Origin of the sequence: Pseudomonas juntendi, assembly GCF_009932375.1 — a bacterium.
In the GTDB taxonomy this organism is placed as follows: Bacteria; Pseudomonadota; Gammaproteobacteria; order Pseudomonadales; family Pseudomonadaceae; genus Aquipseudomonas; species Aquipseudomonas juntendi.
The window spans coordinates 1-55,199 of record NZ_BLJG01000005.1 but is presented as its reverse complement, the minus strand read 5'-3'; the positions used below and the strand labels follow the sequence as shown (position 1 = coordinate 55,199).

Genomic DNA, 55,199 nt, shown 5'->3' with positions numbered 1-55,199 from the left:
AGTTCAGCGTGGGGTTACCACCGCCCTGCTCGATCTGGATCAGCGTACGCACGGAAATCTTGCACATGCGTGCAAACTGAGTCTGCTGCATCTTCGCCACCTCCACACGCAGCCGCCGCACGGCAGCACCCAGCTCAAGACTGCCGTTGGCGATACCTTCGCGTACTCCGTCGATCAGCAGCCCACGGGCATCGATGGATACCGTCATGCCAACCCCCATTCAACCATCCGGCGCTCAAGCCTGCCCAGCGCAATTGCCGGGTGATTCATCACTGCATCAGGCAGCCCCAGGGCGGACAAGATATCCGGCAATGCCAACAGGTGCCGGGCATCCCGCCGCAGACGCTCAAAAGCTTCGCCCGGGTCGACGAATTCGGCCAGTGCAGTACAGGCAGCCTGCCAGTCGATATCGCCAGCCCGCTCTATCGAGGCTGGCCACTTCGTCGTTCGCGTTATCCCTTCCTGATCCATCACCATCGGTGCAAGGTCGTAGATCGGTGCGAGGCGCACGGTGTCACGGGTACGGATGATCGCAGTGTTACGCCCGTGGTTATCGGCATTACCCAGGATCTTGTTGATCAGGTCGCGCCGCAGATAATCGGCAACCAGGTCAGGCAGCTGCCTCCCCTGCCCGGCCAGTTTCCACAACACGGCAAGCGCCTCAATCGCCTCCAGGTGCCCCATTCGGCTGCCAGGCTCGGTCACGCCACACAGGGAGTACATCGACTCCACGGCAAAGCGTTGCACACCCTGCGCGCAAACCTGCCGGTCGAAGCGTTCCAGCCACAGGCTGGGCTTGGAGCCTTCTTCCAGCGCCATGTATTCAGTGGCCACCTTTTCGATGCCAAGCTGCTGCAACGCCTTGTAGTAGTGATACTCGGCCCGCAGTATCTGCTGATCATCAGCCAGTGCCTGGTTCCTGGCGAACTTGATGAACCAGTGACGCCGGGCACGTTCATCCGCCAGCACCGCGTCGGGATACAACAGGCCATTTTCTGCCTCGGTCATCAACAGCTTTGGCGCCTCCCCACCGGCGCCTATCGCGCCACCGATGGCCGCACCTCGCTCATAGGCGTATTCGAGAAACCGTTGATCGCGGGTGATCACATCCTGACGGGCAAACCCGATGGGGTCGGCATAATCCAGTAGCTCAGCCGACTCCTTGATGCGCAGGTTGCCGATTGGCGCCGGAGTGGACCGCCCCAGGAGAAACAGGTCATCCCCCATGCCTTCTGGTTTCTCACGGCCGATATGCCGGAGCAGGAAGCGCTTGGCGGCACCGGCGGGCGCGATGTCGTAAAGGAACGCGGGAGCATGCTGCAGACGATGAGAATTAAAATCCACCGGCAGCCTCGCGCTTGCCGCCTGGCAGAACAGGCTGTCGTATGCCTCCAGATGGGTTTTGACGTACTCGGAGGTATAGCCGAACTCGCAGGGGCTGGAGAGGCCCTTTTCAGGCTCGACAAAGGCGATGGCAACAGCATCATGCCACTGCGCCTGATCATGGAGTTGAAGCGTGAGTCTGTACATGGTTCACCTGCAATTTACCGCATGCGGACAACCGACTCGGTCGATGAATCTGCATCATAGTGCAGATTCCCTGATGTTTCAGTGTAAATTCTGCAATTTAATGCAGATATGGACCAAGATTCACGCTATTCCTGCATTAAAATGCATATTCAACCTCAAAAAAAAAGGGGAGCATCCGCTCCCCAGAGGTAAACCGCTTGTAGATGAGGGCCTGTATCAGCCCTCGATCTCGATCAGGATCTCGCCCGGTGTAACGCGATCGCCCTTGGCCACGTGGATGGCCACGACCTTGCCGGCGATGGCCGCCTGCACTTCGGTCTCCATCTTCATGGCCTCGGTGATCAGCACCGCCTGGCCGGCCTTGACCATGTCACCTTCCTTGACCAGCACATCGACGATGTTGCCGGGCATGGTGGTGCTGACGTGGCCTGGGGCACTGGCCTGCTTGCGCTTGCTGCTGCCGCCGCCGACGAACTCGTTGAGCGGCTCGAACACCACCTCTTCCGGCATGCCATCGATCGACAGGTAGAAGTGGCGTTTGCCTTCGGCCTTCACACCCACACCGGTGATGTCGACGCGGTAGGTTTCACCGTGCACATCGATGACGAACTCGGTCGGTACGCCTTCACCGCTTGGGGCGGCAGCCACACCGGCTTCCGGAATCGGCAGCAGGGCTTCCGGGGTCAGGGTGCCGGCTTCGCGCTCTTCGAGGAATTTGCGCCCGATATCCGGGAACATGGCGAAGGTCAGCACGTCTTCTTCGCACCGGGCCAAGGCACCGATATCGCCACGCAGCTTGGTCATCTCCGGTTTGAGCAGATCGGCCGGGCGCACGTCGATCACCTCTTCGCTGCCGATGGCCTGGCGGCGCAACTGCTCGTTGACCACGCCCGGGGCCTTGCCGTAGCCGCCCTGCAGGTAGAGCTTCACCTCGTTGGTGATGGTCTTGTAACGCTCGCCGGCCAGCACGTTGAAGAACGCCTGGGTACCGACAATCTGCGAGGTCGGGGTGACCAGCGGCGGGAAGCCAAGGTCTTCGCGGACCCGGGGAATCTCGGCCAGCACTTCGTTCATGCGGTTGAGGGCGCCCTGCTCCTTGAGCTGGTTGGCCAGGTTGGAAATCATCCCGCCGGGAACCTGGTTGACCTGCACGCGAGTGTCCACCGCGGTGAATTCGCTTTCGAACTGGTGGTATTTCTTGCGCACCGCGTAGAAGTACAGGCCGATTTCCTGCAACAGTTCCAAGTCCAGGCCGGTGTCGAACTCACTGCCCTTGAGCGCAGCGACCATCGATTCGGTACCTGGGTGGCTGGTGCCCCAGGCGAAGCTGGAAATGGCGGTGTCGATGTGATCGGCGCCGTTTTCCACTGCCTTGAGCTGGCACATGGCAGCCAGGCCAGCCGTGTCGTGGGAGTGGATGAACACCGGCAGCGACTGCTCGGCCTTCAGGGCCTTGACCAGTTCACCGGTGGCGAACGGCGTCAGCAAGCCGGCCATGTCCTTGATCGCGATCGAGTCGCAACCCATGGCCTCCATCTGCTTGGCCTGGTTCACGAAGGCTTCGATGGTGTGCACCGGGCTGACGGTGTAGGCAATGGTGCCCTGGGCGTGCTTGCCAGCGGCCTTGACCGCTTCGATGGCCACGCGCAGGTTACGCACATCGTTCATGGCGTCGAAAATGCGGAATACATCGATGCCGTTGACTGCCGCCTTGGCCACGAAGGCCCTGACCACGTCGTCGCTGTAGTGGCGGTAGCCCAGCAGGTTCTGGCCGCGCAGGAGCATTTGCAGGCGGGTGTTGGGCAGCGCGGCGCGCAGCTTGCGCAGGCGCTCCCACGGGTCTTCCTTGAGGAAGCGTACGCAGGCGTCGAAGGTGGCACCGCCCCACACTTCCAGCGACCAGTAGCCGACCTTGTCGAGCTTTTCGCAGATCGGCAGCATGTCTTCGGTACGCATGCGGGTGGCCAGCAAGGACTGGTGGGCGTCGCGCAGGATCGTGTCGGTTACGTGAATTTTCTTGGACATTGTTATCTCCTCGTAGCGGCAAGCTTGAAGCTACAAGCTGCAAGAAAAAGCTGATCTGCTTCTACTTGCAGCTTGCCGCTTACAGCTTGCTGCTGCATTCATAGGCCTGCGTGGGCGGCGATGGCAGCGGCGATGGCCAGGGCCAGCTCTTCGGGTTTGCGCTTGATCGAGTAGTTGGTCAGTTCAGGGTGGCTTTCGACGAAGCTGGTGTTGAACTGGCCGCTACGGAATTCCGGGTTACGCAAAATTTCCTGGTAGTACGCAGCGGTGGTCTTCACCCCTTGTACACGCATGTCATCCAGGGCCCGCAGGCCGCGGTCCATGGCTTCTTCCCAGGTCAGCGCCCAGACCACCAGTTTCAAGCACATGGAGTCGTAGAACGGTGGAATGGTGTAGCCGGTATAAATCGCCGTGTCGGTGCGCACGCCCGGGCCGCCAGGGGCGTAGTACCGGGTGATCTTGCCGAAGCTGGGCAGGAAGTTGTTCTTCGGGTCTTCGGCGTTGATACGGAACTGCAACGCGTAGCCGCGGTGGTGGATGTCTTCCTGCTTCACCGACAACGGCAAGCCTGAAGCAATGCGGATCTGTTCACGGACGATGTCGATGCCGGTGATTTCCTCGGTGATGGTGTGCTCCACCTGCACCCGGGTGTTCATTTCCATGAAGTACACCTCGCCATCGGCGAGCAGGAACTCCACGGTGCCGGCGTTTTCGTAGTCCACTGCCTTGGCTGCACGCACCGCCAGGTCGCCGATATAGGCGCGCTGCTCAGGGGTGAGCTGTGGGCTTGGGGCGATTTCGATGAGCTTCTGGTTGCGGCGCTGGATCGAGCAGTCGCGCTCGAACAGGTGCACCACATTGCCGAAGCTGTCACCGAGAATCTGCGCCTCGATGTGCTTGGGGTTGACGATGCATTTTTCCAGGAAGACTTCGGCCGAGCCAAATGCCTTGGTTGCCTCGGAAATGACCCGCGGGAAGTTCTGCTCCAGTTCTTCACGGCTGTTGCAACGGCGGATACCACGGCCACCGCCACCCGAAGTGGCCTTGAGCATGACCGGGTAACCGATGCGGTCACCTTCGCTCAGGGCTTCGTGGATATCGGCAACGTTACCTTCGGTGCCCGGGGTTACCGGCACACCGGCGGCGATCATGGTACGGCGTGCTTCGGTCTTGTCGCCCATGCGGCGAATCACGTCGGCGGCCGGGCCAATGAACTTGATCCCGCGTTCGGCGCAAATCTCTGCCAGCTCGGCATTTTCCGACAGGAAGCCATAGCCCGGGTGCAGGGCATCGCAACCGGTTTCCACCGCCAGGTTCACCAGTTTGCGCGGGTTCAGGTACCCGGCCAGCGGCTCGGCACCAATGCTGTGCGCCTCGTCGGCACGCTTGACGTGCAGGGCGTGGCGGTCGGCGTCGGAATAGATCGCTACCGAGCGAATGCCCATCTCGGCGCAAGCACGCACGATCCGAACTGCGATTTCACCTCGGTTGGCGATCAGGATTTTTTTTATCACTGGAGTCTTCCCAAAGCCGTAGGAACAGTCGAGCCGGTTCTACCGGTCGGCGCGTGACCAGACGTTGCTGGCCAGTCGCGTATTCACCCTAGCGCCATGGGTTGATAAACAAAAATCAATATTTGTTAGGGGCTGTATTAGCAAAAGCTTATAGTTGGGTAACAAGGTATTGCCGATGAGCCGACAACTATGCGTAAGTCCTTGATGCGTATGACTTTACGACAATTACAGATCTTCAACGAAGTGTGTGATTTGCGTTCGTACAGCCGCGCTGCGGAAGAAATGGCGCTCACACAACCCGCCGTTAGTCTACAGATCCGGCAGCTCGAAGAGCTGATAGGCCAGCCACTGTTCGAGTACGTTGGCAAGAAGCTCTACCTGACCGAAGCAGCCGAGGCCCTGCAGCGTGCCAGCCGGGATATCTTCGGCCGGCTGGAGAGCCTGGACATGCAGCTGTCGGACATGCAGGGCTCATTGCAAGGTCAGTTGAAGCTGGCGGTCGAGTCCAGTGCCAAGTACTTCGTTCCGCACTTGTTCGCGGCCTTCAAGCAACGTCACCCGGAGGTCAACCTGACCTTGACGGTGGTCAACCGTGCCCAGGCCATTCGGCGGCTTTCCGACAACCGCGATGACCTGATCATCATGTCCATGGTGCCCCAGGACATGGGCCTGGAGTTTCTGCCCTTCCTCAACAACCCGATCGTGGCCGTGGCGCCGCCACAGCATCCGCTGTGCAAGCTGGAGCAGCTGCGCTTGCAGGATCTGGAACCTCATACCCTGCTGGTCCGCGAGCAAGGCTCAGGGACGCGCAAGGCGTGCGAGGAGTACTTTAAGGACAAGCGTGTGCATTTCACCCAGACCCTGGAAGTGGCGTCGGCCGATGCTCAACGCGAATGCGTTATCGCAGGTCTCGGGGTGGCGTTGCTGACCCGCCACGCGGTGAACCTGGAACTGGCCACCGGCGTGCTGACCGAACTGCCGGTGGAAGAGCTGCCCCTGTACCGCAGCTGGTGCGTGGTGCAGGCCAAGGCCAAGCGCCAGTCGCCGGTGGCCTTGGCGTTTCTGGCGTTCATCCGCGGCGAACGTGCGCTGATCAGCGGGCTTGTTGAGCGCTTTTCGGGGAGGCTGCCGCAGACACCTGCCACACCGTGAGCGCTTGCAGGTCTGGGTAGTCCGCCAGCTCGCGGAGTAATTGACGCTGGTCGCAATAGCTCTCGATCGCCCGCCGGTATTCCATGCGGCGCTGATCCTTTTCCTGCTGCTTGCGAGCCTTGGCGCTGGGTTGGTACGTACCGTCGAAGTCACGAGCCATTGCCTGTCTCCCAGATAGGATGCGGGAGTTTCAGACTGGCCTGGCAGGTTTACGGTTTAGCGGTGAAATGGTGACAAAACAGTGAAATCTGCTTTGCCGGTGCCGGCCGCTCCCACAGGCATTGCGCCAATTGCAAAAGGTGCACAGTACCTGTGGGAGCGGGCGCGCCCGCGAAGAAGCCGGTACAGATTGAATTCAGTCGTCTGTAGCCTTGATCGACTTGGGCGACAGACGCAGGCTACGCAAACTGCGTTTCACGCTTTTCAGGTGGTTGACCAGGCTCGGCCCACGCGCCATGGCCACACCCATGGCCAGTACGTCGATCACCACCAGGTGGGCAATGCGCGAGGTCAACGGGGTATAGATTTCGGTGTCTTCATGCACGTCGATCGCCAGGTTGACCGTCGACAACTCGGCCAGCGGTGTCTGGCTGGGGCACAGGGTAATCAGGTTGGCCCCGCTCTCACGTACCAGGTTGGCGGTGATCAACAGGTCCTTGGAGCGGCCGGACTGGGAGATACACACGGCCACATCGCCCGGCTTCAAGGTCACCGCCGACATGGCCTGCATGTGCGGGTCGGAATACGCCGCCGCGCTCAGCAGCAGGCGAAAGAACTTGTGCTGGGCATCTGCCGCTACAGCCCCCGAGGCACCAAAGCCGTAGAACTCCACACGCTGGGCCTGCGCCATGGCGCTCACCGCCTGCTGCAGCGCCAGCGGGTCGAGGTGCTCGCGCACCTCCATCAGGGTGTGCAGGGTGGTGTCGAAGATTTTCAGGCTGTAGTCGGCGACCGAGTCGTCTTCGTGGATGGCGAACTGGCCGAAACTGGCCCCGGCGGCCAAGCTCTGCGCCAGCTTCAGCTTGAGGTCCTGAAAGCCCGTGCAACCGATGGCCCTGCAGAAACGCACGATGGTGGGTTCGCTGATACCTACGCTGTGCGCCAGGTCGGCCATGGAGCTGTGCATGACGGCAGCCGGGTCGAGCAGCACGTGGTCGGCCACTTTGAGTTCCGATTTGCGCAGCAGGTGGCGCGATTGGGCGATATGTTGCAACAGATTCACGGGCTGGACTCGGTTATGATCGGCTGGCCGGGTTGTAGCTTTCTTGTAGTTATACTACATGGACGCCAACCCGCCCAGTTAAACGAACGTGGAGAGTGGTGGTTTGACTATTCCTTGCGACATTCTGGTATTCGGCGGCACCGGCGATCTGGCCCTGCACAAACTGCTTCCGGCGCTCTACCACCTGTTCCGCGAGGCCCGCCTCAACCCTGCAGTACGCGTCATCGCACTGGCCCGCCGCAACCTGCCACGCAATGACTACCTGAAGCTCGCCGAGCGCCACTGCCGGGCACAGGTTGCCCGTACCGATTTTGACGAAGAAGTGTGGCAGCGTTTTTCCGCACGCCTCGACTACTTCCCCATGGACGCGTCACAGAGCGCCGATTTCGGCCGCCTGGCGCGCTACCTGGGTGAACCCGGCGGGCTCACGCGCATCTTCTACCTGGCCACCGCACCCAAGCTGTTCGTCCCCATTGCCAACCACCTGCACACCGCAGGCCTGGCCGACGGCGAAGCACGCATCGTGCTGGAGAAGCCGCTCGGCCACTCGCTGGAGTCGGCCACCGCCATCAACGAAGCGATTGGCGCGGTGTTCGAAGAATTCCAGGTATTTCGTATCGACCACTACCTGGGCAAGGAAACCGTGCAGAACCTGATGGCGCTGCGCTTTGCCAACGCCCTGCTGGAGCCGGTGTGGCGCAACAACCAGGTCGATCACGTGCAGATCAGCGTGTGCGAAACCCTGGGTGTAGAGAACCGGGGAGGCTATTACGACAAGGCTGGCGCGATCCGCGACATGCTGCAAAATCACTTGCTGCAGTTGCTGTGCCTGGTGGCGATGGAGCCACCCGCGCAGTTCGAGGCCGAAGCGGTACGCGATGAAAAAGTGAAGATACTGCGCGCGCTCAAGCCGATCACTGGCCAGGACGTGCAGGACAAGACGGTCCGTGGCCAATACGGCCCGGGGCGCATCGGCGGCCAGGAGGTGCCGGCCTATTACTTCGAAAAAGACGTCGACAATGACAGCGACACCGAAACGTTCATCGCCATCGAGGCACACATCGACAACTGGCGCTGGGCTGGGGTGCCGTTTTACCTGCGCACGGGCAAGCGCATGGCACGGCGCTCGTCGCAAATCGTCATTCAGTTCAAGCCGGTGCCCCATGAGCTGTTCAACGGTGGCCAGGTGAACCAGCTGCTGATCCAGTTGCAACCAGAGGAACGCATCAGCCTGCGCATGATGACCAAAAGCCCTGGCAAGGGCATGCGCCTTGAGCCGGTCGACCTCGACCTGAACCTGGCCCAGGTTTTCAGCCAGACGCGCCGCTGGGAGGCTTACGAACGCCTGTTACTGGATGTGCTGGAGGGCGACTCCACGCTGTTCATGCGCCGTGATGAAGTAGAAGCCGCCTGGGCCTGGATCGACCCGGTGATCAAGGGCTGTGAAGAACACTTCCAGGCCCCACGCCCGTATGCGGCTGGCAGCAACGGGCCAGAGCAGGCTACCAGCCTGCTGGCACGCCATGGCAGGGTCTGGCATAGCTGAAAAGTTTCATGCTGTGGCTGGGCTGGGGCTTGTTGCACGCTCTGGTCGGAAGGCGCATTTCGCCCTTCGCACTAATGGAGCTGCAGACATGATCAACAGCAAGAACTGGAAAGCCCAACATGACAGGATGCCCCCAGGGGCGCGGGTGCGGGTTGCAGGTACCGTGACCGTCGCCAACCCTGGCGTCGACCCCGTGCTGGTCAAGCGCGACGGGCAACCGGGTACCTTGGCCCTGGACCTGGAATTGAAATCGGAAGGCGGCAGCTTCATCCAGGTGTTGTGTGACAAGGAGGTGCATTTCGAGATGCCAACCGGCACTGAAGCCATCGCCAGCGTGGAAATTTTCCACGAAGGCACGCTGCTTGCCGAGATCGACGAAATCCTGATCACTGCTTGATTTCGCTGACAACCGCCACGTCGGCTTGCACGCCCGGCGCGGCGGCCTTGCGCATGCACCGTTCGGCGCTTGGGCAGGTGAGTATTTATACAGTACCATTTACCCCTTCCCTGCCGCGCCCTAGAATGGCCGGATGCACACAGACGACCTCTCCCTCCTGCTGAACTCCCTCAACGATGCCCAACGCCAGGCCGTAGCGGCCGCGCTCGGGCGTCAACTGGTGCTTGCCGGCGCCGGTTCCGGTAAAACCCGCGTGCTGGTGCACCGTATCGCCTGGCTGATCCAGGTAGAGCAGGCCTCGCCGCACTCGATCCTGTCGGTGACGTTCACCAACAAGGCCGCCGCGGAAATGCGCCAGCGGATCGAGCAATTGCTGGGCATCAACCCAGCTGGCATGTGGGTCGGCACCTTCCACGGCCTGGCCCATCGCCTGCTGCGGGCACACTGGCAGGAAGCGCGGCTGGTGCAGAACTTCCAGATCCTCGACAGCGACGACCAACAGCGCCTCATCAAGCGGGTAATGCGCGAGCTGGGCCTGGATGAACAGAAGTGGCCGGCCCGCCAGGCCCAGTGGTTCATCAACGGTCAGAAGGACGAGGGGCTGCGCCCGCAACATATCCAGGCCGGTGGCGATCTGTTCCTGGCCACCATGCGCGAGGTGTATACCGCCTACGAGCAGGCCTGCGAACGCGCCGGGGTCATCGATTTTTCCGAGCTGCTGTTGCGCGCACTGGACCTGTGGCGTGACCACCCCGGCCTGCTGGAGCATTACCAGCGGCGCTTCCAGCACGTGCTGGTCGACGAGTTCCAGGACACCAACGCCGTGCAGTACGCCTGGCTGCGCCTGTTGGCGCGCGGTGGCGCCAGCCTGATGGCGGTGGGCGATGACGACCAGTCGATCTACGGCTGGCGCGGCGCCAAGATCGAGAACATCCACCAGTACACCGCCGACTTCCCCGACGCCGAAATGATCCGCCTGGAGCAGAACTACCGCTCCACCGGCGGCATCCTCAAGGCTGCCAACGCGCTGATTGCCAACAACAGCGGGCGCTTGGGCAAAGAGCTGTGGACCGACCTGGGTGAAGGCGAACCTCTGACCCTGTACGCGGCCTACAACGAGCACGACGAAGCGCGCTACGTGGTGGAAACCATCGAAGGCCTGATCAAGCAGGGTAACGCGCGCAACGACATTGCCATCCTGTACCGTTCCAACGCCCAGTCGCGGGTGCTGGAAGAAGCCTTGTTGCGCGAACGCGTGCCGTACCGCATCTATGGCGGCCAACGCTTCTTCGAGCGCGCCGAAATCAAGAACGCCATGGCCTACCTGCGCTTGATCGAAGGGCGTGGCAACGATGCCGCACTGGAGCGGGTAATCAACGTACCCCCACGCGGCATCGGCGAAAAAACCGTCGAGGCCATCCGCGAGCACGCCCGGCACAGCCAGCTTTCCATGTGGGGGGCCATGTGCCAGCTGATCGCCGCCAAGGCGTTGAAAGGCCGCGCCGCCAGTGCATTGGGGGCCTTCATCGAACTGATCGAAGGGCTGGCTGCCAAGGTTGCGGACATGCCGCTGCATACCATGACCCAGACCACCATCGAGCAGTCCGGGCTGATTACCTATCACCAGGAAGAAAAGGGTGAAAAGGGCCAGGCACGGGTAGAAAACCTTGAGGAACTGGTCAGCGCAGCGCGCAACTTCGAATCCACCGAAGAAGATGCCGACCTCTCTCCGCTCTCGGCTTTCCTCGGCCATGCTTCGCTGGAAGCCGGCGACAGCCAGGCGGACGAACATGAGGACAGCATCCAGCTGATGACCTTGCACAGCGCCAAGGGCCTGGAGTTCCCCTACGTATTCCTGGTCGGCATGGAAGAAGGGCTGTTCCCGCACAAGATGAGCCTCGAGGAACCTGGCCGCCTGGAAGAGGAACGCCGCCTGGCCTATGTCGGCATCACCCGTGCGATGCGCCAACTGGTCATGACATATGCCGAGACACGCCGCCTGTATGGCAGCGAAACCTACAACAAGGTGTCGCGCTTCGTTCGCGAAATTCCACCGGGGCTGGTTCAGGAAGTACGCCTTTCCAACAGCGTCAGCCGCCAGTTCGGCGCCCCCAAGACAGCCACCAACAGCCACCTGTTCGACAATGCCAACATCCCGCAAACCGCCTTCAACCTCGGCCAGCGGGTGCAGCACGCGGTGTTTGGCGAAGGCGTGATCCTCAACTTCGAGGGCTCCGGCGCCCAGGCACGGGTGCAGGTGAATTTTGCCGAAGGCAGCAAATGGCTGATGCTGGGGTATGCCAAACTCGAGGCGATCTGACGCATATGCCAGTACCGTTCCTTGCAGCGGCTGCCTTTTTGGGGGCGCGCTCAAGGGCGGTGGTGCCGGCGTTGTAACATTCAGGCAAAAGCTGGAAACATTATGTCGCTGGTCATGTGCCCGGGAACCTGTGCACCATGACGCGCGTGCAATCCACAACAGGGGATATCCCAATTATGCAACGTTTTCTTAGCATCGCACTGGCGCTTTGCGTCGGCCTGACGCTGAGCCTGGACGCCAACGCCAAGCGTTTCGGCGGCGGCAAGAGCTCGGGCTCCGCGCCTATTCACCAGACCCGCCAGGCCACACCAACCGCGCCAGCCGCCGCGCCGACCGCACCTGGTCGTGCCGCCCCGGCCGCCAGCGGTGCTTCGCGCTGGTTGGGCCCACTCGCTGGCCTGGCCGCCGGCGGCCTGCTGGCGTCCATGTTCATGGGCGACGGTTTCGAGGGCTTCCAGATCATGGACTTCCTGATCGTGGCGCTCATCGCCTTCCTGGTGTTCCGCTTCATTGCCGCGCGTCGTCGCCAGCAACAACCGCAAATGGCCATGCCAGGCCACGCGCCGATGCAGCGTGAAGCCCACGGCCAGCCTGCCCAGCCGTCGGTGTTCGGTGGTTCGGCCGCGCCTGCCGCCGCCCCGGTGATCAACGCCCCTGCCTGGTTCAACGAACAGAGCTTCCTGGCTGCCGCTCGCAACCACTTCCAGTCGCTGCAGCAGCACTGGGATGCCAACGAGATGGACAAGATCGCCGAGTTCGTCACGCCGCAGATGCTTGAGTTCCTCAAGCGTGAGCGCGCCGAGTTGGGTGATGGCTTCCAGTCCACCTACATCGATAACCTCGAAGTGCAACTGGACGGCGTCGATGACCGCCCAGACCGCACCGACGCCACCCTGACCTTCCGCGGCGTGTCGAAAAACTCGCGCTTCGACCAGGGCGAACTGTTCAGCGAAAGCTGGCACATGGTGCGTGCACCAGGTGAGAACCAGCCTTGGCTGGTAGCCGGTATCCGTCAAAACAGCTAACCGCTGCGCGCCGTACCAAGAACCCCGGGCTTGCCCCGGGGTTTTTGCTTTTGTCAGAGTGGCCTACTAGGGTATAACGCGCAAAGTTGTCATCTAGGTCAGAGGAAGTGAACCGTGGAAGAAGTGATCGAACAACTCCGTGAAGCCAACGAGCCGGTGCCGGTACCTTTGGAGCTTCCCGATGAGGACCAGCTGGTAGAGATAGAAGAGCAGCTGTTCATCAACATTCCATACGTGTTCAAAGAGTTTTTGCTGACTGTGAGCGATGTGGTGTACGGCTCACTGGAGCCTGTAACTTGCACCGATCCACAGTCGCACACCTACCTGCCCGAGGTGGCGGCCAATGCCTGGGATGCGGGCGTACCGCGTGAGCTGATCCCGTTGTGCCAGGACGGCGCCAACTACTACTGCGTAGAGGAAGATGGCACCGTGGTGCTGTGGGATGCCGAGGAAGAGCTGGTCGGTGAGGACAGCTGGGAATCGGTGTGGCACTGGGCACGGGATGTGTGGCTGGAAAGCTGATCTTCCCCACCGATTCCGGTGCAGCGGCGCCTACAGATACCCACAACGGCCAAGCGTGTGGTGAACCGGTAGGCACCGCTGTCGCTGCGGCCGGGTGGCACTCAGTGCGAGTTCTCGCGGCTGTTCTCCAGCGTTTCCAGCAAGGCGATCTGCATGCGCGTGTGCACGCGAATGAGCCAGCGCCACAGCAAGGCCACCACCACCGCAGCGACCACGGCAATCACCAACAGCAATTCGTTGGTCGGCAAGATGCTCGCAGACAATGCCGACAGCAGCAGGAAAATCACCAGTAACGACAACAGCGGAATCACTTCGGCAATCACTCGCCGCACCCGCTGGGTATGCCGCCCGGCCATTTCCGGCTTCACGCCCATCTCGGCCAGCAGCATCGACAGCGCCTTGAGCTTGCGGTAGGCCGCGATCAGGAACGGCAGCGACAGCAACAACGCCGCGCCCCAGATCATCGCCTTCTGCTGGCCGATGTCGCTGACCCATTCGCTGAGCCAGTCACCGATGCGCCCGGCAAAATAGCCGCCGCTGAAGAAGATCGCGATCACCAGCGCCAGGTTCACCCCAACCTGCAGGAGGATGCGCCGGATCATTGCCGCGAGCATGGCACCCTCGCCCTGCGGTTGAATGTTGCGCAACCACTCGCCATACAACGACAGCACCCGCGCCAGGCGCCCGGGCACGACATTGCCCAGTTTTTGCGAAAGCGGGTCGGCTGCGCGGATCAGGTAGGGCGTAAGCAGGGTGGTGATAGCCGATACGGCGACCGCCACGGGGTACAGGAAGTCGCTGGTTACCTGCAGGGTCATGCCCAGTGCGGCAATGATGAAGGAGAACTCGCCAATCTGCGAAAGCCCCATGCCCACGCGCAGCGAGGTACGCCCATCGTTACCGGCAATGAACGCGCCCATGCCACAGGACAACATCTTGCCCAATACCACCGCCAGGGTAATGACCACAATCGGCCAAGCGTATTCGACCAGCACCTGCGGGTCGATCATCAAGCCGATGGCGACGAAGAAAATGGCGCTGAACAGGTCGCGTACGGGTTCGATCAGGCGCTCGATCTTCAGCAACTGGCGTGACTCGGCCATGATCGCGCCAATCAGGAAGGCGCCCAGGACCATGCTGTATTCCAGCTTGACGACCAGCAGGCAGAAGCCGAAGCACAGCCCCAGCACGGTAATCAGCAACATCTCGTTGCTCTCGAACCGGGCCACGTAGGCCAGCAGGCGCGGCACCAGCAGGATACCGATGACCAGGGCAACGATCATGAACAACGACAGCTTGCCGACAGTGGAGAATACTTCCCCCGAGCTGACCGTGCCGCTGACGGCGATACCTGAGAGCAGGGCAATGATGCCAATGCCAAGAATGTCCTCGACGATGAGCACGCCAAAGATCAGCTGGGCAAAGCGCTCGTTCTTCATCTTCAGGTCGTTGAGCGCCTTGACGATGATGGTGGTCGAGGAAATGGCCAGGATGGCACCCAGGAACAGCGAGTCCATGGTGTTCCAGCCAAACCAGCGGCCGATCTCGAAGCCGATCCAGATCATCAGCACAATTTCGAGGAACGCCGCGATGAACGCCGTGGCGCCCACCTTGAACAACTTGCGCAGGCTGAACTCGAGCCCCAGGCAGAACATCAGGAAGATCACCCCCAGCTCGGCGAGGGTCTTGATGGTGTCTTCGTCGTGGATAAGGCCGAATGGCGGGGTGTGCGGGCCGATGATGAAGCCGGCGACAATATAACCAAGCACGACCGGCTGTTTGAGGCGGTGAAACAGGATGGTGACCACGCCAGCGACCAGCATGATGACTGCCAGGTCCTGGATGAAGCTGATGGCATGCATGGCGTGATACTCCTTTTCTCGTCTTTTATGAATGCCTGGGCAAACCGCTCCTCTGCCGGGGCAAACCTGAGCGAGCAGCAAGTACATACTGTATTGAATGCAGGAACGCCCATGGTGCATGGGCGTACTCAGGTTAACATCGCGATCGGCTGCAAAAAGCCGGCGCAATATGCAGAAACAGATCGGCTGGAAAAGCGCCGCTGATGGCATGATCAGCGTGACCGCTACGCCCCCGGCAACGTCCCGTAGCAACGAGGCAAATTCACAAGAGGGAAAACCCGTGTCAGCAGATCACCCCCTCCATTCGCCCGATTCAGCGCAACCTAACCGTGAGCACCTTATGGAACCTGGAAACGCCCAGCTGAGCATGACCGTCCTGATGACCCCGGACATGGCCAACTTTTCTGGCAACGTACATGGCGGCACCCTGCTCAAATACCTCGACGAAGTGGCCTATGCATGCGCCAGCCGTTATGCAGGCAGCTATGTGGTGACATTGTCGGTGGACCAGGTGATCTTCCGCGAGCCGGTACACGTGGGCGAGCTGGTGACGTTCCTGGCGTCCGTCAACTACACCGGCAATACCTCGATGGAAGTGGGCATCAAAGTGGTGACCGAGAACATTCGCGAGCGCTCGGTGCGCCACTCCAACAGCTGCTTCTTTACCATGGTAGCGGTGGACGACAATCGCCGCCCTGTGCCGGTACCGCCGCGTCAGCCGCAAAGCAGCGAAGAAAAGCGCCGCTTCCTGCAGGGGCAGCAGCGCCGCCAGATCCGCCAGGAACTGGAAAAGCGCTACCAGGACCTGAAAACCGACGCTATCTAAAACGCCAGCAACCGCGCTTCAAAGCGCACACGCGGGTGGGCAATGCGATCCTGGGCCCGTACCAGCTGCAGCTCGTAGCTGGCACAGGCCTGGGTTTCCAACAGCACTTCATGCACCGCGGCGGCAGTGAACTCGAATGCCTGCACCCAGCTGTCGCCCAGCAATACCCTGGCCAGGAACAGCCCGGAAGTCAGGTCGCCGACCCCCACTGGCTGACGCGGAAACGCCAGCAGCGGGCGCCGCAGGTGCCAGCAGTGCTGGGCCGTCACCAGCAGCATTTCGAACTGGTCCTCGCACCGCCCGGGGTAGGCCAAGTGCTTGACCACGACCACCTGCGGCCCGCGCTGCAGCAAGCTGCGCGCCATGTGCACGCAATCCTCCAGCGACTGCGCGCGGCGCCCACAGAAGCTGTCCAGCTCCAGCTGGTTGGGGCACAGGATGTCGGCCTTGGCCACCGCTTCGTCGAGCAGGAACTGGCTGACCTCTGGCGGTACGATGCACCCCTTCTCAGCGTGCCCCATGACCGGGTCACAGAGGTACAACGCCTTGGGGTTCACCGCTTTGATCCGCTGTACCCCGGCCAGAATCGCCCGCCCTTGTTCGGCACTGCCCAGGTAACCGGAAAGCACCGCATCGCAGTGCCCCAGTTCACCGATGTTGGAAATACCTTCGACCAACGCAGGAATTTGCGCTGGAGCAAGCACATCGCCCGCCCACTGGCCATACTGTGTGTGGTTGGAGAACTGCACGGTATTGAGCGGCCATACGTTGACCCCGATCCGCTGCATGGGGAACACCGCGGCGCTGTTGCCGGCGTGGCCGAACACCACATGGGACTGAATGGCGAGCAGGTGCGGAGTACGTTTCATGCGGGTGTTTTCCAAAGCTGTTTCAAAGAATGGTGCGCGACGCAGTATGAACTCGATTGTCACCTGTACGACAGGCCAGGGACGCAGTTAAGCTGGATCTACCTGTTTGGAGCATAAGCAAATGTTGACCCTGGAGAACCTGTTCGTCTTGATGCTGGTAGCCACGGCAGGCGCCTGGTTGTGGCACAACCATGGGTTGCGCGAGAAAGCCCTGGACCGAGTCAAACAGCATTGCGCCAAACTGGACCTCGAGTTGCTTGACGACGCCGTGGCGCTCAAGCGCATCGGCTTTGTGCGCGATGCCAATGGCCGCAAGCGCCTGGCCCGCATCTATGCCTTCGAGTTCACCGTCACTGGCGAGCAGCGCCACCCCGGTAGCGTGACACAGTTCGGTGCGCACAGCGTGCAGATAGAACTGGCACCCTACCCGTTCGAGATCAAGACCCCGCCGCGCACCGACAACGTTATCGAGATGCAGCAATGGCGCCAGGAACACAACCGCTGGCGAAACTGATCAGCTGATGCGGCACTCGCGCAAGCCGGCCTGCAGCGCCGGTTGCGACTGTGGCTGATCGAAAATCAGCTCGATGCGGCTGTCCCTGCGCCACTCGCTGGGCTGCCAGGCGGGCAGACTCCCATTCAGCCCATTGAAAGCCTGCCACCCCTCCGGGCTGTGGATAACCCCCTTGGCGCGCCGCCAGGGTAAATTCTGCAAGAACGTGCTTAGCCGCTGTGGATAAAACTGCTGGCTGGGGTGCCAGCGCCAGCCAATACTCCAACCACCCTCACCTTGCTGGGCCAGGCAGACCGGCTGGGTGGGGTCGGCCCAGACCGTCCCTGTGGTTATTTCCAGATTGTCGACAATCCTGAAGGCGGAAAGCGGGCTGTCAACAATCTGTGAAGGTGCCTGGGGTAGGCCACGAAACGCTACTTCACCCTGTACCGCCCACAGCACCCTCCTGCCCCTAAATTTATTACTTATCAACAACTTAGTTGATTCATCCACAGCCTCTGACTTATTCAGAATCACACATTCGCAGGCGTTCAACGCCTGCTGTTGCGCATCGGAAAGCCGCTGGTTGCGAACTACCGCTTGAGCATCCAAAACCATGACAAGTGGCTGAATTGTCAGCACTCCAGCCCATGGCGCTGCCTGCAGCTGTGCCTGCAATTGCAACGGGTGACCCAAACCTGAAGGCTCGATGAACAAACGGTCAGGGCGTGATTTGCGCAATAGACGCCCTAGCCCGACCTGAAACGGCATACCGTTCACGCAGCACAGACAACCACCGGCCACTTCACCAATGGCAACACCGTCTTCATCCCGGCTGAGCAACGCCGCATCCAGGCCAACCAGGCCGAATTCATTGATCAGCACCGCCCAGCGCTCATTGGGCGGCCGCTGCGCCAGCAAATGGCGGATCAGGGTGGTTTTGCCGGCGCCGAGCGGGCCGGCAATCACGTGGGTAGGTATGTTCTGCAGCATGGCCTGGTTCAAACAGTGGCAAAGCCTAACTATGCGCCGTCAGGCCAACCAGTCAAGGCTCAGCAGCAGACGCCCCTGCTGGCCCGAAGGCGAGCGGTGAACCAGACCTGCGCCTTCGTTGCCTTGCCATTTCTCGCCCTTGAGCAACGCCACATCACCGGCTTGCAGGGTTTGAATTTTATCCACAGGGGGCTGTGCTGTGTGTAACTCCCGCCGGGGGCTGATTGCCTCAGGCAACCATTCACTGCCCGGCCCCACGTAGGTTGTGAGCAAGCGCAATGGCACGTTATCCACATGGAAGCGCGGACACATGGGGCCATCCAGCACGCGCAGGCGTAAACCCACACGGCGCGCACCCACCAGGCAGGTGTAGGCCGCGACCAGCCAGGTCACATCGGCTACAAATGACTCATAGCCATGCAGGTCAGCGGCTTCGCGCAGCAGGTCCGGCAGGACCGGCGCGTGTTGCTCGTGCACCTCGATTACCCGTTGGTCGGTCAAAGGCTGGCCAAGGCTGAGTACCAGTTCGGCAAAGTCCTGCAACTGCGCCGGCAGCCGCCGCCGCCACACGGCCAGGTTGACACCATCCTGCAGGACCTCAGCCAATGTTTGCGGCGTTTCGCCAAACACCTGAAAGATATCCACAGGCCTTAATGCCAGGCTCATGCTGCGGACTCCGCATGCCACGGTCCGAATGGATCGGGCAGCCGCAACCAGCCCATATGCCCAAGCTGCATTTCCTGGTCGGTCAACAAGCACGCGTCAAGGGCTGTGGATAACTTGGCAAAGTCGATGTTCTGCCCGATGAACACCAATTCCTGGCGGCAATCGCCGGTTTCAGCGGTCCAGTGTTTAAGGATTGCACTGGTGTTATCCACATCCTCAGGCCACTGGTCGCGCGGTACGAAGCGCCACCAGCGCCCCGCCAGCCCATGGCGCATCATCCCGCCCGCTTGCGACCAGCTACCGGCTTCCTGGTACTTGCTGGCCAACCAGAAAAAGCCTTTGGAACGGAGCAAGCGGCCGTTGGTCCAGTGCGTGTGGATAAAGTCGTAGAACCGTTGTGGATGCAGCGGGCGCCGCGCTTGCCAGGTCATGGCTGCAATCCCGTACTCTTCGGTTTCCGGTACGTGCTCGCCGCGTAGCTCCTGCAACCAGCCTGGCGCCTGGGCCGCCTGGTCGAAGTCGAACAGGCCCGTATCGAGAATGCGCTCCAGTGGCACCTGGCCCATGACCATCGGCACGATCTCTGCCCGCGCATTGAGGCTGCGCAAAATGGCCACGAGCTCTTCGCGCTCATGCTGGCTGATCAGGTCGATCTTGCTCAGCAGCAGAACATCGGCAAATTCCACCTGTTCGATCAGCAGGTCGCTGATCGAGCGCTCATCGTCCTCGCCCAATGTTTCCCCACGGCTGGCCAGGCTGTCTGCAGCCTGGTAATCGCGCAGGAAGTTCAGGCCATCGACCACCGTGACCATGGTGTCCAGCCGGGCCATGTCGGACAAGCTGCGGCCTTGTTCGTCGCGGAAGGTGAAAGTCTCTGCTACCGGCAGTGGCTCTGAAATGCCCGTGGACTCGATCAGCAGGTAGTCAAAGCGCCCTTCTGCGGCTAACCGCGCTACCTCTTCCAGCAGGTCCTCACGCAGGGTGCAGCAGATGCAGCCGTTGCTCATCTCGACGAGCTTTTCTTCAGCGCGGTTGAGGCTGACGTTGCGCTGCACCTCGCTGGCATCGATGTTGATTTCGCTCATGTCGTTGACGATGACGGCAACCCGCAGGTTGTCACGGTTACGCAATACATGGTTGAGCAACGTGCTTTTGCCGGCACCCAGAAAGCCGGACAGCACAGTAACGGGAAGACGATTGGACATGGCGAAACCCCTTCAGGCGAGCGCATTCGAAACGATGCATTGCACAATGTTATAAAGTAACAATACAATTTCGCCAAGTCGTTCTCGACGGACGACTGCTCACCAGGGACAAAACATGAAACTGTCACGCGCCATGGCATTGGTGTTGTTCGCCATGCCCACCTCACTGGTTGCCATGCCGCAGAGCACTGCACTGGCGTTGTGTACCCGCAGCGCCACGCTGCTCTCCTGCCAGGACGGCAAAGGGAGTTACTACAGCGTACGCACACACGGCACTGAGCTTTACCTGCGCGGTTTCGACTCGGTCACGCGGCGGCTATGGGCTCAAACCAACAGCCGTTACGGTTCGTTGACCTTCTTCACCGGCCTGGCCAGTGACGGCGAAGCCTGGGTGGGTTACAGCCGCCGCGTAGGCTGGACCACGTTGAACCGGGTGTCCAGTTCCAGCGGGCAACGTTTCGATTTGCATTGCAGCATGATCGGCGGCTGCCGCTGACACCTTTTTCTGTGGAAACCCCAATGAACCAGCACACGCTCCCCGATATCGCCTCACAGACTCATGCGTTCGCCTTGCCACTGAACTGGGTGGGCATGTGCGGCATAGCCCTGCCCGTGCAGTTCGAAGGGCGCCCCGCTGCTGCCACCGTCGACGCAGGCGTCAGTTTGATAGACGGCCATTCACGTGGTATCCACATGTCGCGGCTCTACCTTGCATTGGAGGCCCTGGAAAACCAGCCCCTTACGCCGCTGGCAATTCGGCAGCTTTTGGCGGATTTTTTGACCAGCCACGAAGGGCTGTCTTCCGCTGCTTATCTGCGCCTGGGCTTCGATCACCTGCTTAAAAGACCAGCCTTGATCAGCCCATTGGCAGGCTGGAAGAGCTATCCCGTGACCATCGATGCACGCATCGAGAATGAAGTGTTCCACGTGGAACTATCCGTGTGCGTGCCCTATTCGTCCACCTGTCCATGTTCGGCGGCGCTTGCCAGGCAACTGATACAACAGCAGTTCCAACAGCACTTCCCCGGATCGCAGGTCGACACTGCGGCGGTAATGAACTGGCTAGGCACTGCCGAAGGCATCGTCGCTACCCCACATAGCCAACGCAGTAGCGCGAAAATTCAGGTACGGCTGCGCAGCAGCCAGCGTGAGCTGCCGATTACCGAGCTGATTGATTGCATCGAAATAAGCTTGGGCACAGCGGTACAGACTGCGGTCAAGCGTGCAGACGAACAGGCCTTCGCTTTAGCCAACGGGCAAAACCTGATGTTCTGTGAAGACGCTGCCCGGCGCCTGCACCAGGCGCTGCGACAATTGGAGTGGAGTGCTGCTTTCAGGCTGCGGGTGGAACATGCAGAAAGCCTGCATGCCCACGACGCTGTTGCCACCAGCCAGTGGCAGTGGGACCTCAACTGCGCGGTTTGACCGTACCGCAATCACTGCCCAGCCACACCGCACGGGTGTTCATGCTGCCCTGCTGCTGAACACCCGACGCGTTGAAGGTGCCACTGACCTGGGTGGTGAACTCCCGATCACTGAGGAAAGTCGCCTGGCCACTGCCCTGTGCCTTCGGGCAACTGAACTCGAACTTCCACACGTTGCCGGTACGGTCAGTGATTTTCTGCGTGCAACCGGATTTGGGATCCTGCAGCGGGATGTCGTTGGTCGCCACCTGTTCGGCGGTCAGGCAGGAACGCACGCCATTACCAGCCACCGTCACCCCTTGTTTGGCCAGTACGCCTTCCATCATCGCGCGCTGCTCCGGCGGCAGGTTCTTGAGCTGCCCCAGCATGAACCCCATGTCAGGTAACGGCTTGCCATCGACCTGCATGTTGCTGGTGGTCAGCTCCCACAAACCGGGTTGCAGCATCTGGGCATGCACCAGCGGGCTGCTCATACCGAGGACCAGGGCCAACAGTGGCAGACGAATCTTCATGGGTGAACACTCCTGAAAAAAGCCGGCCAAGCGGGCCGGGCTGAGCCTTAGACGCCAAAACCATCCGCAGGTTGCAAGGTGCACCGGGAACGTGTTCTGTTAGCCAACAGTACTCGGTGAGCAGGATGCATATGGATTACCACAGCCCCTATTTCTTTGGTTATGTAATTGGCCTGATTCATCTACTGGGTATCGTAGCCGCACTGCACGCGTTGTTCACGGTGCGCACGGCCCAAGGCGCAATTGCCTGGGCGATGCCGTTGTTCTTCATTCCTTATTTCACCCTTATACCGTACCTGGTGTTCGGCGCCCGTTCGTTCAATGCGTACATCAAGGCGCGCCGCCAAGCCAACCAGGAAATGCACGTTGCAATGGCCAACCTCAACTGGCGACCATGGGTTGAAGAAGCCCTGACCGCCCGCGAGTCGGAAAGCTACGCCGCGCTACGCGCCATGCCCAAACTGGGGCGCATGCCTTGCCTGGCGAACAACCAGGTGAAGCTGCTGATCAATGGCAAGGCCACCTTCGATGCCATTTTCGCGGCCATCGAAAAAGCCCGCGATGTGGTGCTGGTGCAGTTCTTCATCATCCATGACGACAAACTCGGCAAGGCGTTACAGCACCTGCTGCTGCGCAAGGCGGCTGAAGGGGTTCAGGTTTTTGTGCTGTACGACCGTGTCGGTAGCCATGCCTTGCCAGCCAGCTATAGCCAGGCGCTGCGTGATGGCGGCGTACAGGTTCACGCTTTCGCCACCCGGCGTGGTTGGTTCAACCGCTTTCAGGTCAACTTCCGCAACCATCGCAAGATCGTGGTGGTGGATGGCTTGGTCGGTTTCATCGGCGGGCATAACGTAGGTGACGAGTACCTGGGTGAAGACCCGCAGCTTTCACCGTGGCGCGATACTCATGTGCAGATCGGCGGGCCAGTGCTGGCCTGCCTGCAAGAGTCGTTCGCCGAAGACTGGTACTGGGCCTCGCGCCAGCTGCCGCCGCTGATTCTGCCAGATGCCTACCCGGACGACGGCGTGCTCTGCCAGGCCCTGGCCAGTGGGCCAGCGGACCCACAGGAAACCTGCGCACTGTTCTTCCTTGAAGCCATCCACTCCGCCACGCGCAGGGTGTGGATAACCACCCCCTACTTCATCCCTGACGAAGCGGTGTTCGCGGCATTGCGCCTGGCAGCACTGCGTGGGGTGGATGTGCGCGTATTGATCCCGGCACGCCCCGACCACCGGGTTGTCTATGCCGCCTCCAGCCTGTTTGCCTTCGAAGCGGTACGCGCAGGCGTACGCATGTTCCGCTACCAGCCGGGTTTCCTGCACCAGAAGGTGGTACTGGTAGATGACGAGGTCAGCGCAATCGGCAGTGCCAACCTGGACAACCGTTCATTCCGCCTGAACTTCGAGATCACCCTGCTGACGGTCGACCGTGGCTTTGCCGACCAGGTGGAACGTATGTTGAATGAAGACTTCGAGCAGGCGCGAGAAATAACCGTTGAGGACAGCCGCGACACCCACCGGCTACAGCAATTGGGGATGCGCATCGCACGCTTGATATCCCCAATCCTGTAATCGGTGCCGCCGACCAGAGGTAGGTGTCAGCGGTACAGATCCTCGCGTGTCCAGGGCAGGTCGTGATGCCCGTCGGCATAGGGCTTCACTGCCAGAATCTGGTGCAGGTTGATCCAGCCCTTCTGGAACGCATAGGCACACCCGGCCAGGAACAACCGCCAGATGCGCAGGGTTTTCTCGGGGACCAGTGCCGCCGCCTTGTGTAGCTGGTTCTCCAGATTCTCGCTCCAGTGGTGCAGGGTCTTGGCGTAGTGCAGGCGCAAGCTCTCCACGTCCACCACCTCCAGCCCTGCTTCGCAGATGCTGGCACTGATCATCGACAGGTGGGGCAGCTCACCATGTGGGAACACGTAGCGATCGATGAACTCGCCTGCACCTCGCCCCACCGGCCGACCATCGACATGCTTGGCGGTGATGCCGTGGTTCATCACCAGCCCCCCTTCCCTCACCGCACCGAACAGCTTCTGGCAATACAACGCCAGGTTGGCATGGCCGACATGCTCGAACATGCCCACGCTGACAACCTTGTCGAAGCGGCCGTCTTGCGGCAGGTCGCGGTAATCGAGTATCTGTAAATCGACCTTGTCGCTCAGACCCTCTGCCTTGACCCGCTGGCGGCCGAGCTTCAACTGTTCTTTGCTGAGGGTGATGCCGAATACCTTGGCGCCATACTCACGGGCGGCGAAACGCGCCAGCCCTCCCCAGCCACAGCCCACATCGAGCAGATAGTCGCCCGCATCGAGCCGCAGCTTGCGGCACAGGTGCTCGAACTTGTCCTGCTGCGCCTGATCGAGGGTGTTGTCCGGCTCGCGAAAATAAGCGCACGAGTACACCATGTCCTGGTCCAGCCACAGCTGGTAGAACTCATTGGAAACGTCGTAGTGATAGGAAATGGCCTGGGCGTCGGTGGTCTTGTCATGCGCCAGGCGCTGGGGCGGCGTGTCGTCTTCGTCGGTAAGCAGTGCCTCGCTCAGCTCATCGCAAACGCGTATGGCCTCACCGATATCGCCTTCAAGCTCCAACTTGCCTTCGACGAATGCCGTGCCCAACTGGTCCATGCTCGGGTGGGTCAGCTGGCTGATCAACTGGGGTTCTCTGACCAGTATGGTTACCTGCGGGCTGGGCCCGAGATCGAAGTGGTTGCCGTCCCAGAGTTTCAGCCGCAGCGGTAGATGCAAGCTCTGCAGTGCCGGTGGAAGTTGCGCAAGCATGAACGACCCTCCTATCCGTAATTGGCCACGACGCCCGAAATTTCGAACGTCGTCGAATCAGAGTAGTTCATCCATGGGATGTTTCCTCCCGATCAGACCATGGTCTAGACCCTGCCGCGCTGATATGCGCAGCAAATTGTATACAATTCTAAAGGCTCAGCCTAACCTAATGCCCCTGTCGCGTTTCTACATCCCTGGAGTTGAACCATGAAAACCTATGACGTGGTGATCATCGGCGGTGGCCCTGGCGGCTACAACGCAGCCATTCGCGCTGGCCAACTTGGGCTCAGTGTCGCCTGCGTGGAGGGCCGCTCGACCTTGGGCGGCACTTGCCTGAACGTCGGCTGCATGCCGTCCAAGGCACTGCTGCATGCTTCCGAACTCTACGAAGCCGCCAGCGGTGAGGCGTTCGCCCACCTCGGCATCGAAGTCAAACCTACGCTGAACCTCGCCCAGATGATGAAGCAGAAGGACGAGAGCGTGGCCGGCCTGACCAAAGGCATCGAGTACCTGTTCCGCAAGAACAAGGTCGACTGGGTCAAGGGCTGGGGCCGCCTGGATGGCGTCGGCAAAGTGGTCGTGAAGGCGCAGGACGGCAGCGAAACCACGCTGCAGGCCAAAGACATCGTCATCGCCACCGGTTCCGAGCCGACGCCGCTGCCAGGCGTGACCATCGACAACCAGCGCATCATCGACTCGACCGGCGCGCTGTCGCTGCCGCAGGTGCCCAAGCACCTGGTCGTCATCGGTGCCGGGGTGATCGGCCTCGAGCTGGGGTCGGTGTGGCGCCGGCTGGGTAGCCAGGTCACGGTCATCGAATACCTCGATCGCATCTGCCCTGGCACCGACAGCGAAACCGCCAAGACCCTGCAGAAGGCATTGGCCAAGCAAGGTATGGCGTTCAAGCTGGGCAGCAAAGTGACCCACGCGACCGCCAGCGCCGACGGCGTGGCCTTGACCTTGGAGCCTGCAGCGGGTGGCGCGGCAGAAACACTGCAAGCCGATTATGTACTGGTCGCCATCGGTCGCCGCCCCTATACCAAAGGCCTGAACCTGGAAAGCGCAGGCCTGGAAACCGACAAGCGCGGCATGCTCGGCAACGAACACCACCGCACTTCCGTGCCCGGGCTGTGGGTAATCGGCGACGTCACTTCCGGGCCGATGCTGGCGCACAAGGCCGAAGACGAAGCAGTGGCCTGCATCGAGCGCATCGCCGGCAAACCGCACGAGGTCAACTACAACCTCATCCCAGGCGTGATCTATACCCGGCCGGAGCTGGCCAGCGTGGGCAAGACTGAAGAGCAGCTCCAGGCCGAAGGGCGTGAATACAAAGTGGGCAAATTCCCCTTCACGGCCAACAGCCGCGCCAAGATCAACCACGAGACCGAAGGCTTCGCCAAGGTACTTGCCGATGCCAAAACCGACGAAGTGCTGGGTGTGCACCTGGTGGGCCCGAGCGTCAGCGAAATGATCGGTGAATTCTGCGTGGCCATGGAGTTCTCGGCCTCGGCCGAAGATATCGCCCTCACCTGCCACCCCCACCCCACCCGCTCCGAAGCGTTGCGCCAGGCAGCGATGAATGTGGATGGCATGGCCATGCAGATTTGAGTCGACTACGCCGAGGGTAACAGCGAGCGGGAGCTTGCGTCCGCTGCTTCCCCCTTCGGCGCAGGCAAGCGTTTGGTGCGTTGCAGTTACTCGATTCTGCTGGTTGATGAATACTGCTCAGCGCTGCCTTGCAGATCCCGGCAACAGATACGCTGCACCGCCGGGGTCGGCAGGCTTCAGGCCACCGAGGCTTGACGCGGCACGCGCACGCTCAGCATGCCCGACAACGAGATCAACCAAAGCACCAGAAACACGCAGGCAATTGCCAGGTTCGAGGTCAGCGGCAAAGCGCTGACCAGCGCCGAGGCCAATGACCCGAATACCAGCATCAGACAGCCTTGCAGGCTGGCGGCAACACCGGCGCGGTCGGGGAACAGCGACATCGAGTTGGCCATGGCGTTGGAGAAGATGAAGCCCTGACCGAACGCGACCAGCATGATGCCGCCCAAGATCGAGACCAGGTGTAGGTCCTCTGCCTGCGTGGCGATGGTCACCACGCCGAGCAGAAACACCGCCATTCCTGCCCACATCAGCAGCCGTGGCTTGACCTGCCGGATCAGCGCACGGTTGACCAGAGTGCCGACCAGGTAGCAGCTACCCACAGCCAGCGCGGTGGTGCCGAAGTATTGCGCGCTGTGCCCCAGGCGTTCCTGGACGATGTGTGGGCCGAACACGTTCCATAGCAGAAACGCCGAGAAGCTCGAGCCGAGCACAACCACCGAGGCCCGAAAGCGGCTGTCCGCCAGGATCGGGCGGTAGCCGGCACAGGTGTGCAAGGCGCTGCGTCTGTTCATTGCGGGCAACGACTCCTTGAGCCCTGCCAGCACGAAGGCCAACACGATGACGGCGTATACGGCGTACAGGACGAAGTTGTAGCGCCAGCCAAGGTGCACTTCGATCACCCCGCCAATGTACGGCGCGATCACCGGCCCCAGGCCGAAGGCCAGGCTCAGGTAGATGATCGCTACGTAGAAACGCGGCCCTTTGACGATGTCCACCAGCAGCGCACGGGCAACTACCTGACAGGCGCCGATGGCGAAGCCTTGCAGGGCGCGGGCGAGCAGGAGCATCTCGATGGACGTGGCCACGGTTGCCAGCACGCTGCCCGCGAGGAACACCAGCAGCCCCAATTGCACCGCCGGCCGCCGCCCACGGGCATCGGCCATGATGCCGAAGAACAGCTGCCCCAGTGCGTAGAACATCAGGGTGATGGTGATGGTGTTCTGCATCAGCGCCGGGCTGGCTGACAGTTCACGGCCAATGGAGGGGATACTCGGCGCGTGCAGGTCGATGGCGATACCGCCCACGCTGTTGATCAGCGGCGCCAGGAAGACAATGAAATTCTCGTAACGCTTGGTCGCGTTCATGCTTACCTCCGGCGCACCGGGCAGCGGATGCCCGGCGCGCGTCGTGGTCAGGCCGAGGCCTGGCGGTTGAAAGTGGGCAGGGCCTTGTTTGTGGTAGGAACCCCGATTGACCTGCGGATCCTTGACCCGGGCTTGATCGGCGCTGCTGGCGCTACGAAACGAAGCGAAGGCTCGGGGGGTGGCGTCGTAGTGCCTGAGGTAGTGGGTACGCGCCGCTTCCTGCAGACAACGAGCCGTGCCGGCCTTTGTAGAAATTGCGCACGATGTGCATAGGGCTGATCGAATCGCTTACACGCATGTAGCGATCGACCGCAATGGCACACTCGAAGCCGTAGCACGGCGTCGGTTGTTGGAAAAAGGGAAATACCACAGGTGGGCGTACGCCAGCATGACTCATTCCTCCGTGAAAGCGTGGAACTCAGGTAGGTCTTGCGCTACCCGGTGACCACACGATAAGAGAAATGAGCGGCTGGCTGATTTTAAGAAATCTAAAAGCGTGGTGAAAATTTAAAAGCCTGTTTCATGGTGCCGTCAACAACACTTCGGCCACCTGTTCGATCAACTTGCGCAGGCTGGCGATATCTTTGCTGTCCCGACGGTCGCGCGCCCAGATCATGTCCAAGGTAAACGTTGGGAAACCCAGCGGCGGCTGACAGACTTTCACTGATGACGGTATGCGCAGATGCGGCAACAGGCGCGCCGGTAGTGCGAGCGTGGCCGGTACCGCGGCTACGGTGTTCACGCAGGCTTGGTAACCATTGGCGCGCACCAGCACATTGCGTGAACGGCCGACTTTATCCAGCCAGCTGTCGACCATGTTCTTTTCCGAAATCCACGGTGTGGGGAATACGTGGGGCGAGGCGCAGAATTCATCCAGGCTCATGGCCGCGTCGTTGGCCAACCCGTTTTGACTGGTCAGGCAGACAAAGTCGTCGTTGACCACCGCTTGCCATTGCAACTCCGGGTGCATCTGGTGATAGCCCGGACCGAAGCCGATCGCGATGTCGATTTCCCCTGACATCAGCTGATCCACAGGCAGGTCGCGGCTCAGGCGGTCGAGGTGCAGCGACGTATTGGCATGCGTGTGCGACAGCATCGCCAGGGCTTGCGGCAGGAACGACAACTCGAAATACTCCGGCGCGCATAGCCGCCAGATCTTACGCACGGCTTGGTCAGATGCTTGATATTCGTCTTCCGCGCAGCGGTTGACCGACTCGACCACCACGCGCAAATAAGGCGCGATCTTCTCGGCCTTGCTGGTCGGTTGCAGTACCCCTTGGGATGAAGAGAACAACGTGTCGTCAAAGCAGCCGCGCAGCCGCTTTAAACAATAACTGACCGTCGGCTGGCTCACGCTCATCAGCTCAGCGGTGCGTTTGGCACTGCGCAACTCCAGCAAGTTGAGAAACACCACGATGTCCTGCAGATCCAACTGCTTGAGGTAGTTGCTGTGGAGCACGGAAATTCCTTCTTAGCCTGCCCAGGCCGCACAGCTGGCCACAGCCAACCAAGCCGCGACCGTGGTGCTGGTGTGGTTGCCACCGCTCTATGGGGTGCTCGGCTGGGGCGCTACTGCGCCCCCCGGCAGTGCCAGTGGTGGACGCGAGCGGAGCCTGGATCACCAGGAGGCCGCGATCGCGCATGACCGCTTTTAATGTCGCGGTACCACTTTATTGCCGGAAACCAACTGAATGTTGCTTATTAATAAACTCTGTCACAAAACCTCTGGAAATTCGCGGCCTAGCGGGGAGGTTGATCCTGTGGAAGCGAAATTAAAGGTTGTCACAAAGCATCGCTTTTCAAAAAATCTCGGGGGTTTTCGTTTAATAAAGGTTGTCACAACAATAACGGTTGTCACAGCAAAGGTTCAGCCGGAGAAAAATCGCAGGGGTACGCCTCGGAAAAAACCCGAAAAAATTATGATGGTATCTTTTGTGCTTGGAACGGAGACAGTGGAGTTAGAGAATTGAACTGTGCCAGGACGGTTGCGCTAGAGAAAAACTCCCCGGGCGCGTCATTGACCAGCCAGTCGGTGGGTTGGGCGATGTCATGATGGTCCCGCCTGTGGCGGAGGCGCGTAAGCAACACGTTCTGTGAACGGGGTGTCCCGCACGGCCCGAAATACCGCAGCAGAAATGGAGCACTTTGTGATGAAAGCGAAGGCCTGATGGCTTCCGCATTTCCTCTCAGATCAGTGCGTCTGCTGTGCCATTTCAGTGTGCCTGGGCAGAGCAATCGAGATGAGTGCAGCGACCAATACGAAGACGCTGGAAACCCACAAGCAAGCCTCCAACCCATAGGCCTGAAACACCCAACCTGACAGCAGTGTGCCGACCAAACGACCGAGGGCGTTGGACATGTAGTAGAAGCCTACATCCAGGGAGACGCCATCTTCCTTGGCATAACTGACGATCAGGTAGCTGTGCAGCGATGAGTTCACGGCGAACAGCACACCGAACAGCATCAACCCACCGAGCAAGACTACCTTTGCCGACCAGCCTGCCGACAGGCCCACGGCAATGAGCGCAGGCAGTCCGGCCAGAGCGATTGCCCAGATGAAGGCTGCTCGGCCATCGGGTACATGACCACGCCTCTTGCCGGTGATATGGGGGGCAAACGACTGGACGATGCCATAGCCGATTACCCAGACGGCCAAGAAACCGCCGACCAGCCAGAAGTCCCAGCCAAACGCAGAGCTCAGGTACACCGGTAGTGCCACGACGAACCAGATATCCCGCGCACCGAACAAAACCAGCCGTGCGGCCGAGAGGATGTTGATGGCCCGGCTCTTGGACAGCATGTCGCGGAACTTCGGTTTGGCCTTGGCCTTGCCCAAGTCCTTTTTCAGCAGCATCAGACTACCGATCCAGATCAGGGCCAGCACCGCCGCCATGGCCAGCACCGCCTGGGTGAAACCGAGCAACGCGAGCAATGCTCCCCCGAGGAAAAAACCCACGCCTTTGAGAGCGTTCTTCGAGCCCGTCAGGATGGCCACCCATTTGTAGAGGATGCCTTGCTGGCTGTCCGGCACCAGGAGCTTGATGGAGCTCTTGGCGCTCATTTTGTTCAGGTCCTTGGCGATGCCGGAGAGCGCCTGGGCCGCCATCACCCACGGCACCGTCAGCGAGGCTGCTGGTACCGTGAGCATCAGCAGGGCGAAGACCTGCATGCCAAGGCCGATGTTCATGGTGCGGTTGAGCCCCAGGCGGGCGCCGAGGTAGCCGCCCACGAGGTTAGTGATCACGCCGAACACTTCGTAGAACAGGAACAGCGCCGCGATCTGCAGCGGCGTGTAGCCCAGCGAATGGAAGTGCAGTACCACCAGCATGCGCAAAGCGCCGTCGGTAAGGGTGAAGGCCCAGTAATTGCCGGTAACCAGCAGGTACTGACGCACTTCCGCAGACAGGGCTGACAACGCCTTCATGATCGCCATTTACTCCGCTGCGCCGACCAGGCGTGCTAGTTCAACCGCACGGTTGGCGTAGCCCCACTCGTTGTCGTACCAGGCGTAGATCTTCACTTGGGTACCGTTGACTACGAGGGTGGACAGCGCATCGATGATCGAGGACCGCGGATCGGTGCGGTAGTCGATGGACACCAAGGGGCGTTCTTCGTAGCCCAGGATGTCCTTCAGCGGTCCTTCGGTTGCGGCTTTCAGCAGCGCGTTGACCTCTTCAGCCGTTGTCTCACGTTCCACTTCGAACACGCAGTCGGTCAGCGAGGCGTTGGCCAGTGGTACACGTACGGCGTGACCATTCAGCTTGCCGCGTAGCTCGGGGAAGATCTCGGCGATTGCGGTGGCAGATCCCGTGGTGGTCGGGATCAGGCTCATGCCCGAGGCTCGGGCGCGACGCAGGTCCTTGTGCGGTGTATCCAGAATGCTCTGGGTATTGGTGAGGTCGTGAATGGTGGTGATCGAGCCGTGGCGTATGCCCAGGTTCTCGTGAATCACCTTGACCACCGGGGCCAGGCAGTTAGTGGTGCAGGAAGCGGCGGTGACGATACGATGCTGCGCCGGGTCGAATAGGTGCTGGTTGACGCCCATCACCACGTTCAGTGCGCCTTTCTCCTTCACTGGAGCGCAGACGACCACACGTTTGACGCCTTGATCCAGGTAGGCCTGGAGTACGGCTACCGACTTCATCTTGCCGCTGGCCTCGATGACCAAGTCACAGCCCGACCAGTCGGTGTCCGCGATGGTCTTGTTGGCGGTGACCTTGATGCGCTTGCCCTCGATCACTACCGCGTCGCCCTCTGCGCGGGCTTCACGGTGCCAGCGTCCGTGGATCGAATCGAAGTTGATCAGATGGGCATGGGTCTCGGCGTCACCGGCCGGGTCATTGATCTGCACAAACTCGAATTCCGGCCAGTCCCAGGAGGCGCGAAGCGCCAAGCGACCAATACGGCCAAACCCATTGATACCTACTTTGATAGCCATGTTCTTTTTCTCGAATCGCGATTAGCGAAAGGTCAGAGGGTGTCGCTGAACTGGTTGATATACCCAACGTGCGCAGGGTTCTGGATCGCACGTGGACGCAGGGCCTGGACCTGGGAAACAGCTTCCTGCACAGGGATGCCGCACTCGATCATCAGGCGGGCGGCAAACAGGCCGGTGCGGCCAGAGCCGCCCTTGCAGTGAATGGCGATCGTCTTACCGGTCATCACCAGCTCTTTCAGGCGTTCCCGGTGAGCCTTCCAGGCGGCCGCAAACGGCTCACCGGGCGCTTCGTCATCCTCGACCGGCAGGTGGAACCATTCGAGGCCCAGCAGTTGGCACTCCTCGGGAAGCAGATCGATCTCGTTCTGCAGCAGTTCTTCACTCGGCATCAGGGTTACCAGCGCGCTTGCGCCGGCATCGTGCAACGTTGCCAGAGCCTGAGATACCGATGTCTCCTTGGTACCTGGGCACGGAGTGAAGATCAGCTGGCCGACCAGTTCGGAATTAGCCAACACTGAATACGGGTGCAATTGCATGCTCACAAAGCCTCAAATGGATCGTTGATTGACACGCTTGGATAGTTCTTCAGCCGACTCTTTACGTTCGGAGTAGCGATCGACCAGGTAGTCGGAGCGATCACGAAGCAGCAGGGTGAACTTCACCAGCTCCTCCATTACGTCGACAACACGGTCGTAGTACGAAGAGGGTTTCATGCGACCCGCCTCGTCGAATTCCAGATAGGCCTTCGGCACGGACGACTGGTTAGGGATGGTGAACATGCGCATCCAGCGGCCGAGGACGCGCAGCTGGTTGACCACGTTGAAAGACTGCGAGCCGCCGCAGACCTGCATCACCGCGAGGGTTTTGCCTTGAGTGGGGCGCACGGCGCCCATGCTCAGTGGAATCCAGTCGATCTGCGACTTGAACACGCCAGTCATCGCGCCGTGGCGCTCTGGCGAGCACCAGACCATGCCTTCCGACCACAGCACCAGGTCGCGCAGCTCCTTGACTATGGGGTGGTCATCGGGCACGTCATCCGCCAGTGGCAGCCCGGTCGGATTGAAGATCCGCGTCTCGGCACCGAAGTGCTCCAGCAGGCGTGCCGCTTCTTCCGTCAGCAGGCGGCTGAACGAGCGTTCGCGGGTCGATCCGTACAGCAGCAGGATGCGAGGGTTATGGGTGGACTTTTGCTCGACTGCCAGTTTGTCTGCTGTCGGCAGGTCGACCAGATCGTTGTCGATATTCGGGATATGGTGTTCGGTCATGATTTACTCCTGAGTCAAGGCGCCAGATGGCTGATCGAACCAGCGGCGCTTGAGCCACAAGGCCACGCCCACCAGGGAGATCAGTACCGGCACTTCCACCAAGGGCCCGATGACGGTGGCAAACGCGACCGGCGAGGCAAGGCCGAAGGTGGCGATGGCCACGGCAATGGCCAGTTCGAAATTGTTGCTCGCTGCAGTGAACGCCAGCGCCGTGGTACGTGGGTAGTCAGCTTCCAACAGCTTGCCCATCCAGAAGCTGATGAAGAACATCACCACGAAGTAGATGGTCAGCGGGATAGCGATGCGCAGCACATCCAGCGGCAGTTGCAGCACCATGTCGCCTTTCAGGCTGAACATGGCGACGATGGTCAGCAGCAACGCCACAAGGGTCAGCGGGCTGATCTTCGGGATGAATCGCTCCTGGTACCAGGTCTCGCCCTTGCTGCTGATCAGGATCTTGCGGGTCAGGAAACCAGCCAGGAACGGGATGCCCAGGTAGATCAGCACCGATTGGGCGATATCGAGGAAGCTGGTCTCAATGACGCTACCTTCAAGGCCAAACAGCGGCGGCAACAGCCCCAGGAAGATCCAGGCGTACACGCTAAAGAACAGGATCTGGAAAATGCTGTTGAAGGCGACCAGACCCGCCACGTACTGGTTGTTGCCACCGGCGATCTGGTTCCACACCAGCACCATGGCGATGCAGCGTGCCAAGCCGATGAGGATCAGGCCGGTCATGTACTCAGGCTTGTCGGAAAGGAAGACAACGGCCAGCCCGAACATCAGGACCGGGCCGATCACCCAGTTCTGGATCAGCGACAGGGCAAGGATGCGCTTGTCCTTGAATACCTGTGGCAACTCCTCGTATTTCACCTTCGCCAGAGGTGGGTACATCATTACGATGAGGCCAATGGCGATGGGGATGTTTGTCGAGCCTACCGACAGGCTATTCAGCCACGCAGGCAATCCCTGGAACAGGCTGCCCAGACCAATGCCCAGGCCCATGGCCAGAAAGATCCACACCGTCAGGTAGCGGTCTAGAAAGGAAAGTCGGCTTTTGCTCATGGTGGATCTCCCTAAACGTCAGAGCGTTCCGATACGGGCCAGCTCGGCCTTAAGCTGGGCGGCATCCAATTGTTCGAAAGGCAGCGCGAGGAATGCATTGAGGCGTCGTTTGATCTGCTCAAGCGTGACGTCGAACGCTGCGTCCAGTTCGGCGGTGTTGCCCTGCTGGTCAGAAGGGTCAGAAAGCCCCCAGTGGGCTTTCACTGCTGGTCCGAAGAACACGGGGCAGGCTTCGCCAGCGGCCTTGTCGCAGACGGTGATGACAAAGTCCGGTGCCAGCTCGGCATGCGCGTCACTTGACTTGCTGCTGAGGCCCTCGGTGGAGATACCAGCACGCTGCAGCGCGGTGATGGACAGCGGGTGCACATCACCCTTTGGCTGGCTGCCGGCGCTGTAGGCCTTCATGCCGGCCGGGGCCAGATGATTGAAAACAGCCTCGGAGAGGATGCTGCGGCAGCTATTGGCGGTGCAGAGGAACAGAACTTTCATCGGTTTTTCTCGGCAATGATCAGCAGCAGGAGGCGACGCGTTGAGGGCGGTCACCCATTGTGTCCAGTCGTTTAGTGCTAGCACTCAGCCATTCGCGGTTGGCCTCCAGCGTCGTCGCCAGGACCTCACGTACCCAGCCGGGAAGCGATGGATGCAGGCGGTAATAAACCCACTGGCCCTGACGCCGGTCTTCCAGCAGGTCACACGTGCGCAGTTGCGCCAGGTGGCGGGAAACCTTGGGCTGGCTTTCTTCCAGCGCGCAGGTCAGTTCACAGACGCAGAGTTCTTCCTCGCGAGAGATCAGCAGCATCATCCGAATGCGGTTCTCGTCGGCGAGGCATTTGAAAACCTTGGTAGGTGTCAGCGAGTCAGTCATAGCAATTCTCAGTGTTTAGTTTTCACGAGGACGAACATTTTGATGCGCTCATGAATCTCATGAAGCGTGCGTCGGAAGGCATCGTGTTGGTCACTGGTAACAGGGTCTTCGAAGTTCCACGCCAGAACCTCGCCGAGGGCAGGCAAAGTAAGGCACTCATGGGCTGCCTTGTCGCAGAGCGTAATCAAGTAGTCGAACCGTTCCCCTGCAAACTCGTCGATGGACTTGCTGCGTAGAGCCTTGGTATCGATATCGAGATATTCGAGGGCGTCATAGGTGCGCGGATCGACTTGGCCAGGCTGGGTACCTGCGCTAAAAACTTCGAAATGCACAGGGTCTGTGTGCCGGAGCAAAGCTTCGGCGAGCTGGGAGCGAGCGGCGTTTGCGGTGCAAACAAACAGAACGCGGGTCTTGCCAGTCATCACTTGGTACCCTGAGTGTATATGGTTTTTCGAATATACGCTTTTTCGAATGTGTCGCAACCCCTCGATGATGGGTGGCTTTACATGTGCGCGTTCATGCACATATATTGGCTGCATGACGACCAACCAAAATCTCCGTGCTCAAGCCATCGAAGCCGCCATCGAGTCGCTAGACGAGACCTTCTTCAAAGCGCTTTGCGAGCCTTCCAGAGTCGCGGTTTTCAAGCGCGTACTTTTGCTCGGCCGGGCGGATGTCGGCGAAATCGCCAAAGAGCTGCCACAGGAGCGCTCGGTGATCTCCAGGCACCTGCAGGTATTGCATGACGCCAAGATCGTGAAGGCCACCAAGGTGGGTCGGCAGGTGTTCTATGAAGTAAATGGTGGGTCGATCGTCGAGCGACTGGAGGGCCTGCTCCAGCGAACCAAAGGTCTAGTATCGATCTGCTGTCCGTAGTCCGGCCTTTTTTTGCCTTTAGATATGCATGAGTGCGCATATATGAATGAGTTGGATCGCGTTCTGGATGTGGTCGTTATCGGTGGTGGGCAAGCAGGTTTGGCGACTGGCTGGCATTTACAGCAGCACGGCTTGGATTACCTCATCTTGGATGAGCAGACATCCCCGGGCGGTAACTGGCGTAACTACTACGAAAGCTTGCAGTTGTTCTCACCATCGGAGTACTCAGCGCTGCCGGGGCGAGCGTTTCTTGGCGATCCCAAGGACTACCCGGTGCGAAATGAAGTGGTGCAGTACCTGGAGGCATACGCCGCCGAGTTTCAGCTCCCTTTTCAGGGCGGTACCCGAGTGGTGGCGGTCGTACAGAAGGGCAAGGCATTTGAGGTTCGCACCGCCAACGGAGCGAATTTCACTACGCGTGCTGTGGTAGTGGCATCAGGTGGCTTCAGCCGTCCTTTCATGCCTGACATTCCTGGGCTAGAGAGCTTTTCAGGACACTGTCTGCAGATAAAAAAGCAGCTCCGAAAAGCTGCTTTTCTGCCCTACTCCCCCTTTTTATGCTTGTGGGGTTTCAGGTCTGGGTGATCCTTCTGCTTCTCAGGCGTGACCCGCTGCCTCTTGTCCGGAGTGCCATCTTCGTTGGTGCGTTTAGGGCCTGGCTTGATGCTCATGCAAATTTCCTTTTCCGCTTGGGTTGTTGAGTACTGCTATGTAGTTAGTCGAGCTTCTGGCTGCTGTCAAAGCAGCTCGATGTGGAATCGCTATCGACCTCACGTGTTCAGCCCGTTGCAGCATTAGAGGCCTGAGTAGGTGCTTCCGGTCAAAGTCTTGCAAGGGGCAGTAAAATCAAGAGCTGAGCGATACGAGGATGTCTGGACGTTCATCATCCCGAGTACGGTGTGGAACAGGTTGTCGTGGCTCAGTGGCGAGCTCGTCTGTGCTTTCAAGCAGCCCACATTGAGGCGTTCGCTTTTCGCGAGAGAATCAGACATCCAGAGCACCAATGGCACCTTGGTTTGCTCATCTGGGGCCATCGCATAGGGCAGCCCATGCAGGTAAAGACCACCCTCTCCCAGTGACTCTCCGTGATCTGAGACGTACATGAGCGCAGTGTCGAATTTGGTATTCGCAGCCAGGATGTCGATCAGCCCGGCCGTCACGTAGTCGGTGTAGAGGATCGAATTGTCGTAGGCATTGATCACCTCCTGCTGCTTACATTTGTCGAGCTCATTGGTCTCGCAGACCGGCCCGAATTTCTTGAACTGCGGGGGGTAGCGCTTGTAGTAGGCCGGGCCGTGACTACCTTTGTAGTGGAGCACCAGGACTGCATCGCCTTCCTGACGCTTGATGAAGTCCTCCATCTCCGAAAGCAGCACCCCGTCCTTGCACTCGTCGCTGGTACACAGTTGAGCATCTGCGTGTTGGGTAGCCTTGTGGTTTGGCACCCGATCACAGACCCCTTTGCAGCCCGAATTGTTATCAGTCCACATGACACTGATGCCTGCCCGCTGAAGCACATCGAGCAGCCCTTCTCGGCTCTTGGCCAAGCCGTCCTTGTACTCATCCCTCCCGACGTCCAAGAACATGCATGGCAGGGAAACCGCAGTGGCAGTGCCGCACGAGCTCACATTCGAGAAGCTGATGACATTGCGCTTTTCCAGCTCTGGATTCGTATCGCGGGAGTAGCCATTAAGGGAGAAGTTGGCGGAACGTGCGGTTTCCCCCACTGCCAGTACCAGCAGCTTGGGTTTGCGAGCCGCTCCCTGCCTGGTCACCACGGCGTCGGTACCAATGGAGGTCAGCGCTTTCGGTGTGGCCAGCTTGCGTTTCAGGTAACCATGACCGGCAGCAAACAAATTGGTGGGAACCAGAATGAGCCGGATCTCCCGATTGTTGCGTAGGAGGGAGGCATAAGACTGGTACTGGCTCAGCACGATACCAGCAAGGGTTACCAGTGCGAGCGACAGGACGATGAGTCTGCTACCCAACGCTTTGGTCCAGGGCTTGCGTCGCAGGGGCACCAGACAGATCAGGTAGACGGGCAATACCCCTACCATTGCCACCCAGAGGCCAAGTTTCCAGTTCAGTAGCTCGGACACCTCACCGACGTCGGTCTCCACGACGTTGGTGAACATCGTGTAATCAATGACGATGCCGTAAGCACTCATGAAGTAGCTGGCGAACGACGCGCTGATCAGCACCAGGCACAGCAGAGGTTTTGCGAGTCTTGACCATGACAGCAAGCTAAGTACGGTGAACACCCAAACGAACACTACGACTGGCAGGCTGGCGGCGAGCAACCAGTTAACTTCATCAGTGTTGAATGCCAGGCGCCAGAGCACACGCCAAAGCTCAGCGTTCACGAACAACAACAACCAAAAAGTTACTAGCGCGATGAGTAAATTGGTGCTGATGCCTTCCTGTCTAACTTTGCGAATAGCATGGATCCATTTACTTAACAGGATGTGAACAATGGATTTAGAAGGTGTCATTATCAAACTCTAGGGAGCTGCTCATCCATGGCGCTGGTTATGAATAGTCGGGAGCTAAACGGCAAGCCATCGACAGACACTGAGCGAATCAGGCCGTACAGAGCGCCAGAGACCTTGATCCCCTTAGCCTGAGGACGCTTAGGATGTGTGAGGCATAGGATTAAATGAGAAATTAGCTCTCGCTAGGCGCATTATTTCCGCCACACGATAACGTCATGATGACTTCGCGATTACAATGCTGACAGAATCGCGATAATGACTTTTTCGATTGTAAATGCTCAGGCTATGATAAAAAATCGGACAGGTCCGACTCTTTGAGTAGTCAATGCCATCTGGCGAATTAAATTAAATTTCATAAACAAACCAGCTTCGTTTTGTCGTACGCTAATTTTGAACTTTTACTTTAATTTAAAAGTCATTCTAACGAGCAGAACACTTCTTTCACCTTTTGCTCGTGCTGATGTCACCTATCGATGAGGGACGAATACCATGAGTTTTCTCAAAAATTTATTGGGCGGCCACCACGGCCGTGGCAACCACGGCGGTGGCAAGCATCACGGTAGTGGGCACGGGAGTGATCGACATGACCGGCATGGTCGCTTCGAGCAGCAGCAATCCTGCGACAGTAATGACCGGGTGATTGAGGATGGTCGCGTAACAGCTCAAGCCCCAATCAAAGATCTGCAGACTTGCAGGCACTGCCGGACCGCAAACGCCCCGTCCGCACGCTTTTGTCTAAACTGCGGAACACCACTATCGAGTGGTTGCACGGCCTGCGGCTCATCCCTGACAGCAGGAGCAAAATTCTGCAGCCAGTGCGGCCAAGCCACCCATTAGCGCATGGCCACACTGGAAATCCAACGCGACCACTACCCTGTGCAAGGAGAAATACGTGGGATCGAATCATGATCATGGCAGTGCCGCGCTTCGTGAGGGGCATCAGAAGAAACTAGTCATGGCATTGGTCCTGACCGGTAGCTTCATGATCGCTGAAGTGATCGGCGCATGGATTACCGGCAGCCTGGCGTTGCTGTCGGATGCGTCTCACATGTTCACCGACACCGCCGCTTTGGCAATTTCGTTGATTGCGCTTCAGATCGCAAAGCGGCCGGCGGATCAGAAAAGAACCTTTGGCTATGCGCGGTTGGAGATCCTAGCCTCCACGTTCAACGCCGTGCTGCTCTTCCTGGTGGCGATGTACATCTTGTACGAGGCCTACCAGCGCTTCTTCATGCCGGCGGAGATCGCCACCGGGGCGATGATGTGGATCGCAATTGTCGGCCTGATCATCAACCTGATTTCAATGCGACTGCTGGCATCTGCCAGCAACGAGAGCCTCAACGTCAAAGGCGCCTACCTCGAAGTCTGGAGCGACATGCTCGGATCGTTGGGCGTGATCATCGCAGCCCTCATTATCCGCTTTACCGGCTGGACCTGGGTCGACACGGTTGTCGCCGTAGCGATCGGCCTTTGGGTATTGCCGCGGACTTGGCAATTGCTTCGAGAGAGCCTGGGGATTCTTATGGAAGGTGTACCCCGGGGGCTCAACGTGGCGGCAATCGAGGCCACGATCCTCAAGGTCGACGGCGTCACGGATGTCCATGACTTGCACGTTTGGGCCGTCAGCAGCGGAAGCAACGTGATGACGTCGCACGTGGTCGTCCGAGACGCAGCAGATGGAGATGCTGTGCTAGCGGCCGTCGTGGATGCAGTCAGCGACGCGTTCGAAATCCATCACTGCACCATTCAGATCGAGCGCGCAGCTTTCCACGAGAACGTTCCGTCGCCGTCGCATTGATCGGCCGGTAGACACCTGATCAACACACCGCCGCCAACGTCGGGGGGGTGTTGTCGAGGAAAGGTAAGGATGGATAGGCGACAGCAGAAGCAGGGGGGCTCGCAGAATTCGGAAAAAATCGTACGCTAAGGTTTTCCGGGCATCCGTAGGGGCCGAAACTTCCCGTCTTCCAGTCTGCGGCTCTGCCGCCAGACGTAATCGCCGGTGAGGTTGATGTGCTCCCAGCCCAGCGGCGACAGGAATTGCAGCAGCTCGCCGTCCACCGGCTTGCCGGCCTCGACCAACCCCTGGGTGGCGCGCTCCAGGTACACCGTGTTCCACAGCACGATAGCCGCCGTCACCAGGTTGAGGCCGCTGGCCCGGTAGCGCTGCTGCTCGAAGCTCCGATCCCTGATTTCCCCAAGGCGGTTGAAGAACACCGCCCTGGCCAGCGAGTTGCGCGCCTCACCTTTGTTCAGGCCGGCATGCACGCGGCGGCGCAGCTCAACACTTTGCAGCCAGTCTAGGATGAACAGCGTGCGTTCGATCCGGCCCAGCTCGCGCAGGGCCACGGCCAGGCCGTTCTGGCGCGGATAGCTGCCGAGCTTGCGCAGCATCAGCGAGGCAGTGACGGTGCCCTGTTTGATCGAGCTGGCCAGGCGCAGGATGTCGTCCCAATGGGCGCGGACGTGCTTGATGTTCAGGGTGCCGCCGATCAGCGGCCGCAGCGTCGGGTAGGTCTGCACGCCCTGCGGCACGTACAGCTTGGTTTCGCCGAGGTCGCGGATGCGCGGCGCGAAACGGAAGCCCAGCAGGTGCATCAGGGCGAAGACGTGATCGGTGAAGCCGGCCGTGTCGGTGTAGTGCTCCTCGATCCGCAGGTCGGACTCGTGGTACAGCAGGCCGTCGAGCACATAGGTGGAATCGCGCACGCCGACATTCACCACGCGGGTGCTGAACGGCGCGTACTGGTCGGAGATATGGGTGTAGAACAGCCGTCCCGGCTCACTGCCGTACTTCGGGTTGACGTGTCCGGTGCTCTCGCCCCGGCCGCCAGCCCGGAAACGCTGGCCATCGGAGGATGAGGTGGTGCCGTCGCCCCAGTGGGCGGCGAAGGCATGCTGGTACTGGTGGTTGACCAGCTCGGCCAGGGCCGCCGAATAGGTCTCGTCGCGGATGTGCCAGGCTTGCAGCCAGGACAGCTTGGCGTAGGTCAGACCGGGGCTCGACTCGGCCATCTTGGTCAGCCCGAGGTTGATCGCATCACCGAGGATCGCGGACAGCAGCAACGTCCGGTCTTTGGCCTCGGCCCCGTCCTTCAGGTGGGTGAAGTGGCGGCTGAAGCCCGTCCAGTCGTCCACGTCCATCAGCAGTTCGGTGATCTTGATGCGCGGCAGTAACTGACTGGTCTGGTCGATCAGCGCCTGCGCCCGATCCGGCACCGCCGCATCCAGCGGGGTGATCTTCAACCCGGACTCGGTGAGGATGGCATCGGGCAGCTCGTTGTCCTTGGCCAGGCGGGCGACAGTGGCCAACTGCTCGTCCAGCAGCTGCAAGCGCTCTTCCAGATACTGGTCGCTGTTCGGGTTGATCGCCAGCGGCAGGGCCTGTTCCCGCTTGAGCGCGGCGAACTTCTCGGCCGGCAACAGGTAGTCGTCGAAGTCGCGGAACTGCCGCGAGCCCTTGACCCAGATGTCGCCGGAGCGCAGGGCGTTCTTCAGCTCGGACAGGGCGCAGATTTCGTAGAAGCGCCGGTCGAGGCCTTCCGGGGTGATCACCAGTGGCTTCCAGCGCGGCTTGATGAAGGCGGTGGGAGCATCGGCCGGCACCTTGCGCAGGTTGTCGGCGTTCATCTCGCGCAGCGTCTGCACGGCTGCCAGCACGCCCTGCGCGGCCGGGGCGGCGCGCAGCTCCAATACCTCCAGCAGAGCCGGCGTGTAGCGGCGCAGGGTGGCGAAGTTCTCGCCGACCAGGTGCAGGTGGTCGAAGCCCTCCGGCCGGGCCAGCAGCTCGGCTTCGCTGACGCTCTCGGTGAACTCGTCCCAGGGGATCACCGCCTCGATGGCGGCATAGGGGTCGCTGCCGGCTTCCTTGGCCTCCAGCAGCGCCTGGCCGATCTTGGAGTACAGGCGCACCTTGTCGTTGATCGCCTTGCCCTGCTTCTGGAACTGCTGCTGATGCTTGTGCTTCGCGCCGCTGAACAGCTTGACTAGGATGCGGTCGTGCAGATCCACCAGCTCATCAATCACGGTTGCAGTGCTCTCCAGCACCACGGCGGCCAGGGTCGCATAGCGCCGCTGCGGCTCGAACTTGCCGAGGTCTTTGGGCGTCATCTGCCCACCCTCGCGGGCCAGCTTGAGCAGGCGGTTCTGGTGGATGTGCCGGCCCAGGACTTCGGGCAAGTCCACCAGCTGAAATGTCTTCAGCCGCTCGATGTGCTCAAGCATGTGCCGAGAGTTGGGTTTCAGCGGTGCCTGGCGCAGCCAGGTCAACCAGGTGATGCTGCTGCCGGCCTTGAGCTTCAACAGCTCGTCCAGCTTGGCCCGATGCGAGTCCGTGAGCGGTTCAACCAGGGCGCGGTAGACCCGCCGATTGGCCCGTGCAATGGCCTCCGAGCAAGCCCGGTCGATCACGCTCAACGCCGGCAGGATGCGTCGCTTCTGCCGCAGGCTCTCCAGCGCCTGGCCGGCCAGCAGCAAGCCCTTGTCGGTCTGCTGGGCCAGTTCGGTCAGCTCGCGCACCAGGGCGCGGAAGTCGGACAGGCCGAACGGGGCCAGTTGAAGGTAGGTGCGCAGTTCCTGGGCGTGCTCGCGACGGGTCACATCGCGCTCGCCGTACTTCGTCCAACTCGCCGGATCGGTCTGGACTTGCTTGGCCACCCACAGGATGACCGGTTCGGGCAGCTCGCTGTCAGTGCCCAACGCATAGCCGGGGTAGCGCAGCAGGCAGAGTTGCACGGCGAAGCCGAGGCGGTTGGCGTCGCCGCGCCGCTGACGGATCAGCGACAGGTCGGAGTCGTTGAAGGTGTAGTAGCGGATCAGGTCATCCTGGCTTTCTGGCAACGCGAGCAGGGTGCCCCGCTCCGTGGCCGAGAGGATCAAGCGACGCGGCATGTGTCAGTCGTCCGTGCGGAGGTACTGGTAGAGGGTTTCCCGGCTGATGTTGAACTCGCGGGCAAGCTGCGCCTTGGGCTCGCCGGCCGTCGCTCGCTGCCGCAGGGTAGCAGCCTGCTCATCGGACAGGGCTTTCTTGCGGCCCCGGTACGCGCCACGCTGCTTGGCCAAGGTGATGCCCTCACGCTGCCGCTCGCGGATCAGGGCGCGCTCGAACTCAGCGAAGGCCCCCATCACCGACAGCATCAGGTTGGCCATCGGCGAGTCCTCGCCAGTGAACACCAGGCCCTCCTTCAGGAACTCGATGCGCACGCCGCGTTGAGTCAGCTTCTGTACCAAGCGACGCAGGTCATCGAGGTTGCGGGCCAGCCGGTCCATGCTGTGCACCACCACTGTATCGCCTTCGCGGACGAAGCTCAGCAGCGCTTCGAGCTGGGGGCGCTGGGTGTCCTTGCCCGATGCCTTGTCGGTGAACACCTTGCTCACCTGTGTCTGTTCCAGCTGGCGTTCCGGGTTCTGGTCGAAGCTGCTGACCCGGACGTAGCCGATGCGGTGCCCCTGCACGATGTCTCCTTGGTTGAAGGCGGCTTAAGTGCTCCTTCTGTTCCGTTGTGCCTCAAACCCCGTTTCTGTCAGGCTGAAATCTATGACCTTCGCAGGCATGTGTCAAAAATGCGAAAGATGACTCTATTCTGACTAAGCGGCGCGGCCCTGCCTGACATCCAGTTAGGGTATGCCTCAATCTGACGGTAGCGAGTCGCAGGCGTTCGGATCGGCATCGGTTTCGTTCCCTGTCTTGGCACGCGCTTCGAAGCGTTGATAACACTCCAACCCGCAGAAGTGCTCGACGTATTCCGCGCCTTCCGGGGTGAAGGCGGCATCGAGCGGGATTTCCTTGCAGCACACGCAGCAACTGGTGGTGGTCGAGTCACTTGCATTCATGGTGGCACCCCTCCATTGACTGACGAAGACGGCGAATGCCGCCGCCGGCATTGGCTTCGCGAACAGGAAGCCTTGTCCTGTGTCGCAGTCCGCTTGTCGCAATAGATCAAGACTCGCCGATGTTTCCACGCCTTCAGCCACCACATCCATGCCCAGCCCGTGCGCAAGCTGAATCACGGTGTGCACGATGGTTTGGTCGCGGCGGTCGTTGGCGAGCCCGGCGACAAACGATTGGTCGATCTTGAGCGTGCTGATTGGGCAGCACTTCAGATGTTGCAGACAGGAATACCCCGTCCCGAAGTCATCGGCGGCGAAGCGCACACCGATCTGCCGCAAGGCGTCCAGGGCGGGGAAGATCGCCGGATCACCAAACGCGACCGATTCGGTCAGCTCGATTTCGAGATACTCGGCGGGCAACTCGGCATCAGCCAGCACGCCCTTTACCCACCCGTCGAAGTCCGGTCCCACTTGGCTCGCCGAAGCATTGACGGCCAGCCGGAACGGTCGCCATGCCAGCATTCGCCAGTCACGCATCTGGCGGCAGGCTTCGCCCAGCACCCAAGCGCCGATTTCAGGCATCAGGCCGGACGATTCGACCACGGGCAGGAACTGGCCCGGTGGCAATAGTCCAAGCGTCGGATGACGCCAGCGCAACAGGGCTTCCGCGCCGACAATCCCACCACTGCGCAGATCGACGACGGGCTGGTAGTGCAGTTCAAGCTGCCCGCGCTCGACCGCTTGGGCCAGTTCCGGCGTCGTCCATCCATCCGGCCGGAAAGCGCTCATTCTCTTTCCCTGAATGCCCGCAACGCCCGCGACAGGGACAGAAGGAACAGGCCGGTCAAACCGAGCGCCGCGATGACCCAATGCTCGCCGAGGAAAGCACCGGCGGTTGTGCCGGCCAGCACGACAGCGAGGATGGGCAGGTGGCAGGGGCAAGTCAGCACAGCCAGTCCGCCCCACAGGTAGCCGGTGATCGGTTTGTGCGTCTCGGACGGCAAGCGCTCGGGGTTGTTCATGGCAGACTCTCCGCGTGCTGTGCCGGCTCGGTCGGCAGGGTGGCCAACTGCACTTCCAGATCGGCCAACGCTTCGCGCCGACGCTCGACGAACTGACGCAGCAGGGCAAGCTGCGCGGCCGCTTCGTCGCCGTCCGCCGCATCCAGCGCCCGGCACAGCCGCGCCAGCGCGTCGAGGCCGATGCCCGCCTCGAAGGCCGCCCGCACGAAGCACAGCCGTTGCAAGGCGGCGTCATCGAACAAGCCGTAGCCGCCTGGTGTGCACGCCACCGGGCGCAGCAATCCGCGCAGCAGGTAGTCGCGCACGATATGCACGCTCACCCCGGCATCAAGAGCCAGCCGGGACACCGTGTAGGCGTTCATTGAACACCTCCTTTTTCTCACCCGGCGCAGCAGGAAAGCTGCTTCACATCCTTGTTGAAGGTCTGCGCCGCGAGCTTCAACCCCTCGACCATCGTCAGGTAGGGGAACAACTGGTCGGCCAGTTCCTGCACCGTCATGCGGTTGCGAATGGCCAGAGCCGCCGTCTGGATCAGTTCACCCGCTTCCGGCGCGACCGCCTGTACGCCGATCAGCCGATGGCTGCCTTCCTCGATAACCAACTTGATGAAGCCGCGTGTGTCGAAGTTGGCGAGCGCACGCGGCACGTTGTCCAAGGTCAAGGTGCGGCTGTCGGTCTCGATCCCGTCGTGGTGGGCTTCCGCCTCGCTGTAGCCCACGGTCGCCACTTGCGGATCGGTGAACACCACGGCCGGCATTGCGGTCAGGTCGAGCGCCGCATCGCCGCCGGTCATGTTGATCGCGGCACGGGTGCCGGCCGCTGCCGCCACATAGACGAACTGCGGCTGGTCGGTGCAGTCGCCGGCCGCGTAGATGTTCGGGTTGCTCGTGCGCATGCCTTGGTCGATGACGATGGCACCTTGCGCATTGACAGTGACCCCCGCTGCGTCCAGCGCGAGGCTGCGCGTGTTCGGTGTCCGACCGGTGGCAACCAGCAGTTTGTCGGCGCGCAATTCACCGTGCGTGGTGGTCAGCACGAATTCACCGTCCATATGGGCGACCTGGCTGGCTTGCGTGTGCTCCAGCACCTCGATGCCCTCGGCACGGAAAGCGGCTGTCACCGCCTCGCCGATGGCCGGGTCTTCACGGAAGAACAAGGTATTGCGCGCCAGGACCGTGACCTTGCTGCCCAGCCGGGCAAAGGCTTGCGCCAGCTCCAGCGCCACCACCGACGAGCCGATTACGGCAAGGCGTTCGGGAATGGTGTCGCTCGCCAGGGCCTCGGTGGAAGTCCAGTAGGGTGACTCTTTCAACCCCGGAATCGGCGGGACCGCCGGGCTGGCACCCGTGGCGACCAGGCAGCGGTCGAACATCACGACGCGCTCGCCACCCTCGTTCAAACGGACGGTAAGGCTCTGGTCGTCCTTGAAGCGCGCCTCACCGTGCACAACGGTGATGGCCGGATTACCGCCCAGGATGCCTTCGTACTTGGCGTGCCGCAGTTCGTCGACGCGGGCCTGCTGCTGGGCCAGCAGCTTACTGCGGTCAATCGTAGGCACAGTTGCCGCAATACCGCCATCGAACGGGCTTTCCCGGCGCAGATGGGCGATGTGGGCGGCGCGGATCATGATCTTGGACGGCACACAGCCGACATTGACGCAGGTGCCGCCGATGGTGCCGCGCTCGATCAGCGTGACCTGCGCGCCTTGCTCGACGGCCTTCAGCGCCGCCGCCATCGCGGCTCCACCGCTGCCAATGACCGCTACCTGCACCGGGGGCTCGTTGCCACTGTGCTTTTCGGCGGCGGCCATCCATCCCCGCACCTTGTCGAGCAGTCCGACGCGGTTGTCCGCCAGTGGCGCATCGGCTAGCGTTGCCTTGTAGCCCAGTCCGGCCACGGCGGCAGTCAGCGCGTCCGGCGATGTGCCCGGCACGATGGCGAGTTGCGCTGTGCCCTTCGGATAGGACACCAGCGCCGACTGCACGCCTGGCACTTTTTCCAGCGCTTCCTTGACGTGCGCCGCGCACGAGTCGCAAGTCATGCCGGTGATTTTTAGATGGGTCATGCAACAGATCCTTTATCGTTTGTGGCGCCAGACAATGACGTCCGTTGTGCTGCGGTGCCGTTTTCAGTGACTCACTGCTTGACGCTGGACGGATAGCCCGCGTCTGCGGTTGCCTTGGTCAGCTTCTGCACGCTGGTCTTGGCATCGTCGAAGGTGACGACCGCTTGGCGTGTCTCGAAAGTCACGTCAACTTTGCTGACGCCTTCGACCTTGGAAATCGCCTTCTTGACAGTGATCGGGCAGGCGGAGCAGGTCATGCCCGGTACGGACAGCGTGACGGTCTGGGTGGCGGCCCAGACGGGGGCAACAACGGCGGCGAGGGCGAGGGAGGCAAACAGTTTCTTCATGGTGAACTCCGATCAGTAGAAAAATGGCATGACGTAGGGAAATCCGAGCGCGACCAGAACCAGCGCGGCCACGATCCAGAAAATGAGCTTGTAAGTAGCTCGCACTTGGGGAATCGCGCAGACCTCACCCGGTTTGCAGGCCGCTGCCTGCCGGTAGATGCGCCGCCAGGCGAAGAACAACGCCACCAGCGCCACGCCGATAAAGATGGGGCGATAGGGTTCCAACACCGCCAAGTTGCCGATCCAAGCGCCGCTGAACCCCAAGGCGATCAGAACCAACGGCCCGAGGCAGCAAGCCGAGGCGAGGATGGCGGCAAGCCCTCCAGTGAAGAGCGCGCCGCGCCCGGTTTTTGGTTCAGACATGCGCTTGTCCTTTCGAATTGAAATTGGATAGCGTAACCTTACTTCCGTACTCATGTACGGAGTCAAGCGATATGGAAAACAATTTGGAGAACCTGACCATTGGCGTTTTCGCCAAGGCGGCCGGGGTCAATGTGGAGACCATCCGTTTCTATCAGCGCAAGGGCTTGTTGCTGGAGCCTGACAAGCCCTATGGCAGCATCCGCCGCTATGGCGAGGCGGATGTAACGCGGGTGCGCTTCGTGAAATCAGCCCAGCGGCTGGGCTTCAGCCTGGATGAGATCGCCGAGCTGCTGCGGCTGGAGGATGGCACCCATTGCGAGGAAGCCAGCAGTCTGGCCGAGCACAAGCTCAAGGACGTGCGCGAGAAAATGGCTGACCTGGCGCGCATGGAGGCCGTGCTGTCTGAGTTGGTGTGCGCCTGCCATGCGCGAAGGGGGAACGTTTCCTGCCCGCTGATCGCGTCACTACAGGGTGGAGCAAGCTTGGCAGGTTCGGCTATGCCTTAGCGTGCTTTATTTTCCGTTTTCTGAGACGCCCCCTTAGAAAGCCTAGTCAAAGAGCTGTCACGAGAACACCGTTAGCTTAGCGTACGATTTTTTCCGAATTCTGCGGTTCCCCCAAGCACGTCGTGAGTGCCTGGCGAATGATCCCAGGAGATCCACTCCACTAGCTCAAGTAGGTTCAGCGATGGCTTGGATCATTACGAAGTACCTGGTCACTGCCGCGATAGTGATTATCGTGTCTGAGCTGGCAAAGCGCAGTGACAAGCTGGGCGGCTTGGTTGCCGCCCTGCCATTGGTCACCGTCTTGACGCTCATCTGGCTCTACTTGGAGAACCAGAGCATGGAGAAGATTTCCAATCATGCCTGGTACACGTTCTGGTATGTGATTCCAACGCTGCCGATGTTTATCGCGTTTCCGGCACTGCTGCCCAAGTTGGGATTCTGGCCAACACTTATCTCCAGCATCCTCATCACCATGGCGAGCTTCGGAGGATTTGCCCTACTTCTAAGGCGATTGGGCATCGAGTTGCTTTGAGTCGGGTGTAGAGGAAAGCACTCGGTCACCGCTTACCGGCTGTTGATGCACTCACCTTTCACGAGGTAGCGAACCATGTGCAGTTCGCCCTTGGAATCCTCGTAAGTCATCATGCTTCTCACATTCCCGCAGTACCGCACGCTAGGCGAGACGTACACCAACTTGCCAACGTCCAAATCCATACCGTATGCGTAATCTTCAAGCTCGGGCATGGGTTTCTTCACGCTCTGTGCATAGCGTTCTGTAGCCTTCCTGGCAGACTGCTCAAGATCGTCGTTGATCTGAACGCTACTTTGGGCATTTGTCGACAGTGCAGAGAAAAGCATGAACGCGGCAATAGCCGATATAGTTGTTTTCATGAGAAGTCCATTAATAAAAAAGCGCCCATGGCGGGGCGCTAAAATTCACCTTACCAAAGGAGCGTATGGTTCCAAGGTGAATGCATTGGCGTGAGCAGGGTATCGTTACTCCCGCCATGCTGCTTCAGATGAGACTGGCCCAAAGCAGCGCTGCCTGTGTGCTGTTCTTAAACTAGCAAAAGCGGCTAACGACAAGATGATTGTGAAATTACAATTTGGACATGTAATAGATTGTAAAGTAATTATTCTTGCCCAATTAAGATGAAAAGCCATGCATGCTGGCCGGTTTAAGCCCGTTATCAAAGGGGCGAACGATCGGTGGCTTGCTACCACTCGGAGCTTGAGCTTGTAGGATTGAACGCCATAAATGCTGAGCAGCTTGGCAGAAACGCCACCCCTCTCGGCCGAATCCTCCTGTCAGTCCTGAGGACTGATAACCGCTGCAAGCCACAGAATCCGCTAAGCTCAGTAGGGAAAGCCGTCATGACTGTCAGCAATCTTGCGGCTACATTACAAATTTGTAGGATTTCGCCGCGGCCAGCGTCTTCGCGTTAAGATTCAAGCGTCCTCAGGTGACCCCGGCGTATGGACAGAGGTAGCGACTACCAGATGTCATGCACTCAGCCGAACCTTCAAACTGCCTGCAACCACAGTCTTGGCGGATTAGGCCAATTCCTTCCTCACACCTTGAGATAAGTTATGCGCGTTCTAGTTGTGGAAGACGAAATTAAAACTGCCGAATATCTTCAGCAGGGCCTATCCGAAAGCGGGTATGTCGTAGATATCGTGCACAATGGTGTTGACGCCCTGCACTTGTTCAATACTAACGTCTATTCGTTGGTTCTGCTGGACGTAAACCTTCCTGGCATCGACGGTTGGGACCTTTTGGAAACCATCAGGAAAACCAGCCGGGTCCGCATCATCATGCTGACCGCTCGTGGTCGCATCAACGACAAGCTCAAAGGCTTGGATGGCGGAGCCGACGATTACCTTGTCAAACCCTTCGAATTCCCGGAGCTGCTCGCTCGAATCCGTTCGCTGCAGCGGCGTGGTGATGAATTAGTCGAGAAGAGTTCGCTGAAAATTGCCGACTTGGAACTCGACTCAGTGCGCCATCGGGTTTTCCGCGCTGGCACACGCATCGATCTCACCACAAAGGAATTTACGCTCCTGCACCTGCTTATGAGCAGGACGGGCGAAGCGCTGACTCGTTCTCAGATCATTTCGTTGGTCTGGGACATGAATTTTGACTGCGATACCAACGTCATCGATGTCGCTATCCGGCGCCTTCGCTCAAAGATCGATGACCCGTTTGAAACCAAGCTCATTCACACGCTTCGTGGCGTAGGGTACGTTTTTGAGGAACGCGCATGAGGCCATTCAGCCTGGCTGCAAAGCTGGGATTAAAGGTGGGGTTGATGAGCGCAGCGTTGCTGCTTCTGTTCGCCACCTTCGGGTATCTGATGGTGGGTCAGGCGCTAGAGCGAAATGCCCGCAGTGACCTGGAAGTGAAGATGGCGGGCATGGCTCACAACCTGTCCATGATTTCCGACATCTCAGGAGTCAACGCAGACGCACATCAGCTTGTGGATCTGGTGATGGGCCACAACAACCTGTACGTCAGCATTTTCGAGTCGGCGCAGAGTGAAACGCCCCTGCTCTCGATTGGCTCGAAGCAGGTCAACGTGGAGGTGCACAAGTTTCAACCATCCGCACAGCCGAAGGAACATGAGTGGCGCGACACCCAGGACCGCCCCTTGCTGACAGCTTCTCGCACCATGAATTTGGGCGACGGAACCGAAGTCAGCGTGTACATGACTATGGACCAGTCGTCCAATGAAGCGCTGCTTGATGCATTGCTCACCTGGGCCCTGATGATTTCCCCGCTCATCATCGCGCTGATCCTCGCAATCGGCTGGTGGACCGTACGCAGAGGTCTGCTGCCTCTGACCAAGTTCCTGAAAGTCGCCTCGAAGATCTCCACCGAGAGTCTTGACCATCGTCTGCCGACTAATGGAATGCCAGCAGAACTCAAAGAGCTCGCCGACGGTATCAACATCATGCTGGCTCGCCTGGATGACGGGGTTCAGCAGCTCTCGCAGTTTTCTGACGATCTTGCTCACGAACTGCGAGCGCCGCTATCCAACCTGATGGGTAAAGCCCAAGTTGCACTGACCAGAGAGCGATCCCTTCCCGAGTACAGGGAAGTGCTGGAGTCGTGCACAGAAGAGCTGGACCGCATGAGCCGCATGGTTTCCGACATGCTGTTCCTCGCTCAGGTCAGTCATCCGGCATCCATGGTGGAGTTCGAACCTGTGTCCCTGGTCGATGAAGTTCAGCGGGTGTGTGATCTCTTCAGCATTTCGGCAGAGGATGGCGAGATCCAGCTGCAGATCTCTGGCAGTGATGACGTGGTGCGCGGTAACCGCCTGATGATTCAACGAGCCGTCTCGAACCTGGTGTCAAATGCGATTCGCTACTGCCCTCGCGGTCGCACGGTCTACGTGAAAGTGCAACGCGGTGGTAGCGGCACGACCTTGAGCGTCGGCAACCCGGGCCGCGGGATCGCCAAGGAACACCATGCGCATTTGTTTGAACGGTTCTACCGCGTAGATAAGAGCCGAGCACGAAGCGAAGGGGGGACCGGTCTTGGCCTTGCCATCGTGCAGTCGATCATGAGCCTGCATCAAGGCTCGGCGAGCGTGGAAGTGACCGAGGAAAATTTCACCTGGTTCCACCTTCACTTTCCCGAAGCCCAGCTAAAGCAGTCGGCAAAGACCGCTGCTTGAAGCGCGCCCACTTGAAAAGGCCCGTCAATCGACGGGCCTTTTGTCTATGCAATGCCTCAGTGCCTAAGCACCACAGGGTCCATAGGTGACCGCAGAATTACCGACTTTATGATCTTTTGCTCTTCTGGGTTGGCGTTTCTCCACAGGTGGGAGAAGTATTGGGCATTCACTTTTTCCTGAGCGCTCACACTGCCGGCGGCCTCAATGAACTGCATGGTCGAGTACACACAGATCAGTGCCAGGATGAAGAATGCTGTCGCCACCACCATGACATAACGTTTGGCCAGCACCGGTGCCCGCTTTAGCTCCAGGATCGAGGCATCCGCTAATTTTGTCGCGGCAGTAAGCTCCGAAATCAGCGGTTGGATGGCGGTCTCGACTCCACGAGCGGCAGCGGAATATGCCTCTGCCGCAGCGCGGATGACGACCTCTTCGGCATTGGACCAGGCTTTCTCAGCCTTTCGTACCTCCTCCTGAATCTGCCGACTGACAAGGTCAACCTCCTCCACCAGCTCGTTCGACTTTTCCAGAACAGCGTTGCAGGCCCTGGTCTGGGAGGCCAGCTCATCGAGCTGAACAGTGAGTTTTTCAGTGCTTCGGCGGAAGTCACCGATGGCAACTGACCAAGGCTCTATGTCATTCATGGCTATCTCCTAGAGCGGCCGGTGACGGCGCACGGTTTTATTTTGTTAGATATCAAAAATGTAATTTACGGAACAGTTTGAAGTCAGCCTCGACACAAGCGAGATAGACATGATCCTTCCAGATTTGCAGATTGGGCGCATCCGGCCAGCCGCCTAAATTACGGAATTGTAATTATTGACTCACCTTGTCGTTAGCTTCGCGTTCCTAAACTACAAACCAACAAAGGCCGTCAGTCAGGCAGGCCTAGTAAGAACCGAGGCACACAATGAAATTTGTCAAATCTATCGCTATTGGCAGCCTGCTGCTTGGTCTCGTGGGTACCGCTTACGCTGAAGGTGGTTACGAACGAGCGAAACAGTTCCAGGAAAACTTCCGAAATGAACAGGCTCGCTTATGGAGCGACGATTCTTCGGACCAGAACAAACAACAAGTCGCTCAAGAGCAAAAGAAAGAAAGCAAGGATGGTAAGGAACAAGCCGATAACTAAACGGCGGTTAAATAGGACTTTAAATGACGAAAGCAATCGACAAAAAAGCCAGGGTAAAACCTGGTTTTTTTTGTGTCTGGAATTTTACCTTCGTTTGTACGAGGCGTTTCCGCATTACTGTCTCCGACCAGACCTTCGGTACCTTGCTTGGCGTCTTTCCAACGGCACAGCAACAGCTGACTGGCGTTCGCTTCGGTGATCTCGACACAGCCCAGGTTGGCAGGCAGCTCAGCATTGCTGTCGAGTAAGCGCCGGGACAGGTAGAATGAGCTGTCACGAGGCCACTTTGCTGGGTACTGGATGTTTTCGGACTTCCCGCTGCTGTAGAACTCCGAGGAATTCGAGCGGCGACCAGGGTAGATCAGAGGGGCCGATTGAGCACATTCAACCAGGCCTGAACGACATCTCGCTGGTTCTGAGGCCTCTGCATCAACACCCCGGCATAGATGATGTCGACGCCGATGATTGGCAGTATCAACGCTCGCGGCGGCGCCCTGGTGATCCTTCGGCCAACCTCATTGATCCGACCGGACAGGAGCAACGCCGAGACAGGTACAGAACCAGCGGCAGCCAGTCGATCAGCCCTAGTTTTCCTGCGAGCGCTCCGGCTCCGAGCAGGGCACCACAGATCAGCGCGAAAACCAGCTCGGTGTTCATGCCAAAGATGCCGTCGTGCTCATGGCTCAGCCCTTCATGCTCTGCTTGGTCATCTGGGCGTTCAAGCGAACTTTTCATAACTCGTCCCTTCTGGGGGGCAAGACTATAAACTGCTCTATGCAGTTGAAAGACATTACTGTTGTGTAGTTGAGATTTATTTCACAGCTAACCCAGGGGCAGTCATTAAGGCATCTAGCCTAAATGACGTTCATCGAGCTCAATAAAAAATGCCAGGCACTGCCTGGCATTTATGAATTCTCTAAGTATTCTACTCACAGCAATTACTACTTGTTGTTGATGCATTGCGAGTACATGGAGTAGCGAACCGTCTTAAGCGTACCCTGAGAGTCCTCGAAGGTCATCAATCGCGGGTAAACTTGGCAGGTACGCGGGTCTTGGGACTGACGCACGAATTTCGCAACATCGATCTTCATGCCGTAATTGTAGTCCTGGATCTCCGGCATCGGTTTGCCATTTCTCTCGGCATAGTTCGCTACAGCAGTCTGATGCTCCTTGATGTATTGCAGCTGCTTGCTTTCAGAGTAAGTATAAGCCTGCGAAGCCATCGAGAACATAACAAGTGCAGCAGCAACAATTAGCTTTTTCATAGGAACCTCTCAAATTCAAATCATCTCGGGCGTAACTTTAGCAACGCAGAGGCATCACCGGCATGACGAGAAACTTACAATTTTGAAAGGTAAGTGCATCTATTTCATATAAATCGAGTAGGAGGCGGG

At 59.7% G+C, this 55,199-nt stretch carries 59 protein-coding genes and 1 pseudogene (1 of these 60 running past the window's edge); 23 read left to right on the top strand and 37 right to left on the bottom strand.

Translation table 11 applies throughout. The annotated features are described in order from the left end of the window. The 4 genes from GYA94_RS01015 to GYA94_RS01000 form a co-directional block, all read right to left on the bottom strand. A protein-coding gene (locus tag GYA94_RS01015; RefSeq protein WP_009684487.1) for a helix-turn-helix domain-containing protein crosses the window boundary here: on the bottom strand, positions 1–208 show its 5' portion. Its footprint begins 71 nt before the window's first position; the window shows 208 of its 279 coding nt (coding positions 1–208); it begins with the start codon at positions 206–208; its stop codon lies off the left edge, out of view. Beyond that, positions 205–1,530, bottom strand: a complete 1,326-nt coding sequence (locus tag GYA94_RS01010) for a type II toxin-antitoxin system HipA family toxin (RefSeq protein ID WP_161891644.1) — start codon at positions 1,528–1,530, stop codon at positions 205–207. Before GYA94_RS01010 ends, GYA94_RS01015 begins: the two co-directional genes overlap by 4 nt. 216 nt (positions 1,531–1,746) lie before the next feature. Then, complete coding sequence (gene oadA / locus GYA94_RS01005; RefSeq protein ID WP_029886450.1) at positions 1,747–3,555, bottom strand: sodium-extruding oxaloacetate decarboxylase subunit alpha; 1,809 nt, start codon at positions 3,553–3,555, stop codon at positions 1,747–1,749. Positions 3,556–3,653: 98 nt separating this feature from the next. Further along, positions 3,654–5,069: an acetyl-CoA carboxylase biotin carboxylase subunit gene (locus GYA94_RS01000; RefSeq protein WP_009684483.1), complete on the bottom strand. Its 1,416-nt coding sequence runs from the start codon at positions 5,067–5,069 to the stop codon at positions 3,654–3,656. Positions 5,070–5,273: 204 nt separating this feature from the next. Between GYA94_RS01000 and GYA94_RS00995 the strand changes: the two genes are divergently transcribed. Continuing rightward, on the top strand, positions 5,274–6,221 hold the full coding sequence (locus GYA94_RS00995) for a LysR family transcriptional regulator (RefSeq protein WP_161891643.1): 948 nt from the start codon (positions 5,274–5,276) through the stop codon (positions 6,219–6,221). Here GYA94_RS00995 and GYA94_RS28035 read toward each other — a convergent pair. Then, positions 6,163–6,381 (bottom strand): PA3496 family putative envelope integrity protein, encoded by a 219-nt coding sequence (locus GYA94_RS28035; protein ID WP_110676219.1) that lies wholly within the window; start codon positions 6,379–6,381, stop codon positions 6,163–6,165. The two genes, GYA94_RS00995 and GYA94_RS28035, sit on opposite strands and share 59 nt — an antisense overlap. Before the next feature lie 195 nt (positions 6,382–6,576). Next, positions 6,577–7,443, bottom strand: a complete 867-nt coding sequence (gene hexR, locus GYA94_RS00990; protein WP_009683527.1) for a transcriptional regulator HexR — start codon at positions 7,441–7,443, stop codon at positions 6,577–6,579. Between the two features lie 103 nt (positions 7,444–7,546). Here hexR and zwf point away from each other — a divergent pair, with 103 nt between their 5' ends. From zwf to GYA94_RS00965, 5 genes are all read left to right on the top strand, one after another. Continuing rightward, positions 7,547–8,989: a glucose-6-phosphate dehydrogenase gene (gene zwf / locus GYA94_RS00985; RefSeq protein WP_110676220.1), complete on the top strand. Its 1,443-nt coding sequence runs from the start codon at positions 7,547–7,549 to the stop codon at positions 8,987–8,989. Positions 8,990–9,077: 88 nt separating this feature from the next. Then, entirely contained in the window at positions 9,078–9,386 is a 309-nt protein-coding gene (locus GYA94_RS00980) for a hypothetical protein (RefSeq protein ID WP_054904316.1), read from the top strand. A gap of 133 nt (positions 9,387–9,519) precedes the next feature. After that, positions 9,520–11,706: a DNA helicase II gene (gene uvrD, locus GYA94_RS00975; protein ID WP_161891642.1), complete on the top strand. Its 2,187-nt coding sequence runs from the start codon at positions 9,520–9,522 to the stop codon at positions 11,704–11,706. A 176-nt stretch (positions 11,707–11,882) separates the two neighbouring features. Then, on the top strand, positions 11,883–12,731 hold the full coding sequence (locus GYA94_RS00970) for a Tim44 domain-containing protein (RefSeq protein ID WP_054904314.1): 849 nt from the start codon (positions 11,883–11,885) through the stop codon (positions 12,729–12,731). A gap of 114 nt (positions 12,732–12,845) precedes the next feature. Then, positions 12,846–13,253, top strand: coding sequence for an SMI1/KNR4 family protein (locus GYA94_RS00965; protein WP_009683533.1), 408 nt, complete (start codon positions 12,846–12,848; stop codon positions 13,251–13,253). Between the two features lie 101 nt (positions 13,254–13,354). Here GYA94_RS00965 and GYA94_RS00960 read toward each other — a convergent pair whose 3' ends face one another. Beyond that, positions 13,355–15,115: a cation:proton antiporter gene (locus GYA94_RS00960; protein WP_125854444.1), complete on the bottom strand. Its 1,761-nt coding sequence runs from the start codon at positions 15,113–15,115 to the stop codon at positions 13,355–13,357. Between GYA94_RS00960 and GYA94_RS27575 the strand changes: the two genes are divergently transcribed. Together GYA94_RS27575 and GYA94_RS00955 are read left to right on the top strand one after the other, a co-directional pair. After that, entirely contained in the window at positions 15,110–15,319 is a 210-nt protein-coding gene (locus tag GYA94_RS27575; RefSeq protein ID WP_125854445.1) for a hypothetical protein, read from the top strand. The two genes, GYA94_RS00960 and GYA94_RS27575, sit on opposite strands and share 6 nt — an antisense overlap. Before the next feature lie 136 nt (positions 15,320–15,455). After that, a complete protein-coding gene (locus tag GYA94_RS00955) occupies positions 15,456–15,941 on the top strand; it encodes an acyl-CoA thioesterase (RefSeq protein ID WP_009683536.1) in 486 nt (161 codons plus the stop codon). On the opposite strand, the gene pdxY is transcribed toward GYA94_RS00955, so the two are convergent. Then, entirely contained in the window at positions 15,938–16,810 is an 873-nt protein-coding gene (gene pdxY, locus GYA94_RS00950; protein ID WP_110676227.1) for a pyridoxal kinase PdxY, read from the bottom strand. The genes GYA94_RS00955 and pdxY overlap by 4 nt on opposite strands. A 121-nt stretch (positions 16,811–16,931) precedes the next feature. Between pdxY and GYA94_RS00945 the strand changes: the two genes are divergently transcribed. Further along, positions 16,932–17,324 carry a DUF3301 domain-containing protein gene (locus GYA94_RS00945; RefSeq protein WP_110676229.1) on the top strand — a complete coding sequence of 131 codons (393 nt, stop codon included), beginning with the start codon at positions 16,932–16,934 and terminating at the stop codon, positions 17,322–17,324. Here GYA94_RS00945 and GYA94_RS00940 read toward each other — a convergent pair whose 3' ends face one another. From GYA94_RS00940 to zigA, 3 genes are read right to left on the bottom strand one after another with little or no spacing between them, the layout of a single operon-like run. Then, positions 17,325–18,296, bottom strand: coding sequence for a CobW family GTP-binding protein (locus GYA94_RS00940; RefSeq protein WP_161891641.1), 972 nt, complete (start codon positions 18,294–18,296; stop codon positions 17,325–17,327). It abuts the gene before it with no gap. Positions 18,297–18,335: 39 nt separating this feature from the next. Next, on the bottom strand, positions 18,336–18,962 hold the full coding sequence (locus GYA94_RS00935; RefSeq protein ID WP_161891640.1) for a DUF1826 domain-containing protein: 627 nt from the start codon (positions 18,960–18,962) through the stop codon (positions 18,336–18,338). Beyond that, entirely contained in the window at positions 18,959–20,167 is a 1,209-nt protein-coding gene (gene zigA / locus GYA94_RS00930; protein WP_054913669.1) for a zinc metallochaperone GTPase ZigA, read from the bottom strand. Before zigA ends, GYA94_RS00935 begins: the two co-directional genes overlap by 4 nt. Before the next feature lie 115 nt (positions 20,168–20,282). Here zigA and GYA94_RS00925 point away from each other — a divergent pair, with 115 nt between their 5' ends. Together GYA94_RS00925 and folE2 are read left to right on the top strand one after the other, a co-directional pair. Next, positions 20,283–20,663: a glutamine synthetase gene (locus GYA94_RS00925; protein ID WP_110676235.1), complete on the top strand. Its 381-nt coding sequence runs from the start codon at positions 20,283–20,285 to the stop codon at positions 20,661–20,663. A 23-nt stretch (positions 20,664–20,686) separates the two neighbouring features. Next, positions 20,687–21,592 (top strand): GTP cyclohydrolase FolE2, encoded by a 906-nt coding sequence (gene folE2 / locus GYA94_RS00920; protein WP_161891646.1) that lies wholly within the window; start codon positions 20,687–20,689, stop codon positions 21,590–21,592. Here folE2 and GYA94_RS00915 read toward each other — a convergent pair. Beyond that, positions 21,576–22,103 (bottom strand): DUF3617 domain-containing protein, encoded by a 528-nt coding sequence (locus tag GYA94_RS00915; RefSeq protein ID WP_009683544.1) that lies wholly within the window; start codon positions 22,101–22,103, stop codon positions 21,576–21,578. The genes folE2 and GYA94_RS00915 overlap by 17 nt on opposite strands. Positions 22,104–22,234: 131 nt before the next feature. Between GYA94_RS00915 and cls the strand changes: the two genes are divergently transcribed. Further along, entirely contained in the window at positions 22,235–23,674 is a 1,440-nt protein-coding gene (gene cls / locus GYA94_RS00910; RefSeq protein WP_009683545.1) for a cardiolipin synthase, read from the top strand. Positions 23,675–23,700: 26 nt separating this feature from the next. Here the strand turns inward: cls and cfaB are convergent, their stop codons facing one another. Continuing rightward, positions 23,701–24,885, bottom strand: coding sequence for a C17 cyclopropane fatty acid synthase CfaB (gene cfaB / locus GYA94_RS00905; RefSeq protein ID WP_161891639.1), 1,185 nt, complete (start codon positions 24,883–24,885; stop codon positions 23,701–23,703). 207 nt (positions 24,886–25,092) lie between these two features. Here cfaB and lpdA point away from each other — a divergent pair, with 207 nt between their 5' ends. Beyond that, positions 25,093–26,493, top strand: a complete 1,401-nt coding sequence (gene lpdA / locus GYA94_RS00900) for a dihydrolipoyl dehydrogenase (protein WP_161891638.1) — start codon at positions 25,093–25,095, stop codon at positions 26,491–26,493. A 176-nt stretch (positions 26,494–26,669) separates the two neighbouring features. Here the strand turns inward: lpdA and GYA94_RS00895 are convergent, their stop codons facing one another. From GYA94_RS00895 to GYA94_RS00850, 10 genes are all read right to left on the bottom strand, one after another. Further along, positions 26,670–27,860: a multidrug effflux MFS transporter gene (locus tag GYA94_RS00895; RefSeq protein ID WP_161891637.1), complete on the bottom strand. Its 1,191-nt coding sequence runs from the start codon at positions 27,858–27,860 to the stop codon at positions 26,670–26,672. Positions 27,861–28,380: 520 nt separating this feature from the next. Beyond that, complete coding sequence (locus tag GYA94_RS00890) at positions 28,381–29,319, bottom strand: LysR family transcriptional regulator (RefSeq protein ID WP_161891636.1); 939 nt, start codon at positions 29,317–29,319, stop codon at positions 28,381–28,383. Positions 29,320–30,051: 732 nt separating this feature from the next. Beyond that, positions 30,052–31,284 carry an organoarsenical effux MFS transporter ArsJ gene (arsJ, locus tag GYA94_RS00885; RefSeq protein WP_044047293.1) on the bottom strand — a complete coding sequence of 411 codons (1,233 nt, stop codon included), beginning with the start codon at positions 31,282–31,284 and terminating at the stop codon, positions 30,052–30,054. A gap of 9 nt (positions 31,285–31,293) precedes the next feature. Further along, entirely contained in the window at positions 31,294–32,298 is a 1,005-nt protein-coding gene (locus GYA94_RS00880) for an ArsJ-associated glyceraldehyde-3-phosphate dehydrogenase (protein WP_013974856.1), read from the bottom strand. A 32-nt stretch (positions 32,299–32,330) separates the two neighbouring features. Further along, the gene (locus tag GYA94_RS00875) at positions 32,331–32,834 is read right to left on the bottom strand and encodes a cyclin-dependent kinase inhibitor 3 family protein (RefSeq protein ID WP_013974857.1); all 504 of its coding nucleotides are present in this window, start codon (positions 32,832–32,834) and stop codon (positions 32,331–32,333) included. 12 nt (positions 32,835–32,846) lie between these two features. Beyond that, positions 32,847–33,563 (bottom strand): arsenical resistance protein ArsH, encoded by a 717-nt coding sequence (arsH, locus tag GYA94_RS00870; RefSeq protein ID WP_013974858.1) that lies wholly within the window; start codon positions 33,561–33,563, stop codon positions 32,847–32,849. A 3-nt stretch (positions 33,564–33,566) separates the two neighbouring features. Continuing rightward, the gene (arsB, locus tag GYA94_RS00865) at positions 33,567–34,628 is read right to left on the bottom strand and encodes an ACR3 family arsenite efflux transporter (protein WP_054912979.1); all 1,062 of its coding nucleotides are present in this window, start codon (positions 34,626–34,628) and stop codon (positions 33,567–33,569) included. Between the two features lie 18 nt (positions 34,629–34,646). After that, complete coding sequence (locus GYA94_RS00860; RefSeq protein WP_044047179.1) at positions 34,647–35,117, bottom strand: arsenate reductase ArsC; 471 nt, start codon at positions 35,115–35,117, stop codon at positions 34,647–34,649. A 19-nt stretch (positions 35,118–35,136) separates the two neighbouring features. Then, complete coding sequence (locus GYA94_RS00855) at positions 35,137–35,493, bottom strand: metalloregulator ArsR/SmtB family transcription factor (protein ID WP_044047180.1); 357 nt, start codon at positions 35,491–35,493, stop codon at positions 35,137–35,139. 8 nt (positions 35,494–35,501) lie between these two features. Continuing rightward, a complete protein-coding gene (locus tag GYA94_RS00850) occupies positions 35,502–35,915 on the bottom strand; it encodes an arsenate reductase ArsC (RefSeq protein ID WP_044047181.1) in 414 nt (137 codons plus the stop codon). A gap of 115 nt (positions 35,916–36,030) precedes the next feature. Between GYA94_RS00850 and GYA94_RS00845 the strand changes: the two genes are divergently transcribed. Beyond that, entirely contained in the window at positions 36,031–36,369 is a 339-nt protein-coding gene (locus tag GYA94_RS00845) for an ArsR/SmtB family transcription factor (RefSeq protein ID WP_013974863.1), read from the top strand. A 42-nt stretch (positions 36,370–36,411) separates the two neighbouring features. After that, on the top strand, positions 36,412–36,954 hold the full coding sequence (locus GYA94_RS00840) for a flavin-containing monooxygenase (protein WP_013974864.1): 543 nt from the start codon (positions 36,412–36,414) through the stop codon (positions 36,952–36,954). A gap of 209 nt (positions 36,955–37,163) precedes the next feature. Here the strand turns inward: GYA94_RS00840 and GYA94_RS00835 are convergent, their stop codons facing one another. Beyond that, the gene (locus GYA94_RS00835; RefSeq protein ID WP_044047182.1) at positions 37,164–38,861 is read right to left on the bottom strand and encodes a phosphoethanolamine transferase; all 1,698 of its coding nucleotides are present in this window, start codon (positions 38,859–38,861) and stop codon (positions 37,164–37,166) included. A gap of 507 nt (positions 38,862–39,368) precedes the next feature. Beyond that, positions 39,369–39,527 (bottom strand): hypothetical protein, encoded by a 159-nt coding sequence (locus GYA94_RS28030; RefSeq protein ID WP_255326891.1) that lies wholly within the window; start codon positions 39,525–39,527, stop codon positions 39,369–39,371. Here GYA94_RS28030 and GYA94_RS28025 point away from each other — a divergent pair. Both GYA94_RS28025 and GYA94_RS00825 read left to right on the top strand, forming a co-directional pair. Beyond that, positions 39,498–39,698 carry a zinc ribbon domain-containing protein gene (locus GYA94_RS28025; protein ID WP_255326890.1) on the top strand — a complete coding sequence of 67 codons (201 nt, stop codon included), beginning with the start codon at positions 39,498–39,500 and terminating at the stop codon, positions 39,696–39,698. The genes GYA94_RS28030 and GYA94_RS28025 overlap by 30 nt on opposite strands. 55 nt (positions 39,699–39,753) lie before the next feature. Further along, positions 39,754–40,659: a cation diffusion facilitator family transporter gene (locus GYA94_RS00825; RefSeq protein WP_047595902.1), complete on the top strand. Its 906-nt coding sequence runs from the start codon at positions 39,754–39,756 to the stop codon at positions 40,657–40,659. Positions 40,660–40,784: 125 nt separating this feature from the next. Here GYA94_RS00825 and GYA94_RS00820 read toward each other — a convergent pair whose 3' ends face one another. From GYA94_RS00820 to merT, 8 genes are all read right to left on the bottom strand, one after another. Beyond that, complete coding sequence (locus GYA94_RS00820) at positions 40,785–43,751, bottom strand: Tn3-like element TnAs1 family transposase (RefSeq protein ID WP_010921731.1); 2,967 nt, start codon at positions 43,749–43,751, stop codon at positions 40,785–40,787. Positions 43,752–43,754: 3 nt separating this feature from the next. Continuing rightward, positions 43,755–44,315 carry a recombinase family protein gene (locus GYA94_RS00815; RefSeq protein WP_010921730.1) on the bottom strand — a complete coding sequence of 187 codons (561 nt, stop codon included), beginning with the start codon at positions 44,313–44,315 and terminating at the stop codon, positions 43,755–43,757. A gap of 174 nt (positions 44,316–44,489) precedes the next feature. Further along, complete coding sequence (locus GYA94_RS00805; protein ID WP_012314201.1) at positions 44,490–45,479, bottom strand: DUF3330 domain-containing protein; 990 nt, start codon at positions 45,477–45,479, stop codon at positions 44,490–44,492. Then, on the bottom strand, positions 45,476–45,712 hold the full coding sequence (gene merE / locus GYA94_RS00800; RefSeq protein ID WP_003132004.1) for a broad-spectrum mercury transporter MerE: 237 nt from the start codon (positions 45,710–45,712) through the stop codon (positions 45,476–45,478). The genes GYA94_RS00805 and merE overlap by 4 nt, the downstream gene beginning before the upstream one ends. After that, positions 45,709–46,074 (bottom strand): mercury resistance co-regulator MerD, encoded by a 366-nt coding sequence (merD, locus tag GYA94_RS00795; protein ID WP_000995360.1) that lies wholly within the window; start codon positions 46,072–46,074, stop codon positions 45,709–45,711. Before merD ends, merE begins: the two co-directional genes overlap by 4 nt. 17 nt (positions 46,075–46,091) lie before the next feature. Further along, complete coding sequence (gene merA, locus GYA94_RS00790; RefSeq protein WP_003156770.1) at positions 46,092–47,777, bottom strand: mercury(II) reductase; 1,686 nt, start codon at positions 47,775–47,777, stop codon at positions 46,092–46,094. A 71-nt stretch (positions 47,778–47,848) separates the two neighbouring features. Continuing rightward, positions 47,849–48,124, bottom strand: a complete 276-nt coding sequence (gene merP / locus GYA94_RS00785; RefSeq protein WP_003131987.1) for a mercury resistance system periplasmic binding protein MerP — start codon at positions 48,122–48,124, stop codon at positions 47,849–47,851. Positions 48,125–48,136: 12 nt separating this feature from the next. Next, on the bottom strand, positions 48,137–48,487 hold the full coding sequence (merT, locus tag GYA94_RS00780; protein ID WP_003131974.1) for a mercuric ion transporter MerT: 351 nt from the start codon (positions 48,485–48,487) through the stop codon (positions 48,137–48,139). Positions 48,488–48,558: 71 nt separating this feature from the next. Between merT and merR the strand changes: the two genes are divergently transcribed. Both merR and GYA94_RS00770 read left to right on the top strand, forming a co-directional pair. Then, entirely contained in the window at positions 48,559–48,993 is a 435-nt protein-coding gene (gene merR / locus GYA94_RS00775) for a mercury resistance transcriptional regulator MerR (protein ID WP_003131969.1), read from the top strand. A 181-nt stretch (positions 48,994–49,174) separates the two neighbouring features. Further along, positions 49,175–49,525 (top strand): DUF3147 family protein, encoded by a 351-nt coding sequence (locus tag GYA94_RS00770; protein ID WP_044047185.1) that lies wholly within the window; start codon positions 49,175–49,177, stop codon positions 49,523–49,525. A 32-nt stretch (positions 49,526–49,557) separates the two neighbouring features. On the opposite strand, the gene GYA94_RS00765 is transcribed toward GYA94_RS00770, so the two are convergent. Further along, positions 49,558–49,884: a DUF2790 domain-containing protein gene (locus tag GYA94_RS00765; RefSeq protein ID WP_013974870.1), complete on the bottom strand. Its 327-nt coding sequence runs from the start codon at positions 49,882–49,884 to the stop codon at positions 49,558–49,560. Between the two features lie 699 nt (positions 49,885–50,583). On the opposite strand from GYA94_RS00765, the gene GYA94_RS00760 reads away from it, so the two are divergent. Then, positions 50,584–51,258, top strand: a complete 675-nt coding sequence (locus tag GYA94_RS00760; protein ID WP_044047186.1) for a heavy metal response regulator transcription factor — start codon at positions 50,584–50,586, stop codon at positions 51,256–51,258. Beyond that, positions 51,255–52,673 carry a heavy metal sensor histidine kinase gene (locus tag GYA94_RS00755; protein ID WP_013974872.1) on the top strand — a complete coding sequence of 473 codons (1,419 nt, stop codon included), beginning with the start codon at positions 51,255–51,257 and terminating at the stop codon, positions 52,671–52,673. The genes GYA94_RS00760 and GYA94_RS00755 overlap by 4 nt, the downstream gene beginning before the upstream one ends. A 56-nt stretch (positions 52,674–52,729) precedes the next feature. Here GYA94_RS00755 and GYA94_RS00750 read toward each other — a convergent pair whose 3' ends face one another. After that, positions 52,730–53,317: a hypothetical protein gene (locus GYA94_RS00750; RefSeq protein ID WP_013974873.1), complete on the bottom strand. Its 588-nt coding sequence runs from the start codon at positions 53,315–53,317 to the stop codon at positions 52,730–52,732. Positions 53,318–53,583: 266 nt separating this feature from the next. Between GYA94_RS00750 and GYA94_RS00745 the strand changes: the two genes are divergently transcribed. Continuing rightward, positions 53,584–53,805, top strand: coding sequence for a hypothetical protein (locus GYA94_RS00745; protein ID WP_013974874.1), 222 nt, complete (start codon positions 53,584–53,586; stop codon positions 53,803–53,805). 23 nt (positions 53,806–53,828) lie between these two features. Beyond that, complete coding sequence (locus GYA94_RS28845) at positions 53,829–54,053, top strand: hypothetical protein (protein WP_044047187.1); 225 nt, start codon at positions 53,829–53,831, stop codon at positions 54,051–54,053. A 298-nt stretch (positions 54,054–54,351) separates the two neighbouring features. Here the strand turns inward: GYA94_RS28845 and GYA94_RS00735 are convergent. Both GYA94_RS00735 and GYA94_RS00730 read right to left on the bottom strand, forming a co-directional pair. Beyond that, a pseudogene (locus GYA94_RS00735) lies at positions 54,352–54,540 on the bottom strand (hypothetical protein); the annotation flags it as partial. 206 nt (positions 54,541–54,746) lie between these two features. Then, positions 54,747–55,070, bottom strand: coding sequence for a DUF2790 domain-containing protein (locus GYA94_RS00730; protein WP_013974877.1), 324 nt, complete (start codon positions 55,068–55,070; stop codon positions 54,747–54,749). Between the last annotated feature and the right edge of the window lie 129 nt (positions 55,071–55,199).

Excerpts from the sequence above, each read along its gene's own strand:
- GYA94_RS00760 (WP_044047186.1), top strand. The coding sequence starts at position 50,584 with ATGCGCGTTCTAGTTGTGGAAGACGAAATTAAAACTGCCGAATATCTT.
- GYA94_RS00850 (WP_044047181.1), bottom strand. The coding sequence starts at position 35,915 with ATGACTGGCAAGACCCGCGTTCTGTTTGTTTGCACCGCAAACGCCGCT.
- GYA94_RS00935 (WP_161891640.1), bottom strand. The coding sequence starts at position 18,962 with ATGAGCCTGGCATTAAGGCCTGTGGATATCTTTCAGGTGTTTGGCGAA.
- GYA94_RS00875 (WP_013974857.1), bottom strand. The coding sequence starts at position 32,834 with ATGCAATTGCACCCGTATTCAGTGTTGGCTAATTCCGAACTGGTCGGC.
- GYA94_RS00845 (WP_013974863.1), top strand. The coding sequence starts at position 36,031 with ATGACGACCAACCAAAATCTCCGTGCTCAAGCCATCGAAGCCGCCATC.
- GYA94_RS00895 (WP_161891637.1), bottom strand. The coding sequence starts at position 27,860 with ATGAACGCGACCAAGCGTTACGAGAATTTCATTGTCTTCCTGGCGCCG.
- GYA94_RS27575 (WP_125854445.1), top strand. The coding sequence starts at position 15,110 with ATGCATGGCGTGATACTCCTTTTCTCGTCTTTTATGAATGCCTGGGCA.
- GYA94_RS00970 (WP_054904314.1), top strand. The coding sequence starts at position 11,883 with ATGCAACGTTTTCTTAGCATCGCACTGGCGCTTTGCGTCGGCCTGACG.
- GYA94_RS01010 (WP_161891644.1), bottom strand. The coding sequence starts at position 1,530 with ATGTACAGACTCACGCTTCAACTCCATGATCAGGCGCAGTGGCATGAT.
- GYA94_RS00925 (WP_110676235.1), top strand. The coding sequence starts at position 20,283 with ATGAAACTGTCACGCGCCATGGCATTGGTGTTGTTCGCCATGCCCACC.
- GYA94_RS00955 (WP_009683536.1), top strand. The coding sequence starts at position 15,456 with ATGGAACCTGGAAACGCCCAGCTGAGCATGACCGTCCTGATGACCCCG.
- GYA94_RS00765 (WP_013974870.1), bottom strand. The coding sequence starts at position 49,884 with ATGAAAACAACTATATCGGCTATTGCCGCGTTCATGCTTTTCTCTGCA.
- GYA94_RS00960 (WP_125854444.1), bottom strand. The coding sequence starts at position 15,115 with ATGCATGCCATCAGCTTCATCCAGGACCTGGCAGTCATCATGCTGGTC.
- cfaB (WP_161891639.1), bottom strand. The coding sequence starts at position 24,885 with ATGCTTGCGCAACTTCCACCGGCACTGCAGAGCTTGCATCTACCGCTG.
- GYA94_RS00745 (WP_013974874.1), top strand. The coding sequence starts at position 53,584 with ATGAAATTTGTCAAATCTATCGCTATTGGCAGCCTGCTGCTTGGTCTC.
- merR (WP_003131969.1), top strand. The coding sequence starts at position 48,559 with ATGGAAAACAATTTGGAGAACCTGACCATTGGCGTTTTCGCCAAGGCG.
- GYA94_RS00840 (WP_013974864.1), top strand. The coding sequence starts at position 36,412 with ATGAATGAGTTGGATCGCGTTCTGGATGTGGTCGTTATCGGTGGTGGG.
- GYA94_RS00880 (WP_013974856.1), bottom strand. The coding sequence starts at position 32,298 with ATGGCTATCAAAGTAGGTATCAATGGGTTTGGCCGTATTGGTCGCTTG.
- merE (WP_003132004.1), bottom strand. The coding sequence starts at position 45,712 with ATGAACAACCCCGAGCGCTTGCCGTCCGAGACGCACAAACCGATCACC.
- oadA (WP_029886450.1), bottom strand. The coding sequence starts at position 3,555 with ATGTCCAAGAAAATTCACGTAACCGACACGATCCTGCGCGACGCCCAC.
- zigA (WP_054913669.1), bottom strand. The coding sequence starts at position 20,167 with ATGTCCAATCGTCTTCCCGTTACTGTGCTGTCCGGCTTTCTGGGTGCC.
- merP (WP_003131987.1), bottom strand. The coding sequence starts at position 48,124 with ATGAAGAAACTGTTTGCCTCCCTCGCCCTCGCCGCCGTTGTTGCCCCC.
- GYA94_RS00835 (WP_044047182.1), bottom strand. The coding sequence starts at position 38,861 with ATGACACCTTCTAAATCCATTGTTCACATCCTGTTAAGTAAATGGATC.
- merA (WP_003156770.1), bottom strand. The coding sequence starts at position 47,777 with ATGACCCATCTAAAAATCACCGGCATGACTTGCGACTCGTGCGCGGCG.
- GYA94_RS00980 (WP_054904316.1), top strand. The coding sequence starts at position 9,078 with ATGATCAACAGCAAGAACTGGAAAGCCCAACATGACAGGATGCCCCCA.
- arsH (WP_013974858.1), bottom strand. The coding sequence starts at position 33,563 with ATGACCGAACACCATATCCCGAATATCGACAACGATCTGGTCGACCTG.
- merT (WP_003131974.1), bottom strand. The coding sequence starts at position 48,487 with ATGTCTGAACCAAAAACCGGGCGCGGCGCGCTCTTCACTGGAGGGCTT.
- GYA94_RS00770 (WP_044047185.1), top strand. The coding sequence starts at position 49,175 with ATGGCTTGGATCATTACGAAGTACCTGGTCACTGCCGCGATAGTGATT.
- GYA94_RS00750 (WP_013974873.1), bottom strand. The coding sequence starts at position 53,317 with ATGAATGACATAGAGCCTTGGTCAGTTGCCATCGGTGACTTCCGCCGA.
- arsB (WP_054912979.1), bottom strand. The coding sequence starts at position 34,628 with ATGAGCAAAAGCCGACTTTCCTTTCTAGACCGCTACCTGACGGTGTGG.
- lpdA (WP_161891638.1), top strand. The coding sequence starts at position 25,093 with ATGAAAACCTATGACGTGGTGATCATCGGCGGTGGCCCTGGCGGCTAC.
- GYA94_RS00995 (WP_161891643.1), top strand. The coding sequence starts at position 5,274 with ATGCGTATGACTTTACGACAATTACAGATCTTCAACGAAGTGTGTGAT.
- GYA94_RS00820 (WP_010921731.1), bottom strand. The coding sequence starts at position 43,751 with ATGCCGCGTCGCTTGATCCTCTCGGCCACGGAGCGGGGCACCCTGCTC.
- GYA94_RS00855 (WP_044047180.1), bottom strand. The coding sequence starts at position 35,493 with ATGACTGACTCGCTGACACCTACCAAGGTTTTCAAATGCCTCGCCGAC.
- folE2 (WP_161891646.1), top strand. The coding sequence starts at position 20,687 with ATGAACCAGCACACGCTCCCCGATATCGCCTCACAGACTCATGCGTTC.
- arsJ (WP_044047293.1), bottom strand. The coding sequence starts at position 31,284 with ATGAAGGCGTTGTCAGCCCTGTCTGCGGAAGTGCGTCAGTACCTGCTG.
- GYA94_RS00860 (WP_044047179.1), bottom strand. The coding sequence starts at position 35,117 with ATGAAAGTTCTGTTCCTCTGCACCGCCAATAGCTGCCGCAGCATCCTC.
- GYA94_RS00805 (WP_012314201.1), bottom strand. The coding sequence starts at position 45,479 with ATGAGCGCTTTCCGGCCGGATGGATGGACGACGCCGGAACTGGCCCAA.
- GYA94_RS00945 (WP_110676229.1), top strand. The coding sequence starts at position 16,932 with ATGTTGACCCTGGAGAACCTGTTCGTCTTGATGCTGGTAGCCACGGCA.
- GYA94_RS00915 (WP_009683544.1), bottom strand. The coding sequence starts at position 22,103 with ATGAAGATTCGTCTGCCACTGTTGGCCCTGGTCCTCGGTATGAGCAGC.
- GYA94_RS00730 (WP_013974877.1), bottom strand. The coding sequence starts at position 55,070 with ATGAAAAAGCTAATTGTTGCTGCTGCACTTGTTATGTTCTCGATGGCT.
- merD (WP_000995360.1), bottom strand. The coding sequence starts at position 46,074 with ATGAACGCCTACACGGTGTCCCGGCTGGCTCTTGATGCCGGGGTGAGC.
- uvrD (WP_161891642.1), top strand. The coding sequence starts at position 9,520 with ATGCACACAGACGACCTCTCCCTCCTGCTGAACTCCCTCAACGATGCC.
- cls (WP_009683545.1), top strand. The coding sequence starts at position 22,235 with ATGGATTACCACAGCCCCTATTTCTTTGGTTATGTAATTGGCCTGATT.
- GYA94_RS00940 (WP_161891641.1), bottom strand. The coding sequence starts at position 18,296 with ATGCTGCAGAACATACCTACCCACGTGATTGCCGGCCCGCTCGGCGCC.
- pdxY (WP_110676227.1), bottom strand. The coding sequence starts at position 16,810 with ATGAAACGTACTCCGCACCTGCTCGCCATTCAGTCCCATGTGGTGTTC.
- GYA94_RS28845 (WP_044047187.1), top strand. The coding sequence starts at position 53,829 with ATGACGAAAGCAATCGACAAAAAAGCCAGGGTAAAACCTGGTTTTTTT.
- GYA94_RS28035 (WP_110676219.1), bottom strand. The coding sequence starts at position 6,381 with ATGGCTCGTGACTTCGACGGTACGTACCAACCCAGCGCCAAGGCTCGC.
- GYA94_RS00755 (WP_013974872.1), top strand. The coding sequence starts at position 51,255 with ATGAGGCCATTCAGCCTGGCTGCAAAGCTGGGATTAAAGGTGGGGTTG.